48 protein-coding genes and 2 pseudogenes are annotated in these 57,671 nt (G+C 57.2%); 21 read left to right on the top strand and 29 right to left on the bottom strand.

Annotated features, from left to right (window positions below; translation table 11 throughout):
- Window positions 1-574: 574 nt before the first annotated feature.
- The 3 genes from YUU_RS0148970 to YUU_RS60825 all read right to left on the bottom strand — a co-directional run bounded on the left by YUU_RS0148970 (window position 575) and on the right by YUU_RS60825 (window position 3,346).
- Window positions 575-2,287 (bottom strand): hypothetical protein, encoded by a 1,713-nt coding sequence (locus tag YUU_RS0148970; RefSeq protein ID WP_156944996.1) that lies wholly within the window; start codon window positions 2,285-2,287, stop codon window positions 575-577.
- A 413-nt stretch (window positions 2,288-2,700) separates the two neighbouring features.
- Window positions 2,701-2,928, bottom strand: coding sequence for a hypothetical protein (locus YUU_RS58180; RefSeq protein WP_245288345.1), 228 nt, complete (start codon window positions 2,926-2,928; stop codon window positions 2,701-2,703).
- A gap of 10 nt (window positions 2,929-2,938) precedes the next feature.
- The gene (locus YUU_RS60825) at window positions 2,939-3,346 is read right to left on the bottom strand and encodes a hypothetical protein (RefSeq protein ID WP_198032001.1); all 408 of its coding nucleotides are present in this window, start codon (window positions 3,344-3,346) and stop codon (window positions 2,939-2,941) included.
- A 207-nt stretch (window positions 3,347-3,553) separates the two neighbouring features.
- Between YUU_RS60825 and YUU_RS0148985 the strand changes: the two genes are divergently transcribed.
- Window positions 3,554-3,790, top strand: a complete 237-nt coding sequence (locus YUU_RS0148985) for a hypothetical protein (protein WP_245288346.1) — start codon at window positions 3,554-3,556, stop codon at window positions 3,788-3,790.
- A gap of 401 nt (window positions 3,791-4,191) precedes the next feature.
- Entirely contained in the window at window positions 4,192-5,322 is a 1,131-nt protein-coding gene (locus tag YUU_RS58185; RefSeq protein WP_245288347.1) for an outer membrane protein, read from the top strand.
- A 951-nt stretch (window positions 5,323-6,273) separates the two neighbouring features.
- Here YUU_RS58185 and YUU_RS62245 read toward each other — a convergent pair.
- The gene (locus YUU_RS62245; protein WP_245288348.1) at window positions 6,274-7,311 is read right to left on the bottom strand and encodes a peroxidase family protein; all 1,038 of its coding nucleotides are present in this window, start codon (window positions 7,309-7,311) and stop codon (window positions 6,274-6,276) included.
- Entirely contained in the window at window positions 7,254-7,733 is a 480-nt protein-coding gene (locus YUU_RS62250) for a hypothetical protein (protein ID WP_245288349.1), read from the bottom strand. The genes YUU_RS62245 and YUU_RS62250 overlap by 58 nt, the downstream gene beginning before the upstream one ends.
- A 363-nt stretch (window positions 7,734-8,096) precedes the next feature.
- Between YUU_RS62250 and YUU_RS0149010 the strand changes: the two genes are divergently transcribed.
- The 4 genes from YUU_RS0149010 (at window position 8,097) to YUU_RS0149025 (ending at window position 11,043) form a co-directional block, all read left to right on the top strand.
- Window positions 8,097-8,561, top strand: a complete 465-nt coding sequence (locus YUU_RS0149010) for a hypothetical protein (protein WP_027528676.1) — start codon at window positions 8,097-8,099, stop codon at window positions 8,559-8,561.
- Window positions 8,562-8,634: 73 nt separating this feature from the next.
- Entirely contained in the window at window positions 8,635-10,005 is a 1,371-nt protein-coding gene (locus tag YUU_RS0149015) for a hypothetical protein (RefSeq protein WP_027528677.1), read from the top strand.
- Between the two features lie 58 nt (window positions 10,006-10,063).
- A complete protein-coding gene (locus tag YUU_RS0149020; RefSeq protein WP_156944997.1) occupies window positions 10,064-10,513 on the top strand; it encodes a hypothetical protein in 450 nt (149 codons plus the stop codon).
- An 80-nt stretch (window positions 10,514-10,593) separates the two neighbouring features.
- On the top strand, window positions 10,594-11,043 hold the full coding sequence (locus tag YUU_RS0149025; RefSeq protein WP_035665518.1) for a hypothetical protein: 450 nt from the start codon (window positions 10,594-10,596) through the stop codon (window positions 11,041-11,043).
- 224 nt (window positions 11,044-11,267) lie between these two features.
- Here the strand turns inward: YUU_RS0149025 and YUU_RS0149030 are convergent, their stop codons facing one another.
- Together YUU_RS0149030 and YUU_RS0149035 are read right to left on the bottom strand one after the other, a co-directional pair.
- On the bottom strand, window positions 11,268-12,161 hold the full coding sequence (locus YUU_RS0149030; RefSeq protein WP_027528680.1) for an ImmA/IrrE family metallo-endopeptidase: 894 nt from the start codon (window positions 12,159-12,161) through the stop codon (window positions 11,268-11,270).
- Window positions 12,158-12,478: a helix-turn-helix domain-containing protein gene (locus YUU_RS0149035; RefSeq protein WP_027528681.1), complete on the bottom strand. Its 321-nt coding sequence runs from the start codon at window positions 12,476-12,478 to the stop codon at window positions 12,158-12,160. Before YUU_RS0149035 ends, YUU_RS0149030 begins: the two co-directional genes overlap by 4 nt.
- A 195-nt stretch (window positions 12,479-12,673) precedes the next feature.
- Between YUU_RS0149035 and YUU_RS54780 the strand changes: the two genes are divergently transcribed.
- The 3 genes from YUU_RS54780 to YUU_RS54785 all read left to right on the top strand — a co-directional run bounded on the left by YUU_RS54780 (window position 12,674) and on the right by YUU_RS54785 (window position 15,706).
- Window positions 12,674-13,258, top strand: a complete 585-nt coding sequence (locus tag YUU_RS54780; RefSeq protein WP_063621906.1) for a TIR domain-containing protein — start codon at window positions 12,674-12,676, stop codon at window positions 13,256-13,258.
- A gap of 9 nt (window positions 13,259-13,267) precedes the next feature.
- On the top strand, window positions 13,268-13,975 hold the full coding sequence (locus tag YUU_RS0149045; protein WP_156944998.1) for a hypothetical protein: 708 nt from the start codon (window positions 13,268-13,270) through the stop codon (window positions 13,973-13,975).
- A 69-nt stretch (window positions 13,976-14,044) separates the two neighbouring features.
- Window positions 14,045-15,706, top strand: coding sequence for a CBASS cGAMP-activated phospholipase (locus tag YUU_RS54785; protein WP_156944999.1), 1,662 nt, complete (start codon window positions 14,045-14,047; stop codon window positions 15,704-15,706).
- Between the two features lie 248 nt (window positions 15,707-15,954).
- Here YUU_RS54785 and YUU_RS0149055 read toward each other — a convergent pair whose 3' ends face one another.
- Both YUU_RS0149055 and YUU_RS0149060 read right to left on the bottom strand, forming a co-directional pair.
- Complete coding sequence (locus tag YUU_RS0149055; RefSeq protein ID WP_027528683.1) at window positions 15,955-16,239, bottom strand: helix-turn-helix transcriptional regulator; 285 nt, start codon at window positions 16,237-16,239, stop codon at window positions 15,955-15,957.
- On the bottom strand, window positions 16,236-16,571 hold the full coding sequence (locus YUU_RS0149060; protein WP_027528684.1) for a type II toxin-antitoxin system RelE/ParE family toxin: 336 nt from the start codon (window positions 16,569-16,571) through the stop codon (window positions 16,236-16,238). Before YUU_RS0149060 ends, YUU_RS0149055 begins: the two co-directional genes overlap by 4 nt.
- A gap of 711 nt (window positions 16,572-17,282) precedes the next feature.
- Here YUU_RS0149060 and YUU_RS0149065 point away from each other — a divergent pair.
- Both YUU_RS0149065 and YUU_RS0149070 read left to right on the top strand, forming a co-directional pair.
- Complete coding sequence (locus YUU_RS0149065; protein ID WP_156945000.1) at window positions 17,283-18,845, top strand: hypothetical protein; 1,563 nt, start codon at window positions 17,283-17,285, stop codon at window positions 18,843-18,845.
- A 129-nt stretch (window positions 18,846-18,974) separates the two neighbouring features.
- A complete protein-coding gene (locus YUU_RS0149070; protein WP_156945001.1) occupies window positions 18,975-20,345 on the top strand; it encodes a triacylglycerol lipase in 1,371 nt (456 codons plus the stop codon).
- Window positions 20,346-21,015: 670 nt separating this feature from the next.
- Here YUU_RS0149070 and YUU_RS62255 read toward each other — a convergent pair.
- Window positions 21,016-21,222 carry a hypothetical protein gene (locus YUU_RS62255; RefSeq protein ID WP_027528687.1) on the bottom strand — a complete coding sequence of 69 codons (207 nt, stop codon included), beginning with the start codon at window positions 21,220-21,222 and terminating at the stop codon, window positions 21,016-21,018.
- A 146-nt stretch (window positions 21,223-21,368) separates the two neighbouring features.
- Here YUU_RS62255 and YUU_RS60000 point away from each other — a divergent pair, with 146 nt between their 5' ends.
- From YUU_RS60000 to YUU_RS60005, 3 genes are all read left to right on the top strand, one after another.
- A complete protein-coding gene (locus YUU_RS60000; RefSeq protein ID WP_156945002.1) occupies window positions 21,369-21,581 on the top strand; it encodes a hypothetical protein in 213 nt (70 codons plus the stop codon).
- Between the two features lie 165 nt (window positions 21,582-21,746).
- Window positions 21,747-22,058, top strand: a complete 312-nt coding sequence (locus YUU_RS54790; protein WP_035665521.1) for a hypothetical protein — start codon at window positions 21,747-21,749, stop codon at window positions 22,056-22,058.
- An 862-nt stretch (window positions 22,059-22,920) separates the two neighbouring features.
- On the top strand, window positions 22,921-23,058 hold the full coding sequence (locus YUU_RS60005) for a hypothetical protein (protein ID WP_156945003.1): 138 nt from the start codon (window positions 22,921-22,923) through the stop codon (window positions 23,056-23,058).
- 212 nt (window positions 23,059-23,270) lie between these two features.
- Here the strand turns inward: YUU_RS60005 and YUU_RS62565 are convergent, their stop codons facing one another.
- Window positions 23,271-23,399, bottom strand: coding sequence for a hypothetical protein (locus YUU_RS62565; protein ID WP_256375348.1), 129 nt, complete (start codon window positions 23,397-23,399; stop codon window positions 23,271-23,273).
- Between the two features lie 558 nt (window positions 23,400-23,957).
- On the opposite strand from YUU_RS62565, the gene YUU_RS0149100 reads away from it, so the two are divergent.
- From YUU_RS0149100 to YUU_RS0149120, 4 genes are read left to right on the top strand one after another with little or no spacing between them, the layout of a single operon-like run.
- Entirely contained in the window at window positions 23,958-24,332 is a 375-nt protein-coding gene (locus tag YUU_RS0149100; protein ID WP_027528688.1) for a TIR domain-containing protein, read from the top strand.
- A gap of 1 nt (window position 24,333) precedes the next feature.
- Window positions 24,334-25,290, top strand: a complete 957-nt coding sequence (locus YUU_RS58205) for a caspase family protein (RefSeq protein ID WP_084802080.1) — start codon at window positions 24,334-24,336, stop codon at window positions 25,288-25,290.
- On the top strand, window positions 25,260-25,766 hold the full coding sequence (locus tag YUU_RS0149115) for a hypothetical protein (RefSeq protein ID WP_156945004.1): 507 nt from the start codon (window positions 25,260-25,262) through the stop codon (window positions 25,764-25,766). Before YUU_RS58205 ends, YUU_RS0149115 begins: the two co-directional genes overlap by 31 nt.
- The gene (locus YUU_RS0149120) at window positions 25,757-26,221 is read left to right on the top strand and encodes a toll/interleukin-1 receptor domain-containing protein (RefSeq protein ID WP_051390330.1); all 465 of its coding nucleotides are present in this window, start codon (window positions 25,757-25,759) and stop codon (window positions 26,219-26,221) included. The genes YUU_RS0149115 and YUU_RS0149120 overlap by 10 nt, the downstream gene beginning before the upstream one ends.
- A 25-nt stretch (window positions 26,222-26,246) precedes the next feature.
- Here the strand turns inward: YUU_RS0149120 and YUU_RS0149125 are convergent, their stop codons facing one another.
- Genes YUU_RS0149125 through YUU_RS0149140 form a run of 5 tightly spaced genes read right to left on the bottom strand, consistent with a single transcriptional unit; the run spans window position 26,247 to window position 30,975 of the window.
- On the bottom strand, window positions 26,247-27,377 hold the full coding sequence (locus YUU_RS0149125) for a hypothetical protein (RefSeq protein ID WP_027528691.1): 1,131 nt from the start codon (window positions 27,375-27,377) through the stop codon (window positions 26,247-26,249).
- A gap of 54 nt (window positions 27,378-27,431) precedes the next feature.
- Window positions 27,432-28,301, bottom strand: a complete 870-nt coding sequence (locus YUU_RS55735) for a 2OG-Fe(II) oxygenase family protein (protein ID WP_027528692.1) — start codon at window positions 28,299-28,301, stop codon at window positions 27,432-27,434.
- 11 nt (window positions 28,302-28,312) lie between these two features.
- Window positions 28,313-29,599, bottom strand: coding sequence for a hypothetical protein (locus YUU_RS55740; RefSeq protein ID WP_198031996.1), 1,287 nt, complete (start codon window positions 29,597-29,599; stop codon window positions 28,313-28,315).
- Window positions 29,530-30,189, bottom strand: coding sequence for a DapH/DapD/GlmU-related protein (locus YUU_RS63210; RefSeq protein WP_084802082.1), 660 nt, complete (start codon window positions 30,187-30,189; stop codon window positions 29,530-29,532). The genes YUU_RS55740 and YUU_RS63210 overlap by 70 nt, the downstream gene beginning before the upstream one ends.
- Window positions 30,190-30,198: 9 nt before the next feature.
- Window positions 30,199-30,975 (bottom strand): alpha/beta hydrolase, encoded by a 777-nt coding sequence (locus YUU_RS0149140; protein ID WP_027528693.1) that lies wholly within the window; start codon window positions 30,973-30,975, stop codon window positions 30,199-30,201.
- A gap of 32 nt (window positions 30,976-31,007) precedes the next feature.
- Here YUU_RS0149140 and YUU_RS0149145 point away from each other — a divergent pair, with 32 nt between their 5' ends.
- Window positions 31,008-31,727, top strand: coding sequence for a glycosyltransferase family 25 protein (locus YUU_RS0149145; RefSeq protein ID WP_035665523.1), 720 nt, complete (start codon window positions 31,008-31,010; stop codon window positions 31,725-31,727).
- A 285-nt stretch (window positions 31,728-32,012) separates the two neighbouring features.
- Here the strand turns inward: YUU_RS0149145 and YUU_RS0149150 are convergent, their stop codons facing one another.
- Window positions 32,013-32,792, bottom strand: a complete 780-nt coding sequence (locus YUU_RS0149150) for a hypothetical protein (RefSeq protein ID WP_027528695.1) — start codon at window positions 32,790-32,792, stop codon at window positions 32,013-32,015.
- 132 nt (window positions 32,793-32,924) lie between these two features.
- Between YUU_RS0149150 and YUU_RS58215 the strand changes: the two genes are divergently transcribed.
- Window positions 32,925-34,019 (top strand): TIR domain-containing protein, encoded by a 1,095-nt coding sequence (locus YUU_RS58215; protein ID WP_198031998.1) that lies wholly within the window; start codon window positions 32,925-32,927, stop codon window positions 34,017-34,019.
- 145 nt (window positions 34,020-34,164) lie between these two features.
- Here YUU_RS58215 and YUU_RS54805 read toward each other — a convergent pair whose 3' ends face one another.
- From YUU_RS54805 to YUU_RS60010, 9 genes are all read right to left on the bottom strand, one after another.
- Window positions 34,165-36,003 (bottom strand): DNA phosphorothioation-associated putative methyltransferase, encoded by a 1,839-nt coding sequence (locus YUU_RS54805; RefSeq protein WP_051390333.1) that lies wholly within the window; start codon window positions 36,001-36,003, stop codon window positions 34,165-34,167.
- Window positions 36,004-36,116: 113 nt separating this feature from the next.
- Window positions 36,117-41,570 (bottom strand): FtsK/SpoIIIE domain-containing protein, encoded by a 5,454-nt coding sequence (locus tag YUU_RS0149165; RefSeq protein WP_027528697.1) that lies wholly within the window; start codon window positions 41,568-41,570, stop codon window positions 36,117-36,119.
- Window positions 41,557-43,209, bottom strand: a complete 1,653-nt coding sequence (locus YUU_RS0149170) for a hypothetical protein (RefSeq protein ID WP_027528698.1) — start codon at window positions 43,207-43,209, stop codon at window positions 41,557-41,559. The genes YUU_RS0149165 and YUU_RS0149170 overlap by 14 nt, the downstream gene beginning before the upstream one ends.
- 4 nt (window positions 43,210-43,213) lie before the next feature.
- Window positions 43,214-45,070 (bottom strand): hypothetical protein, encoded by a 1,857-nt coding sequence (locus YUU_RS0149175; RefSeq protein WP_027528699.1) that lies wholly within the window; start codon window positions 45,068-45,070, stop codon window positions 43,214-43,216.
- A 7-nt stretch (window positions 45,071-45,077) separates the two neighbouring features.
- Entirely contained in the window at window positions 45,078-45,893 is an 816-nt protein-coding gene (locus YUU_RS0149180) for a phosphoadenosine phosphosulfate reductase family protein (protein WP_027528700.1), read from the bottom strand.
- Window positions 45,890-49,063 (bottom strand): hypothetical protein, encoded by a 3,174-nt coding sequence (locus tag YUU_RS0149185; RefSeq protein WP_027528701.1) that lies wholly within the window; start codon window positions 49,061-49,063, stop codon window positions 45,890-45,892. The genes YUU_RS0149180 and YUU_RS0149185 overlap by 4 nt, the downstream gene beginning before the upstream one ends.
- On the bottom strand, window positions 49,060-49,971 hold the full coding sequence (locus tag YUU_RS0149190) for a DUF4007 family protein (RefSeq protein ID WP_027528702.1): 912 nt from the start codon (window positions 49,969-49,971) through the stop codon (window positions 49,060-49,062). The genes YUU_RS0149185 and YUU_RS0149190 overlap by 4 nt, the downstream gene beginning before the upstream one ends.
- Window positions 49,968-51,203: a cysteine desulfurase family protein gene (locus YUU_RS54810; protein WP_084802087.1), complete on the bottom strand. Its 1,236-nt coding sequence runs from the start codon at window positions 51,201-51,203 to the stop codon at window positions 49,968-49,970. Before YUU_RS54810 ends, YUU_RS0149190 begins: the two co-directional genes overlap by 4 nt.
- Before the next feature lie 576 nt (window positions 51,204-51,779).
- Window positions 51,780-52,871, bottom strand: a complete 1,092-nt coding sequence (locus YUU_RS60010; protein ID WP_245288355.1) for a hypothetical protein — start codon at window positions 52,869-52,871, stop codon at window positions 51,780-51,782.
- A 936-nt stretch (window positions 52,872-53,807) separates the two neighbouring features.
- Between YUU_RS60010 and YUU_RS54815 the strand changes: the two are divergent.
- Window positions 53,808-54,915 (top strand): annotated as a pseudogene (locus YUU_RS54815) (IS630 family transposase).
- On the opposite strand, the pseudogene YUU_RS58220 reads toward YUU_RS54815, so the two are convergent.
- The 3 genes and pseudogenes from YUU_RS58220 to YUU_RS62260 all read right to left on the bottom strand — a co-directional run bounded on the left by YUU_RS58220 (window position 54,898) and on the right by YUU_RS62260 (window position 56,944).
- Window positions 54,898-55,674: pseudogene (locus YUU_RS58220) on the bottom strand (IS5 family transposase). The pseudogenes YUU_RS54815 and YUU_RS58220 sit on opposite strands and share 18 nt — an antisense overlap.
- Before the next feature lie 197 nt (window positions 55,675-55,871).
- Window positions 55,872-56,159, bottom strand: a complete 288-nt coding sequence (locus tag YUU_RS0149220; RefSeq protein ID WP_027528706.1) for a hypothetical protein — start codon at window positions 56,157-56,159, stop codon at window positions 55,872-55,874.
- A gap of 86 nt (window positions 56,160-56,245) precedes the next feature.
- A complete protein-coding gene (locus tag YUU_RS62260; RefSeq protein WP_245288351.1) occupies window positions 56,246-56,944 on the bottom strand; it encodes an AAA family ATPase in 699 nt (232 codons plus the stop codon).
- Between the last annotated feature and the right edge of the window lie 727 nt (window positions 56,945-57,671).

The following is a 57,671-nucleotide window of genomic DNA, read 5'->3' on the forward strand; positions in this document are numbered from 1 at the left end:
GTCTGCGACCCGGCGCGCTGATCGGACTGCGACGACGGCCCCGACCAAGGATGGTCCCACCCGGCGGGTGCCTGCCCTCCAGCTTGGTCCGCCTCCCGCCAGAGCTGCTCCTGATCAAAACTTCCCGCTTGCGACTCGGCAGGTCCCCACGGCCAATCCGCCTGCTCAGGGGGGGGCAACCCCAGTGCCTGGTTCGCCTCAACGAGTTGTTCGTACTTCCGAAGCTCGTTCAAATCTCGCCTTAAGTGCCAGTCGTTAGTGGCTCCCGCGTAGTCCCGAGCATCTTTCTGCAGCTCACTTTGCTGGCGCTCGCTGCCGTTGACCCGGCCAGCTATGGGCTCCCTTTGCTCCCTTCGGAGCCAGTCACTGAGCCCGCGAAGACGGCTGGCCCGGTTATTGGTAGGCATCCTCTGCCTCGAGGTCGATTTTCCAAGGTCGTGTAAGGCTTGCCTGGTCGCGTCTTCGATGAGGCGCGCGTCGTCGGGATAAGGATCCAGCGTGCGAGGTCCCATGACGCGGGGGCCGGGCCCGAGTTGTTCGATTTCTTCACCGGGTCCGAGCCTTCGGAGATGAGTTAGCGCCGACCTGAAGCGGTCCCAGGGTCGCCCCCTTTGTGCCTATACTCCAGGATATCGTTGCTTATTGACTCACCGCGGAACCGAGAGGCCAATGGGGCCTTGTCCTTTTCAAAGAGCCAATTAGCAAGATCCTTAAGATGGCGCAGATTTCGTTTGATGGTCTCTGTGGGAACCTGAGCCCGCCTTACTGCTGCCTTGAACCTCCCCATCAGCTCCGCGTCTTCGGAGTGAAGACCCACGACGACACCGCGGCCGCGTTTGAAATCGATTGGTAGTCCGGCATAGGCTGCCCGGAGCTTTCTCAACGCGCCAGCGATATCCCGATTACCATAACTCGCCACATCCGCATCCAACGAACCATCGTTAATCCGGCCGATCATTGGCGCCCTGTCGTTCTGACGAAGATAGGCGCTCAAGTTGCGCAGATGGCCTGCAATATTCGTAACAGTGCCAGGGGTCATGCCGTCGCGAACGGCTGCGCTCCTGAAAATGGAAATGAGTTGCTCGTCTTCCTCGTGGGGCTGGAGCTCGCGGCCGCGTCTGGTGAAATCGATTGGTTGTCCGGCATAGGCTGCCCGGAGCCTTCTCAACGCGCCAACGATGTTCGGATTAGTGCAAGCATAACTCGCCGCATCTTCATCCAACGACTCTTCGTTAACCCGGTCGGCCATTGGCCTCATCTCGTTCTGGCGAAGATAGGCGCCGAAGTTGCGCAGGTGGCCTACCGTATTCCGAACAGTGGAGGGGTTTCCGCGGTCCTGCTCGGCTGCGCTCCTGAAAATGGAAATGAGTTGTTCGTCATCCTCGTAGGGCTCGATCTCGCGGCCGCGTTTGGCGAAATCAATCGTTTGTCCGGCACAGGCCGCCCGCAGCTTTCTCAACGCGCCAATGATGCTCGGATTAGTGCTAGCATATCTCGCCGCATCTGCATCCAACGAATCGTTGTTAACCCGGTCGGCCATTGGCGCCATCTCGTTCTGGCGAAGATAAGCGCTCAAGTTGCGCAGATGGCTTGCAATATTCGCGACAGTGCGAGGGTTCATGCGGTCCCGCTCGGCTGCGCTCTTGAAAATGGAAATGAGTTGTTCGTCGTCCTCGTAGGGCTCGATCTCGCGGCCGCGCTTGGCATAATACACTTGAAACTCTGTTGAAATGTCCACGTCCGACGCCGAGCCGCTGGGCGACTTTTTGCCGCGACTTCCCCCAAACGCTTTACCACCAACCACTGACTTAAAGCGCGACCACAGTCCCCGGCTTTTTCTCTCCTTCGTGCGCGCTACAGGCTGCAGTTCCGATGGCGCCGTATAGCGCGTGCTGCTGAACAGCCCGTCCTGCAAGTCAGACGGCGACGCGTCGCCACTCGAGCTACGAGCACGAGGCAGGTCGACGCTATAGCGTGTGTTGTTGAGCCAGTTATCCCGCGGGTTGAATGGTGACGGCATCCGCATCGAACCGCCGACATCAGTGCGCTGGATTCTTCCATGCGCCTCTGCGGGGCGAGCAACCGGCGAACCAGCATCAGGCGAGCTCCCTTCTGCGGAACTCTCATCAGAGGATCTGAGGTGCAGATCGCTCAGCTGCTGCTCAAAGCCCGCTTGATCCGCCGGCACGTTGTCAGCTTCTTGACTTGCCCGCTGCCGCTCTTGCAAGGCAGCGTACTGGTGCATCCAGGCGCCCGTATTGAATGGGTCGCAATAGTTGGCTTCCACGCCACTCTCCTCAAATGGGGATAGTTGTTTTCACAGCCTCCGAAGCGAAGCTCGGACGACGGGCCGGAGGTCCAGCTTGAGCAAGCCGATCGTTGAGGTCAAAACCAGAAACAAGCCACCATTACCTGCCGCGCTCGCCGGTCGGCATCTTGTCGGACAACATCGCGGTCAGCTCCTTTAGACCGCACGCGGTCGACATCAGTCATGCAACCCACGCGACTGCGCTCCGAGCAAGCCAGCAAGCCGCTTCGAAAGCTTCGGTCGGCTGTCGAAATCCAAGTCTCATGCTAGGAGCGTTAGCTGTCGAGGAGTTGACAATCCCTTGCCAAGGGATCGGAAATACGTCGCGCGCGGCAGGCCCGCCAGGCGGCATAGTCAATGCACGTCGGCGTTTGCGTCTGTTACCTGCGAAGTCATCGTTTGGATGACTTCGACGATGCGGATGCGGATTTGCCTTGCGCTGGCGGCCGCTCCAAGGCGCGCAAGGCTTGTCGAAAAAAATCGAGGTCCATCTGCTGGCGCCCCACCAGCCCTTCGAGCTCGGCGATGCGCGCTTTGGCGAGCGCGGAGCGCTTGTCGTCGTACGTCGCTAGCGGCTTCAGCTTGCGGGGGCCAGGCTTGGGTCCGCGCTTGCGGTTCAACCCGTCTGGCCTATCGGCCCTCCACGCCTTGATCCAGTCGTGGAGAATCTTGCGAGAAATACGCAGCCACAAGTTTCATTGTGCCATCGGGTGCCACCTCCCAAGTGACCGTATATTCGTCCTTCGTTTTATCAGACCGGTGTTTGGCCCATGAAAAGACAACGGGCTCGCCAGTGTCGGTCTTTCGGCCAGCCTCCCATCCCCTGGGAACGAAGTGGGCTACCGTCGAGACCTTGGCAAAGATTTCCTCCGCCGTCTCACCATCCTGCGCTCGCCAGGTTGATCTAACCTTGTCGATTGAAGGCTTGTCATCCGCACGGAAGCCACCGCCGTTACCGGCTAGCCCGCCGGTCAAAAACATAAGGCCGACACAGCCCCCGAGCCCGAGACCGAACCAAAGGCCACGTCTATCAGTCATTTTCTCTTATCCCACGCTGTCAGCCCTTATATCCGCCTCGCATCGTATCTCCGAAGACACACAAGACGCACCTATCAGGGTTGGTAGATGGCGTCTGGAGCGCCCATTGGGCGATGAACTACTAAATTTCACGCTGTAGCATTGCTTCTCTCGGTGAACTCCGTTCGGGGGAAGCGTTCATGGTTCGTCTCAGGTGGGAGGGAGACGATGCCGAATTTCCGGTTGAGAGATGGGCATTATTCAACGATTAGTTCGAGACGCCGCGATGGAGCCAGCCGCATCACGGCGGCTTACAAGCAAGCGCTCCATATCCTTTGCGTGAAGGATGGTGACGATCCGCTAACGGAGATGATCGCGAGGACGATCATCAAGATTGCACAAACCGTTGTCCGTGCCCCGGCGGAAATTGCGGCCCTTGCGATCAGAGAGCTCGAACTTCGGTAAGGCGAACACCGCCATCTGTGCAGGCTCGGCAGCCGTGAGGGATCAACAGCCGTGCCCTGGCCGGGCGCGGGCCTTGTTCAATTCGAACAGTTCGATCTTGAGCGCTTGGTCCCGGTAGTCGAGGGAGACAAGCGCATTGTGGGCGCACGTGCGCCGGCTGTCGGTCTTGAGACCAATGTCAGCAATTTGACGCTACACGCCACTACGAAGTGCCTCCATAATCTGCGAATTCACTTCGGCACGCAACTTGCTCGGTTCACGGCATCATCACCAATCGCAGTGCGATGGTCTTCGGGACGGACTTGCCGCGCGTCGCTGCTAGCGTCTGGTTCGCCCCGACGGTTTGCTGGCGACAACAAGGACGCTCGGTTATGGACCGAGAAAATGCAGGGAAGTGTTCGATGCGGTCTGGAGTTCTTCTTTCGGGAGCCACAACAATTGCGCTCGTCGCAATAGGTGCAGCCAATGCGGCAGACCTTGTGCCAGTAGTGAAACTGCCTGCTCCTGTGTGGAACTGGTCGGGAGGCTATATTGGCGGGCACGTCGGCGGCGGCTACGGCCGAACCTCATTCAGAAATCCGTACGGTCCGTCAATTTATGGGGGCGTCGTCGATACCCCAGTGTTTCTCGCAGGCGGCCAGCTCGGCTTTAACTGGCAGAACAACGGCTGGTTGTTTGGCGTCGAACTCGATGCAAGCGGGGCTGTCTCCGAGGGCACAAATACTTGCCTCGCGGCATCCGGCCTTATCGTGAGCGCAAACTGCAAGACTGGTCCCAACGTCTTTGCCACCGGGACCGGTCGCGTCGGTTACGCGTTTGGCGCGCTGGGACACACGCTGGCCTATCTCAAGGGAGGCGTTGCTTGGCAAAACATTCGGGGCGACATCGTCAACAACTTCGAAGGCCTCGGGCCACAGCAGAAGACCCACTTCGACTATGGTCGCCTCGGTGGCACCATCGGGCTGGGCGTCGAGCAAGCGCTTACGCCTGCATGGTCGGTCAAAGTAGAGTACAACTATCTGCATTTCGGTGGGCCAAGTGTCGCGACTCCTCCGACGGTACAAAATCCGCCATTCGCAATTCTGCCAGTAAACACAACGGGCCTGTCCAGCAACTATCACATCGGAAAAATCGGACTGAACTACCATTTTGGCGCCGACCCGTGGACGCAGTGGTCCGATGCACCGTTGTACGCGAAAGCACCTGCCGGCGCGCCGCCGATGGCTTACGCCGCCGGTTGGTCGTTTGAAGGCGGATCGCGGCTCTGGCTCAGCCGGGGACGATTCCAATGGAACCTTGGCGCTGTGCCCGTCGAGATCGCTACTGCCCATCTTCAGACTAGGAGCAATGCTGCGCGCGCGGAAGTCGCTCCTCAGCGGGTACATCAAGGTGCAAGAGCAGCGGCCCATCAAGTTGCTCCAGATCCAGGCCAAAATCGCCGCATTATCGGGGACGATTCAACAGCTAGAGCAAGCCGGTTTCGATACAGCCGAAGCACGACACCTCATGGCAGAACGTGTTGTCCTACTTGATCACCAAAAACTTCAGCATCGGCGTCGGCGGGCGCTACTGGGCAATGTGGACCAAAAAGTTCGGTGAAGCGACATGCACAGGCTGCGATGGCCCGGGAATCATCGCTGGGACTCAGTTTTCGAAATTCAGCATGGAGCGCTGGGGTACGTTTTTTCAGGCTTCCTATAGGTTCGATTGAGTCAGCCTAGCTCCAGACCCGTTCGATGCCATCATGAAGCTTCGGTAGTGACACCGGCTGAAGGATCGAAGGGCTCGACGAATGCGACCTGCTCGACTGGGACCAGTCTTTTTCCAATGGTGATGACTTTCATAACTATCTCCTCTTTGCGGTTGATCGGAGATCGAGGTTAGCGAGAGCCGTTTCTCACCGAGAGCGGAAGGATTGGGAATCGGCACGGAAGGAATCGGAATGATCGGTAACGAGAATGCCGAGCGGCATCATTCATATCCGACGACATACGCGAGACTTCGTTCGCGATTGACGCCCCCTTCGACCAGGCGCCGGAAGATCTGACGCAGGCGCTTCGACGAATCGGCAGAACACGACTGCATGACCGCGCATGCGCCAGCGGCGGCGCTCGCAATACGAACGTGTGCATGTAAGCGCATTTGACCGGAATGTTTTGTAACCTTTTGAAATCGCGGCTTTTTGAAATTGACTTTGGGGCTACCAAAAAAAGACAATAGCGACATTCCCCAAGCCAGCTTTTCGAGACAAGAGGCGGGCAAACATCGCGGAGTTACCTGTTTTCGGCAGTCCACCCAAGAGACCGGCCAGCTAGGTTCAAGCGAATATTCCTACCTATCTGCCCCGGGAATGTCTTTCGCAGCCGCGAAGGACCTATCAACAGCAATTGGGAGGACAAATGGACCCGAAGAGCGACAGCCCCGACGAATACGGCGATGACATGTTGGTAGGGGCAGCCGCGATCGCTGAATACCTGTTTGGATCACCGGAGCTTCGGCGCAAAGTATATTATCTGGCAGAGACTTCGAAAGATGCGCAGGCCCGCCGTGCCGTTCGGAAGGTTCCGGTCAGCGAGATCGCGCAACGAAGATGTCTTGGCAATCGAAGCCCAACCTGCGGGCGAGAATGTCTCTTCCTTGAAAACGTGCGGCGAAAGCAAGGGATTGGTGAGTGCGTGCGAAAAGGCATCCAACGCGACCATGCGCCCGATCAACGGCGGGACTGCCGAACGCTCCGGCGGATCCTCGGCGAAGAGGCCGACGAAAAATTCGACCCGCTCGACATCGTTGGCGTAAAGTCGCTTCAGGGCGGCGACGACCTCGGGATCTCCGCTAATCTGTTCGAACCGGGTCACGCGCGGGTACTTCATTCTTTCGCGGTAGTCGTTGTAGGACGCCAGGCGATTATCGCGCCCCTGTTTCAAGCTGGCGAGTTCGACCGGCCGAAGGAATTCGGCGGTATTGAACAATCCGAGACGCCAGACCTGCGATTTGCTGGCGCTGTCGAGCGCAATTCCCAGCCCATCTCGCAACAAGGGCTGATTGCCGAAGCGAGCTCCGCTGATCGGCATTGGAGCGCCGTTCCAGACGGCCGTCTCCGGCACCAGGCTGTGCCAGCGATAGAGCAGGTTGAACTCGACCGGAATCCAGTTCTCGCGATTCCAGCCAGCAGTGTAGCACGGCGAGGGATCGCTCAGCAGCCTGAACCAGTAGGGAGAGATGTGATTGATGTATTCTTCGACGACAACCTTGATCAGCTGAACCACGCTGACATTTCTGGCCGTCTGAAAGACGCGCTCATCGTCCCAGCCGGGGTTCGCGGCCTCGATGACGCCGCACAAGCGATTGTGTTCGCGCAGGAACAGCGTATTGATCGCGGCCGTGAAGAGCGTGGAGTTTGCCCGTTCCCCGCCAAATGCGAAAAGCGTCGCCTTGCGGTCGGCGGGCAGGCTGTCCGGCATCTTCATCGGCGCGGGCAGAGCGTCGAATCTCGGGATGCGGACGCCGTGGTCGTCGAACAAGCGAGGCGCCCACTCCTCACCGCCGACGATCTCGGACAGCAACCTGCCGCGCTTGCCCCGTTATCGAGAGTCCGCAGCGCGTGCTGCACGTCGTCAGTAAGTCCGTAGAGCTGACCCAGATCGATCTGATGGCTGGTCGTGGTCCGGCGGGTGTCCGAAGCGGACGTCATCATGAAGCCGTCGGTGAACCACTGCGCAAACGTCGGAAACAGCAGCGTGGACTTATCCGACAGTCGTGGACCTGATGCCCGGGTCACATAAAGATACGCGAAATCCTCGATGGGGGGCAGGTTCGGGATATCTTTCGGCGGCAGATAGCGGGAGAACCACGTGCGTTCAGTCAGCGAAGACCACGAGGGATAATCCGCCATCGTGCTCAAAAGCAGCGGCCGAAACGGCGCCTTGCCGACGGCATCGTTCACGATGACGCGATTGACGATCCTGCTGAGCCAGGGCTGTCGATTGATAAATCCCCAAACAGGCCGGCCGTGTGTGAGAACAAAACTCTCAATCTTGTTGCGCAGACCATCTCTGCTCGTATCGCGCTGCGCAATCGTTTCTGGCGTGGGTCCCATCCAGCACCCGTCATAATGAAGCCTGAAGGCATCTCGGCAAGTGAATAAAAATGCATGGCATAGTGACAGCTCAATACAACCTTGAAAAGTCCTCTATGATAAAAAAAATCTAAGGATGCTCTGGCGACAAACCGCTTCCTGTCATAGAATTTCGCTATTGGTTTTTGAATTCGTATCCACTGACAGTAATTTTTAAGGTGAGATGCCAAGATGGCCCACGCATTGAATCTCTTCGTCCCAATCCGGCAAGACGCCGAAAGCCAAAAGCTGCTCGCTGATATCGAAGCGAATTTCGCGACGCGCGATCAGCCACTGATCGAAAAGGCCGCCAGGGATTCGCAGATCCTTCACTTCCTGCGGGTGCTTATCACGCCTGACCGAAAATACTTCGTCGTGCTCACCGAGTACGATGGCAGTCATGAGGAATATGCCGAGTTTTTCCGGCTGAACCTTCCGGATCTCTTCAAGCAGATCTTTACGCTCGCCAACGGCCCGGGGTCCTGGGACCAGGTGAATAACGAGAAGACCTTCTTCGAAGCATCCAAGAAATTGCAAATCAGGTCGCTGGGCAACTCGGTGTATGACGAGAAGGATCCTTGGGAGCAAACGGAGGGATATCTCTTCCACGCCTACGGTCCTCGCACCGTGAAGCAGATCCTCCCCCTGCTGAAATAAAAACGGCCGCGCTGCGGCTGCGACGACGCAGCCGCGTGCGGCCAAGCGCGGGCAGCCGGGATCTGGTGACACCATGGCCCCTTTAAGTCGCGACAATGTCCAATCCCTGCTGCTCGGGTCGAGCCTGCATCCGATCACCCGACACCTGCTTTTCCAGGTGAAAAAGAAGGACGGGGGACGTCAATTCCTGTCGGACCTGTTGCCGTCCGTGTCCAAGGGAGATCCCGCTGCCCTGGGCGCCGCTCCTATCCTCAACATCTCGCTGAGCTGGAACGGACTTCTCGCGCTGGGCGCCTTTGATACGATGGGCGGCGAGGCCGCCGCCGCGTCAGCTTTCTATCTGTTCAACGAACCACCGCTCTCGGAATCGCTGCGCGCGTCAGGCGCCAGCACGCCCGCGAATTGGTGGAAGAAGCGTTTCCTGAGCACCGACATACACGTCATCGTGCATCTCAGCGTCAGCTCCGAGGACGAACTACGGGATGTGACCACCCATGTGAAGGCAGCGGCTGAGCGCGCCGACATGCTGGAGCTTCTCACCTCGGCCGAGGGCGAACCGATCACGGGTCGCGCGGTCAACGGGTTTCGGCTGCATTTCGGTTACCGGGACGGCATCTCGCATCCCTCGGTGGATTGGGACAACGATATCCCCACTGGCGGTGCTCTTCCCCGAGGCGACTTTGTGCTTGGCTATCCGTCGCCGAATTACTCGAGCTACCCGGACCAACCGCCGTTCAGCGATTTCGTGCGCGATGGGTCGTTCATGGCATTCATGATGCTGTATCAGGATGTCGCGGCCTTCAACCGCTTCCTGCGCGAGAACGCGCCAAAGCTCGCACCGACATTGCCGCAAGCGGACGCGGAGGAGTACCTGGCTGCGAAGATGATGGGCCGATGGCGGGACGGGACGCCGCTGATGCTGTCTCCGGACCGGCCCGACGAGGCCGCCGCACTCCGCGACGATTTCGACTACGTCGATGATCCCCACGGCATCAAGTGTCCGCTGGCCGCGCATATTCGCGTCGCCAACGCGCGTCACCAGCCGTTGAACGACGTGAACAAGACGCTGTTTCCGGGCGGCTATCCGCGGGTCCTCCGGCGCGGCATGCCATATGGCCCTCTCCTCGAAGGCGAGCAGGACGATGGCGTGGATCGCGGCCTTGTCGGCATGTTCCTGTGCGCAAATCTCAACAAGCAATTCTACACCATCATGCGCTGGCTGGGCCGGACGGACTTCAGTCCGGTGTTTCCCGATCAAGTCGGCCAGGATCCGCTGACCGGAAACAGCGCCTTCCCCGGCGCATCGTCCGATTTCAGCATTCCATCACAGAATGGAACGTCCACGACGGTGAAGAGAGTCACCGATTTCGTGCGCATCGAGGGCGTGGCCCTTCAGCTGCTGCCGAGCTTGACCACTTTGCGAAACGTGGCCGCATTCGCCTAGGTGCATGCAATAACATAGTGCATCCTCGCCGAACATGCGGCCGACAAGGATCACCTCGATGCCGTTCGATCTTGAGTCGTCTCTGAAACTCGCGGGCGCGGGTCTCGCCGCAGCCGGCCTCTTCTTTACCGGCTACCAAATCCGTGAGACGAATCGCACGCTGGTGTTTACGACTGAGCAGGGCATCTACAAGGAATCCCGCGACATCCTGCGGTTCCTTGCCGACAACCCCGGTGCTCTGATTGCGGCCCAGTCCGAGGATGTTTCGATGCTCGATGCCAAAGAACGCGCAAAGTTGTCGTCACAGATCGGCGTGCTGCTCAATTTTTACAACGCTACACTCGTCGAGAGAAACTCCGAATACATCTCCCCGGAGTTCCGCAAGAGCTTAGTCGCCGACTTTTGCATTCTCGCCAAGTTACCTCAGATCAGCAAGCGTTTGCCGGATAAGCCGAACCAGCCGTTTCAAACGCTCGCGCAAATCAAGCGGAGCGACTGTAATGGATAGGCGGACGGTAGTAATCGCTGGCCTCACCTTCGTCTTCCGTAGCACCACGTCCGCGCAAGCCGAGTTCATCGGCAATGCCTATGGAGGTCAAGCCGAAGATGCCACACGCTCCGCGTGCAGCGCACGCGTTCACGGGACACCAGAATTTTTACGCGGCCATGGCACAACTCGAAAAGCGTACTTCTGGTGAAGCCAAAGAACTTTTCTCGAAATCGGCGGCGGAGTTTCGTGCTAGCCGAGAGGAATATGTGCGTGCGGCTTCCCTTCTAAAGGGAAAGCCGTTTGACATGTCCCGCCTTCAGCCGCCCGAGCAGCAATTGCTTCTTCAGTTCCTCGGTCCCTTCAAGGCGACAGCCACTTCCGATCAGGCTGATATGCTTCTAGCATTTGCCGACTCCTTCGTGCAAACGGCCAGCAATGTTGAGAGCGCGAGTTCTGAAATGACGTTGGCGAGATTCCGTCAAATACAAGTCGACATCAACCGTCAGATCGTCGTGGGAACTCTGATCTCGCGGGGCCTGGGGCGTTAAGCTTCCGGTCGGAATACGGTTGCCAAGTGTCAATCGTTCGATCGAGGAAATCTACGGACGGATAACGATTGTCAGAACGGCGTGAATGATGTTTTTTGGCCATGAAGCGACGCGTGGAAAAAGCTCGCGAACCTGCATGTAGCTCCATTAAAGCGCAAGTGATTTCTCAGAGACTGTCAAAAATTGCAGTAGTTCAACAAACTCCGCATTGTTCAAATCGAAATCTAAACCGAAAACTTGTCGAACGTGTCAGGCACGGTCTCGTCATCCATCTCTATAATGCTTCGACCAATTGCATCGCCTGAATAGATCAGGAGAGAAAGCGACATATCGTGGTACTCGGAGAACAGTACAGATTCAAAAACCGACTCCACGGGATGCCAGACGCCCGGAGGATGTTGAACGCTATTGTTGGGCACGGTTTGTGCGCTTGCGGCAAGCGAGCGTTCAGGTATAGCAATGGTTTCTTGACGCGCGCGAAAGAAAACACCTGACTTGAACAGGGGTGTGCTTCCCCACGACCAGTCAATGAAGCCGTCCTTGCTTACGACCAGCATCGCGCGCCGAGTCGTCATTTCCAGCCATTTGAGAATGGCCGCAGTAACCGAGACCTCGTAACGATCACGCAGGAACTCGAAGTCGCTCAAGGTTGGGCGCCGAAAAGTCTCCGTATGCACGCGGAAATCATCGAAAGGCATCAGAAGAACCGATGCAAAACGGTTCGCCTCGGCTTCCCTAGCGCCATATTCAGAGTCCCAGGCCCACATATCACGTTTCGAGCAGAAGATCGGTTCACCCTGCCGGTGCAGGAGGTAGTGTCCAAGCTCGTGGGCCAGGGTGAAGTTGATCCGGCCTTTCGACTTAATGCTTGAATTATAGATGATACCCCACTCGCCCTTGGCTTTCGGATTCGGGGCGAGCGCACCTTCGAACCTTTCGCCCAGCGCTTCGCCGTGTACGAGCGTGATTGGCTCGCCAGGAAAGACATTGCGAGAGTAATCACGCGCGATCGCCGCGACGTCGATTGGGAAGCGGGGTAGGCCTTGGATCTCGCGTGCGGCTTTGACAAGGCTTGATACGCGGACAGCCCAACCGTCGGGCGTCGTTGGTAGTTTCACTTCTTGCTGCCCCACAGGTCTATAATGTCATTAATCTTGGCCTTATCCTCGTCATCAAGACGGTTGAACTTTCGGAAGAAAGCCTCCTTCAACTGCGCATCGTCAAATCCAGCCTTGTCATCAAGCAAATACTCCGTCGTAACTGAAAGCACGCGCGCGATGTCGGTCAACTTCTCGGCCGATGGTTTGCGTTCATCACGGTTTTCGAGTTCCCACAGATAGCTCTTGCTCGCCCCCGACAAACGGGCGAGCTCGTCGAGTGAGTATCCTTTTTCGGCGCGCAGTTTTTTTAGTTTATCCCGAAGTGTCGTTGGCATGCGTCGATGAATTCCTGAATAGTTGCAGGTATTTAATCGTCAACTTTCGGTTTCAATTCCGATGTTCAGTATATCGAACGCGTCCGCACTTGACAACCGAACATGCGTTCGGCATATCGAACAACATCATGATTCAACAGTGAACGGCCAATCTTGATTCATGACCGTTTGTAAAACAACACATAGGAGGCGCCCATGGCGCGCAAAACGTTTTTTAGCTTTCACTACGAACGTGACGCTTGGCGGGCCGCGAACGTCCGCAATAGCGGTGTCCTCTCCAACGATGACGAGTTCGGCTTTATCGACGCGGCTGCCTGGGAAAAGATCGAGCGTGAGGGTGATGCCGCCATCAAGCGATGGATTCAAGAGCAGCTCAAGAGCACAACCGTTACCGCCGTACTGATAGGCGCTGAGACGGCGAGCCGCGAATGGGTAAAATATGAGATTCGTGAAAGCTGGAAACGCGGCAATGCGATTATTGGTGTCCGTATTCACGGCATCAAAGACCAGGACAGCAAAGCTGACAGCTTCGGTGCTAACCCTCTGGACGTCGTAAAGTTCGACGACGGCACAACGCTATCCACGGCATGCAAGACCTATGACTGGGTCGCCGACAAAGGACGCGAGCATCTTGGCGAATGGCTCGAAGAAGCTGTTCAAGCGCGGGAGGATATGGCTGAAGCGAAGGTCATCGAGGAGCTGGCAAAAAAGGCCTCTACCTACACGACCGTCGCCGGGCCGTCGATCATCCAAAATCCGCCGAAGCCGTGGGCCTACTGAGGTAGGTGTGTGACGGACTTTTCTGCCGAAGAGATTGCGCAGGTCATATACCGCTATCCGCGCCTTCATTCGGCGGGATGCGGCGTATTGGAGGGATTTCTCGACCTACATGCCATCTTCGATGGTGAAGAGAGGCGCGACGAATTTCAGGTGCGCATTGTCGCGCCGCCTGACTATCCGAATTCGATGCCAACGTTGTTCGAGACGGGAACGAGAACCGCGGAAATCGCTACAAAATATGGAATTGCGGATCTGAGCGATCTGCACCGCAACCCGGGCATCGGAACAGCGTGCCTCTGTGTCAAGCAGGAGGAGCAGCGCAGGTTTCCAGAAGGATCAAACCTATTTCACTTCATTGAAGCGCTTGTTGTTCCATACCTGTTTGGCCTGAGTCACTTCGACGAGCACGGAAAATGGCCGTGGCCGGACCACAGCCATGGCGTCTTGGGGATTGTGGAGCATTACGCTGACACCACTGGCGATCCGTCTGTTGAGTCGATTAACTCCACGCTCAAACTTCTCAGGCGAGACCCGAGTTGGCATGAGTTAAGAAGGCAACTACGCAAGCCAAGCGCCATGAGAATGTGCGTGTGCGGTTCAAAGCGCTCTGCCTCATGCTGCCATAAGGACGTATGGGCCGGAATCGCCAAGCTGAACAGCGATATGCAGAAGCTTGGTCTCGACGTGCATCAAACACTCTTAAATGTAAAGCTCTAGGAGTGTAGATTGTGCGGGGGCGCCAATTGCTGATGTCAAAATATGAAGTAACGGGATCTGGAGGCTGCGTTGAATAGCGCTGGCCCGCTTCATGGTGTGCGGATCTGGCTCGCGGGAGCAGTGCCGTCTGACGCGACTGCAGCGCAGAAGGATTCGGTTGAGACCTTTGTTCGTGAATTTGCAGCAGAAGTTTTCAGAAATGGAGGACACATCCTTCATGGAAGTCATCCAAGCTTTGTTGGTCAGCTGATCGCGCAAGCGAAGGAGCACGTCTCTAACGGTGGCCGCAAAGATTGCCTGACATTGGCCGTGTCGAAATACTGGTCGAAAGACCGGGCTAACGTACCCATTCAGGAATGGCGGCAAACCTGCACTGTCTATGAGACCGCGGAGGCTACGGGAAGCGCTTCACCAAGAGATGATAGCCTGACGATTCTGCGACAATGGATGTCGGAACGTTGTGATGCATTTGTCGCTGTTGGTGGTCAATGGTGGCAGCACATCGCCGGCAGAGCTGGCGTTCCGATTGAAGCAGGACTCGCGATACAACGTGGCTTGCCCTGTTTTCTCCTCGGCGGACTCGGCGGCGCAGCGGGCGACTATGTTCGCGATCACCGAGAGGTCATCAGATTACTCAAGAACGGCTTTGACGAGGCAACTAACCAACGTCTCGCGCTTGAGGAGAATGTTGGCGGGATTGTTGGTACGATCTGCGACCAACTCTCGCGCCTTCCACTCGTCAAAGGACGCGTATCGGATGGAATCTCGTTCCGTATCCTTGCTCTTGACGGTGGCGGCATTAAAGGTGCGTTTACAGCCTCAGTCCTGACCACGTTGGAACAAGCACTTGGTGTTACCGCCGCGAGCCAGTTTGATCTTATCGCCGGCACATCGACGGGCGGTATCCTCGCAATCGGATTGGGTATGGGGCTGTCTCCCAAGGACATGCTCCGCTTCTATCGCGATCGCGGGCCGGTCGTATTCCCGGCGATGCGGTTTCACAGGAAATGGAAGTCCCAACTGCGCTCCGTACTCAACCCAAAATATTCTCAGCGAGCGCTAGGTCATGAGTTGGAGCAGGCTTATTATCGCGACGCCAACCGGAAGGTGTTGGGCGATTCCGTTTGTCGCTTAGTGGTCCCGGCCTATGATGCAATAGGTGGCGTCTGCCATGTATTCCGGACTCCTCACCACCCGCTTCTGGCGGCGGACAAAAATACAGATGCGGTCGAAGTAGCTTTAGCCACCGCAGCCGCTCCAACGTATTTTTCATCAGCCGTTGTCAAGAATCTCATTTCCAACGCTTCGTTTTTCGATGGCGGTGTTTGGGCAAACTGCCCAGCGATGGCTGCTATCGTGGAGGCTATTTGTTACCTGGGCGTTCCGCTAGACCGCATCGATGTCTTGAGCATCGGAACTACGGAAGAACCCTTCACCGTGAAGAGCATGGCCCAAGCCGGTTGGGCGCGATGGGGAAAAACCCTCATTGATTTGTTGATAAATGCGCAAGTCGACTGTTCCGTAAAGCACGCGCAACTTCTCGTCGGCGAACCCAGATTCTTGCGTGTGAACACGGTTACGGCGCCGGGCATGTATGCCTTGGACGGAAGCAAAGAGATCGAGGATTTAATAGCCCTCGGAAACCGCAGAGCGTCCGAGCCGGAAATTCTGACTCAGGTAAGATCACGTTTTATGAATGGCATTGATGCTATGGATTGGAAGACAACTTAAGCGGATGCTAGAAGCGATTATTGAGATTGATTTGCAGGGCTCGGAAAGCAGGGAAGCGCATGCGAGGGCAGCTGTGGCCTTATCGTTGGCTTTGCAACATAAGCGGGCGGCCGACTTTAGGATGGCAGCCCGCTGTGCGGAGGGCACATTATCTGTAGTAAATATGCTGGCTATTTTGGCGGGCCGACGTGGGCGCTCTCCGCGTTAGTCGTGGCGTGACACCGACCGATCCATTTATCAATCCACTCTTAAACCAACTCCATCCGCAGATGACGGCCTACGGCCTGTGCGGCACGCGTAAGCGTTGCGAGCGTTACGGATTCATTATCGGGATCCAGCAACCGGTCGAGCTGTGCCCGGCTGGTCTGCATGCGCTTGGCGAGAGCGGACTTAGTAAGCCCCTCATCGTGCATGAGGGCATCAAGTTGACGCGCAATAACACGCTTGATGGCTCGTGCGGTTACCTCGGTATAGATCCCTTCGTCCTTCAGAAAATTGTCCAGGGACGATCCAATACGACCCTTCTTCCTCATGTGATCTCCTTTCGGCGCTTCTGCGCCAGTTCAAGCTCGGCCTGAGGTGCCTTCTGCGTCTTCTTGATGAAGGCATGCAGCAAAACCATCTGGCCATCGTGAATACAAAACAACACCCGTGCGATACGACCGCCGCCGAGCTCACTCCTGACTTCCCACAGACCTTTTCCCATCGCCCGGCATAGCGGCATGCCGATCGGCCAGGAGAACTCCACATCCTTGATGTCTTCGCCGACAATCTTACGATCTGCCTCTGGCAGAAGTTTCAACCATTCGCGAACCGGCTCACGTCCGGAAGCTAGCTGATAGAAGGCGGCTGGTAGTCGCTTCACATGCTCTCCTGCTTGAATTGTACCAAAAATGATACATATAAGGCAAGGGAAAATACGTCTCTTAAATCAAGACCCTAGATCCGGTCCACAGGCCAGCTCACTGAAGCCACCATTCTTCGGGCACGCCGCCAGGGATGGGCCGCCGGCTTACGCTTGGGTGAGTGGAAATGTTCGTAACCTTTCGAAAAGTTCGCGAATTTCCGGGGGCGGGGCGATGCATAGAGTTCGATACGTATCGAGATGCTCGCCAGCCATTTGCTTCGCATTGTTGATGCAAGGCGACGGCAGTAGGGCCCGGAAGGCTTTCGTGAAGTAGTGAGTGCGGGATCTTCCGCACATTCTTGGGCGACTTCTTGAGCTTGTTGAGCGGGATGTGGACAAGGCTGCGGGCTTCGGTCGGGTTCTCCGTGGTTGCGATCATGTTGGTCTCCTAGGTTTGGGTTTCTGCGCCCTTCCGCGCATGAACCCCTTCCCGTCGGCGAGACCGGGTACGGGGGTGCAAGAAGAAAATCGGCAGGGGGACCGAGGTCTGCAAGGAGCCTGGCGACTGAAGATCGGAGGATGCCGATTTTGTTCTTGCCGGGGGCGTAGGGCGGAGCCCTCGGCCCCTTCTTCACAAAAAACGACCATCTGTTTGTCGGCCCGAACACTTGCGCCCCGGCGCGAAACGGTTATCGTTCAGGTTGTATTGCTCATCTGAATGGATTTTCCATGCGTTCGCTTCTTTTGGCTAGCGTTTTGCTGGCGATGTCGGTAGGGGCCGCTTATTCTTCCTGCGGAGAGGATGAAACGGAGCAATGTGTCGGTCCGATCTGCCATTGCTTCCCGCGCGTGAATCTGCCGTCAGTGCCGAATCCCATACCGCCGCCAAACAACCCGTTGCCTTCACTTGATCCAAGCATACTCAACCCGTCGGATCTCGCGCGTGCTGCATTTCCAGGTGCAGCTGCTGCCCTAGATGCCGCAAAGAATTCTGGCGATCCGAACCTTGTGGCGGCCGCACAGAACGTCGAGGCCGTAGGGGCCAAACTCGACAAGGAAACGCAGACGGCGATTTCAGACGCGCTGACGAACCCCGTGCAAGGGGTCAAGGACGCCGTGCAGACCCACATCAAAGCCGCCAATGACGTCATAGACGCGGTCCGTGCGTCTGCCCGGTATGCAGAACGCGCCGTTAGCGGTTACGGAGATGTGCTGTCGAAGGCCGAGAGCCGCGTGCGTGAAGGCAAGGTCGTGGACGCGATGTGGCATCTTGGTACGGACCAGTTGCAATCAAACAATGAGAACGCCGCAAAGCTCATGCAGGAGAGCGAAGCCGCGCGCCAGGCTGCCCAGGCGGCAGCAAGTCTCTACGGAGGACCGGCCGGGACGGCCGCTTTTGCAGCGTGGATGGCTTACAACTCGTCGGGACATAACGTGGAAGCAGCGCTCCGTGCCGGAGCCTATGCCTACGTGGTCAGTAAGGGATACGCAGAAGTCAACACGATGCCGACAGGGACCGTCGATGAGGTCGCTAAAAAGGCGGCGGTCACTGCGGGGGTGCGTGGGATGGCCGTAGCCGCTGCTGGAGGCAGTCAGCAGGACATTCTCAACGCAGCGGCCCAGGGCGGCGGGTCGGTGATCGTGCAGTCGGGTCAGGCCTATGTGACAAAGGAGTATGTCGATCCCGCCAAAGCCAGGGCGGACGCCTTCTGCATGGACGCGGTGAACGCTTCGTGCGCCGACGCAAAGCAATGGCTCCAGGATTCCAAGGACAGGCTGGAGCAGTACAAAGCCATCGCCGATTCGCTCGCAAACACGGTCACGACTGACGATGGCCGCTGGACGATCAGCTGGGATAACAAAGTCCTGCTCGATCCCAATAGCAAGGCGCCGGGCGTCGTGCTCACCTATATTGGGGACGGCTCCCCCTATGAACAGCAGATGTTGCAACTGGCGTCCCTCGGCGATCCCGGAAAATTCACTCCTCCAGCAATAGAGTCGACGAGTTGGACCGCCTTTCGCGCTCCCGGCGGGACCAGCCCCTATTTTGATCACGTAGCCCCGGAGGGACATTTGGCAGCGACGATCGTCGGTGCGGAGTCAACTGTGGCACCCGATGATCTTTTGGGGGCCAATACGAGCGTCAATGTGCGCCCCGGCCCTGCGGGTGGCGGGTGGGGTGAGCCGATCGATGTGCTGACACCGGGCGAAACCATCAAGGTGCTGGAGGTCAAAACCGCTAGCACAAAGATCGGACCACAGGAGTGGATACGCTTCGGCCGCATCCCGTAGTGACGGTTCCTCCGCGTTGATTTGTAACTCAACTACACCCGGAAGGCCGAGAGACTCTATTGAAACACTGTTCGTACGCGAGATCGACTTCCGTCTCTTATTTGCATGTGACATTTTGCGAGATGCGACATGGCAAGCAGGTTGTATAGTTCTTCCATCCACATTCTCCTCTCAGTGTTGTTGGTCGTTTCGTTGGCCCAGGGCGCACGAGCCGAGGGCACGGAGAATTCGCGCGCTATTCGCGCCGATTCGAAGAACAAAGCGATCATTGTATTTGTCCATGGTTGGACCGGAAAGGCGGTCCAGACCTGGACCAACGAGCGCACGGGTGCCTATTGGCCCGAATTGCTACGGACGGATCCCGCGTTCGCCGACGCCAACATTTATGTGCTGGAATACCCAGCTGCGACGCCAGACGGGGGCCTGACCATCAATGAAATTTCTGAACTTCTCTACGGCCGGCTTTTCGCTGACAAGGTCTTGTCTCACGAAAGGGTAATTTTTCTCGCACACAGCCTTGGTGGCCTGACGGTCCGGCAAATGCTGCTCAACCACAAAGACCTCGCGGATAAGGTGTCGCTGCTGTTCTTTTTCGGCACACCCACAGAGGGTAGCGACCTTGCGACAATCGGCAAGTATCTTTCATACGATCCAATCGTGCCGGCCGTTGAGCCGATCAAGGGAAGCGCTGATTCCTATCTCAAAAATTTGATGATCTCCTGGGGAGCCGCCAAATTTCCCTTCCAGACTATGTGCGCTTACGAGAAGAAGGTAACGGTCAAGGGTCCCTTCAGCGCCATTGTCGTTTCGCAGACAAGTGCAACGGCTCTATGCAACGGGAGCGTAGGTATAAACGAAGCGCACGAAAATCTGGTCAAGCCAGCCGATACCCGTGCCGATTCCTACATTCAGTTCAAAAATGTTGCCGAACGCCTTATCGCGGATAAGTCCAATGTCGAGACTGTCGATCTCAGTCGAACAGTCGATGCTTCCAACATCAAATGCAATCCGAAGGATGGCAAGATCGACGAGGTCAACATCGATGATGACCTGCACTTCGTTCATGCTCCACCGGAAACATATCTTGCCAGAGCCGAAGCCATGCCGGGAGAGAGCGTACGGATTTTCGACCGCCTCAATGATACCGAGCCACCTGCCGAAACGAACAAGTCCGGCAGCGTCACCTATTACAAGGTCGGGGTCAGCGTGAAGGACGATCTCGCCAAGGTGCGGTACGCGTGGAAGAATGCGCACTCGGATGATGATATCGAAGTCTGGGCACGGCCATCAGCTTTGCTTCGCAATTTTGATGTTACTCTGAAGCCCCCTGCCGGAGCTCACATTCGTCCAAGATCGATCCTGCCCAAGAACCTGAACTGCCAGTGGGGCGATGCAAATCAGCATGTCTCCTGCACGAAGATTCTCAATCGCGATGAGCCAGTCGTCATCACTTGGGACTGGGATGTCTGGAAGCGCTGTCCGGCGACCAAGAAAAAATAAAAAAAAGAGGCGCAAGAACTGCGCCCTTTCTTGAGCCGGGAGCGGACCACGAGTCTATGTCGCGTTGTCCGGCGGAATTATCCGCAGTGGGCGCTCGAGACATTCGTCATGGTACCGATCCTCCAATAAGGTGACCCGCGACCGCATGATCGCACACCCGATGTAGTGATCAACTTAAACGTTTGTAAGCTTGGTCACCGGCTCGTGACGAGCCGAGCCGTTATCGGCGGTATGGAATTACTCCATCGACTTGACTGCGATGGTTTTGCGGTCTGGGCACCGAGATTTATGCATGCCAGTTGACGACTTGTATCGTTGGTCAGTCGCATGCAATGGCATTTCCATTCCTAAACTGTTCAAAAATTTCGCGGACTTCCGGGGGCGGCGCAACGCACAGAGTTCGATACGTATCCAAGAAGGCCCACCAGCCGCCTCCCTCCTCTTCTGTTGTTGTTGGGGACTGTGCGGACTCTTTGAGAACGACTCGATTTTTTTGGATCGGACAAAGCCATCGATCCTGTCAGCCCAATGCTGCATCAGCTTAGCGCGCGAGCCGACTAATGCCAGCGGTCCGTGCCGCCTGTAAATCGCTCTTACCGAGCCACTTTCGAGATGCGCCAACTGTAGTTCGATGACATCACCATCCCATGCCTTGGCTTCCTTGAACTCCTCATGATGGCAGAGGGTTGAGAACGTCGTGCGGAAGCCATGCGCAATGTTCGGTCTTAGTGTCGATGCCGAACGCACGCAGCCGATGACAGAGCGTCGCGTTAGACAGCGGCGCGTCTTTGGCACAAGCGAACACGTAGCGCCGATCACCGTTGATCTGTTGCACGCGCTGCAGGATTGCGAGGACTTGGCGCGACAGCGGCACCACATGGTCCCATCCGGAGGCTTCGGCGAGTTGGATGCGGATGGAACGCCAAAGCCCTACAGCTCAATCGCTTAGCGGCCTTTTAGCCGAGCCTTAACTGCGTATGGGCATACCGGAGACCGGAGCTGTTCGTCCGGCATTCTTCTTTCATGACGCGCGATATTTTTGAGGCCGATAACCATTCCCTCCTGCCGCCAGCCGGAGAATCCGCCGCCGGTGGCGACCAAGCGGATGCCCTGCGTGCTGAAGGAGCCGCATTCCTTCCTTTCGCCCAGCCTGCGCGGACAGCAAGAAGAATTTCCGACGCAATCATTCAGGCGGATCTGACCATATTGGCCCGTAGCCACGTGAAGAATCCGTAGCTTTAAGCACGTCACGGCGAACGACCATCGAGGAGCCTTCCCAGAGCCGCCGGCGCCAGCGAAACTGACCAAGCAGAAAAGCGGCAATTGACGGCTATAAACGCCGCTGATCGCGATGGTTGCAAGGCTATCGTCCCTCGGCCAGTTAGGCCTGAGGGGAACATCGTGGTTGAGAATTTTCGCAATGCCGCCGCGGCACTCACTTTCGCCACGGTCGCCGGCAGCAACTTTCTGTGCGGTTTTATGGATAACTATCTAGCCTGCGTTCTCGCGCTAGGCGCTTCATTCATTGCCGCACGCTGCGTCGAGCGCGCCTTTGTCAAAAGCGCTCATCGCGAGATGGCACGCACCTATGGCGCAGACTGGGGTTATACGGACAATGACCAGCCCGGAATACTGATAAAATTCCTCGTCGGCACGCTCGTCATCATCTTCATTGTCGGCGCTCTCTCATTCGATCAGAGGGACCTGCCCTGATGACCAAGCCCGCCTACCCTTCCAGATCCCTCGCATTGAGCGCCTGCGGGAGCTGCTCGCGGTCAATCAGCCGAGCCCTGCGATCACGGCAGAAGTCGCGCCCGGCCGTGACGCCGACTGAAAATCAACGAGGGGACACGATGCCATCCTTAGCCCAGCAAGCGATCGAGCAAGGTATCGTTGAGGTGGCCGAAGCGCGGGGCAGTCCCGTTCAACCTACAAGCGGAAGCCACAGAAGCAGAATTCGAGGGTAGACTTTGAAACCTTGCACCAGTTTCGCATCAGAAACGACCTCGCTGAAACCCAACGAGCACGAATGATCTCAAACGGAAAATGCAGGAAATTCGACGAACGTAACCGTTGCCGTGTCACGGTCTGCTTGCAGATTTGCGTCCTGCCGGACCCACAAGTGTTCCTTTCTTCAAGAAGAGGGTTTGGGCCAGCTTTTCCCACTTGGCCCGTCCGCAAATCATGTTGAGGCACGCTCAAGCCCAAGTCGGATCAATATGACGGTCACGGTGGGGCATAAGCACGACCAATGGTTCGACGGAAACAGTTAAGCCGTAAGTACCGACCGGGATCCGAGCGTCCGGCTGGCGGATTTCAAGGATCCTGCGCACAATGATCTCGCGCGCGATTTGGACGCCGCCCGGAAGAGGCTGAACACAGGCTTAACGAGGTGTTATCGGCGTAGGCAGAATTCGTGCGGACTTGATCCTTCCAACGCTCGCGCACGAAAACGCTTCGCATTTCTCCAATCAGGCGCCGAATTTCGGCGACATGAGACCCTAGATCAGGGAGCTTGTGCTTTGGTTGTTTAGTAATATCCATTGTGGTCTTAAGCAACGAAGCGAGCGAACAAATGGCTCGTTTTTACTTCAATCTGGAAGGCAAGCAGAATGTCGACGACCCCGGCGGTTTGGCATTCGAAAACGATCTCCAAGCCTTCCGTGCTGCACAACGCCTACAAAAGATCTGGCGAGTGCCCAACCTCCATTGATGGCGTACAACCTGCGTGGTCGTTACACGCAGAGACCGTGGTGAGTCCTATTACGTAAGCGTTTGACCGGCGCTTCCCAATCAACAAAGCTCTCGGCCATTACTGATGTATCATCTGCGGTGGCTCCCGCCTTGGACCGCCGATGACCTCATGTTGAGCCGCGGCCCCTCGCTCGCACTACACGCACTTGCAGCTCGAGAATACATTGTCGATCAGCCGAATCGAGCCGACGTGGGCAGCGGCGCAAGGAGCCGCAGGCGACCGAACGGGCTCGCGGCCGACTTGAGGGTGTCGGCCTCGACGAATTCAATGTAATGCAACAAATCGACTGCCAGAAGCACTTCGCCTTCGATGGCGAAGCGGTCGTGCCCGGCGTCGGTGGCATCTCCTGTTTCAACGCCCTTCGCTCGCGTAAACGTAAGTGCAGTTTTGCGCTTTTGATGTTGTCGTCGAAGGCGGTGACGATCTCCGCATGTTTCTCGTGTCGATGCGGAAGACGAACTTAGAGCGGCCTTCTCGCGCGTTGTTCTGAAGGCGCCGTCCTCAAGCCCTTCGAACGTGGCGAGCTTGGGCCTGATTTATTTCGAGCTGCCTGCATGGGACTCGAAGGATTGGCGTCGAAAGCCGCGAGCGGCCCTACGAAGCTGGACGTCTTCGCTACTGGATCAAACTGAAGCACGCCTTCATTATCGTGAACCACACACCTCTCGGGAACGACACAACCCATACCAACTGTGTCCGAACATCAGACAGAGGCAATATCCGATTCAGAGACCAGCATCTTGCGCCTGTGTTACAGCGCCCAATGTTAGAGGGTCAAATTGCTTTAGTTGCAGTTGCAACGCGAAGACATTCCACGCTACGTTTCTTACCGATTCTCCCCTTGCAGAGAGCAGTTTATGGGAAAACGTGTATTTGTCGCATTCGCCATCGAGGACAAAACGTATCGTGATCTCTTGAGTGGTCAGGCAAAGCTCGACAAATCGCCATTCGAATTCATTGACATGTCGGCCAAGCAGCCGTGGGACGAGAAATGGAAAACGAATTGTAGGGCACGAATTAAGGGGTGCGATGGAGTCGTTGCCTTAATTTCGAAGAATACTCCTAAAGCGACTGGGCAGCTTTGGGAGATCGAGTGTGCTTATGGCGAAAGCAAACCGACGATGCTGATGTGGGTAAATGATCAGCGACCTGGTCTTCCTGCTCTTATTAAGGACAAACGTATCAACGTTTGGAGTTGGGCGAATCTGAAGAGTTTTATTGAGAAGCTTTAAGATGGGTCGTATCGCGCTCTTTACAGCCGTTGATCAGTATCCAACCGGACCATTGCAAGGAAGTGTAGCGGATGCCGATCGGATTCGATCCCTGCTTGCGCACCACGAAGGTGACGCAGCTAACTTCGACTGCAGACTTATTTCCAATGCTCAGGTTACGCGGTCAAATCTACGACATCAGATCCAACAACTGTTTGCGAACAGAGACGCTGAACTCACACTGTTCTTTTTTGCCGGACATGGGCTACTCACCGGACCTCAACCACATCAACAGGCCGTCCTTAAGACGATAGATAGCGTTCCAGGAGACGAGGGCGTGCCAATGGATTGGCTCCTGGGCCAAGCTAATGCCTCTCAGGCTAAGGAGCGCATAATCATCCTGGATTGCTGTCACGCGGGCGCAATTGACCAACTCTTGGCGCCGAACTCTAGTATCGCATTAGCCGAGGGGGTTTCGGTCCTGGCTGCAACCCGATCGGGCGATGCGGCAGAAGAGGCAAGTGGAAAAGGTATTTTTAGCGATCATATACACGCAGCGCTCGATGGTGGCGCTGCGGATGTTCGAGGCTTCATCACTACCGCTGGACTTTTCGCCTATGTTGATGAAGTCATGACGCCTTGGAACAAGCGTCCTCTATATAAAGCCAACGTAGCTGGACTTAGCCGTTTGCGCAGGGCCAGGCACGCTGTTGCCGACGACGATCTTCGGAGAATGGCAATCCTCTTCCCCAGTCCAGATCATGAATATCCGCTAACGCCCGAATACGAACGGACCCATGCTTCGAGCAAGCCAGAGCTAATGGAAATACTCGATCTCCTGCAGAAGCTGAGAGCCGCGCGTTTGGTCGAACCGATCGGAACACCGCACATGTACTTCGCGGCAATGCAAAGCAAATCATGTCGCCTTCTGCCACTGGGGAAGGCATATTGGCAACAAGTAAGGAACAACCGTATTTGAAGATAGGAATAACTGGTCATCAGGAAAGAAGAGGCGCGAATTGGACCTGGGTCTCCAATGAAATGCGCAAATTTCTTTCCCAATATTCCGAGATCGAGGGCTGGTCCTCGCTAGCAAGCGGGGCCGATCAGATATTCGCAGATGCAGTCCTCCAGCTTCGTGGAACATTGATTGCTGTAATCCCGTTGGAGAACTACGAATCCTATTTTCCCACCAATCAGTCACGATCAAAATACGCGAGTCTCTTGAACAAAAGCAAAACTATCCTCCGGATCGGGGAAGCAATACAACCTAAAGAAGCCTTCTACAGCGCGGGGCGGCGGATCGTCGAGTCAACTGAAGTGATGGCAGCTGTCTGGGATGAGCTACCCGCGCGTGGTCTAGGTGGCACAGCTGACGTGGTGAAATACGCTCAGCAATTGAAAAGACCCGTTTTTATTCTAAATCCAATTGGGAAGGTGAGCCGATGGCGATGAAGGTGTTTCTATCCCACCAGCAGCAGGACTCAACTCAGGCAGTGCAGATCGCATCCCGACTTAAGCAAAATGGCCTAAATGTCTACGTAGACGTAGCCGATCGCTTTTTCGATCTCGGTTCGGAGGATCTCTCACAGCATATTTGCGCTGAGATGGCGCAATGCACTCAGTTAATGGCCGTAGTCTCGGCGAATGCAGCCCTCTCCTGGTGGGTACCATGGGAAATTGGAGTCGCGACGGAAAAGGCACATCCAATTGCATCATTCGCGTTAGATGGAACAAGTCTTCCAGATTATCTAAAGAAGTGGCCCTATCTGCGGACGCTGGCCGATTTTGATGTGTATTGTGCAGAGGCCAATCGCACGTACGATCCTGTGGTTATGCAGAAATCATTCATCACCGAAGCATCAGCGCGACGTGGCGTCGAGTCATTCCATCGATCTCTGAAAGCTTGACTAGGCCAATGAGTTGAGCCTCGGCTCAACCGCCGAGAGCGTCGCGCAAACGCAATGACTCCGAAATTTGAACTTCGATCGGCTCTGACTTGGTCGTCTTGCCTGGTAGAGAGGGACTGCCAATAGGCCCATCGCCTCGAATCCGTCTCCCTTCTCCCATTGTTGAGTACGCAGGATTGTCTACGTGATCGCGAAACAGGTACGTGAAATCCAGTTCCTGCGCATGGATTCGCGGCGACCGCCTGACGTCCGGCAAGAAGTAGTCGCTCGGAAGCGTAACGTCCGTATGATAGTAACCAAGATAAGTGCAATAGTTCTTCTCCTTCAGAAATCCTGGCAGATCAGCGGGACACTCTCGAACTGGCAGTAGAGCCTGATCGCCCAGCGGCAACAACTGAGTTGCCTTTCCAGAGGCTGCATCTGCGGCGTTCCAGATGGTCCGCATCGCAAATTCCAACGCCTTCGCTAGACTGTCGACTTTTGTCGACACGAGAGGGGCTGCATCGGAAGCCACCTCATTCAGTTCCTGCATTAATGCGCCGGATTTGACCAAGTGCCCCACTGAGTTCACCGAAAAGCCGACTCCTCCCGGAATTCGATGATCCTGCCACCAGCGACGATCAGCGGCAGCTGCGAAGAAATTCACGCCCGCGAGCCATCTCCAAGTCGTTCTTTGGCTGTCCGGCTTCTCAAGAAAGACCTCATCGGTGTAGACGAGGTCGTTTGAGATATTTTCCTCCAGGAGATATAGCGAACAAAGTCGCTGGGCAAACTGGTTCAGCTGTATATCGGGCGCCGCGAGGGCCAACTTCTCGGAAACCGCCAAGATAACAAAAGCGCTCTTTCGCCCCTCGAAGGCAGCTCGTGTCCACTCCTGGCGAGCCTGCTGAACCTTCCGCTTAATGAACTCATCTTGGCTCAACAAATCCGCCTCATTAAGAATGCAGTAGTGAATGCGATCAAGCTTCGCACTCACTCGGCCGAACAAGCACGGCTGAAATCGGTGCAGCCACTTTCCTAGGCTTGTGGCGGCCTCCTGCTGATTTCGTGACGTGATCAACTCCAGGTTGGCGGCTTCCATCTCGGAACTAAAGCCAAGCTTTTCTCGAGCGGGATCAGAGTTCAGGCTTTGGTATAGATCGGCAATTTGCTTCATTATCGAGGCTTTGCAGGGGTAAACAATGTCGTGGCTACCGATTAGCGCGCGTGATCACTCTGGAGCTGCTATCGGCAACGGCGGCAGCCCGAAGCGGGTCGGATTTTCGACCGCGCGCTGCAATATATCTACACCGCACGCTTCTTGCTTTGCTGGAATCCAAGGTTTGAGCGTGTTGTCAGTGCCGACATTGGGATTGACAAAGTACATCAGCGACAACCGTTCGTTAACGGTTCGGTCGGCCATCACACGATGAATAAGTGGATCGATCCGACCACCAGACAGCAAACTCAGTATCTCTCCGGGCATTACCAAAATATGGTCTTCATCGATGTTGGCAGGAACAAACTCTTTCGGTCCATTCCGCACTTCAAGGCCGGGCTTCGTCGATTTTGTGAATGTCAGATAGTGCCCATCTTCGTGGGCGTCTTGCAGGATCTGTCGACGATGCTCCTTGGGGCGGTAATAATTAAGTTGCATGTATGATGCCGAGTTACACTGAAAGGCGGGTCTTGGCGGCCTTATGCTTTTGAAATATTCCTCAAGCGCAATGGTGACGCCATCAGTAATGCGGTCCAATTGCTGCATGCATTTGACCATCGCATCATACAGAGCTAGGGCCAACTGGTCGAAGTCGCGCTCTATCCTTCCACGATATCTTCTATGTACACAAAACGACTCCGCTAAGTCTGGTCTCTTTGCAGTTCTGGAATATTCCAGCCCAATGTCCCTGTATCCATCTAGCGGCGAGAGCGTCGCATTACGACGCTTCTCGATGATTGGGCGCCGAAAGAACTGCTGTCCCAAATCAAACACGAGATTCATCGAGTTGAGCAAGTCGGCCGAACAACAGTGTACCAGATATCCGATCGTTTCTAAGTCCGCGACATTGGCCTCTCGGCGCGGCTCTTCCGCAATTGACATGTATAACTCCCTCAATCCAAGATAAGATTGTAATGCGCCAGGTTTTCCTCAACCAGGGAGAATACTCCTCCCGAATTTGCACGCCTTTGAAAGCTGCAGATGGGCCGATGCACATCAAACAAGCGAGGCATGGACTCGTGCTCGATATGATCCGAATAGAATGTGATCACAAAATCATTCTCGCCGAACTTGCTGTGAACGTACTTGGAATTCTTCAGACCAATGTTGCGTCCCAACAAGGCTCGCGCAGCACCGAGGACTCCAAGAGTGAGACAGCCAGCAAAGATAAATATCGTTCTTCCGTGCACATCGGTGAGGCGGCAAATAACAGAGACATCGCGGACCACGGCCCCTTTTGAATCGAAAATAGGCATCATCTCGCGATGTGGAATTCCAAATTCCTCGCGGATTACCAGGGAGTCATCCTGATCTTCAGGACGCTCGATGAAACTGATTGGAAGTAGGTTCTGAAATGCCCTGAAGCGATGATTCCACGCTGGTCCTCCAATGATAATCATCCCACCGTAGTCCGCGGTCCTGTGCTCCTCAGAGGTAAAGTCTTTTAGACGCAGATTCGGAAACATCTTCGAGAGAGACACTTTCAGATGCACTAGGCTATCCAGGTCCGCGAACTTGGCATACCGGAGAAAGTTTCTGTCTCTCGGATCCGCAAAGTGCGGAAGCTGGTGTGCCGGTATCTGCGAGCATACCAGGTCGATCTCCTCTTGCCCGCAATATCGCCAAACGGAAGCGAGCCCATAGTGCTCCTTCTCAACAAGATCGAGCTGCGCCAGATGAGTTTCGATGGCCTTTTTCAACGAGTGTGCAAATACACGCTGAAAGTTGCTCGCGCTGTACCTTTCAACGAACATACCATGAAAATCCGAAGGAAGGTCTGTGATGCTGATGGAGTCGTGGCAAAGAGCGACAAACGACTTTGCGAGAAATTTGGAAAGGCCATAGGATACACCGAGCTCAAACATCACGTTCGCATTGAAATCAGACAGGTCAGCCGCAAAAATGGCTGATCTTTGAATCGCCGCGTCGATCTGACTGAACACCGGCTTCAAAGTCTCAAGATCGAGAAAATTCCAGGTTATTCGCAGGTCCGACCGAGAGGCTTTGAATTCCGCAGTCACAGCCTCCACCGCGCGCTCAACGGCGTGCTCGCGCTCTATCTTCGAGATGTGCGGCGAACAAAATTGATAGGCATAGAACAATTCAATTATCATGGGCAACGCCACGACTGAACCAGCGCCTGCAGTCTTCCCCCTGTCCACTCGCTGGCCGGCACGCATTCGTTTATCCCCTTTACTACCGTGAGGGGCGGCACGTCCTTTGTCACGAGTGCACCAGCGCAAATGTAGGAGGAAGGCCCTACACTAATTCCACCGACGACGCTTGCACCGAACCCAACGAACGAATGATCCCTTATTTTGGGGGCCCGCTCATTTACCTCCCACCACCCTAAGTGCGGCCGCGACTGCTCGTGAACGACATTACCGAAGATACGTGAGCCCTTCCCGACAAACGCCTCGTCGCACACAAAACCGCCAACTACACAGTCATCTTCGATCTCGACTGAGTCGCAGATCCAGGCCCGATAACAAATCCTTGTTCGTGTTCCAATGCGCGTATCCGCGCCAATTGACGAATATTGTTCAATGATCACGTCATCACCAATATTCACACCTTCAAAGATCGTTACGTATGGACCGATTATCGTTCTTTCTCCTATTCGGACTACGCGGTTACAGAATCGACCTTCCTCCTCCGTTGGCTCTCTGCTCGTGAGTCTCGTCTCGTGCGGCACGCCTAGTATTGCTCCCTTTCCGATCCGCGCGGAGTGAGCAATTGTGACTTCAGTGGGTTCTGGAAAGCAACGCACCTATTAGCCTCAGTCAATAAATCGCTTTAAGAAATCTACGGTACTGACGCGCGCCCTCTCCTCATCGTCAGCAAGAGAAAAGCCGTGATCCGCGTTATCGATGGTGATGAGCGAGGTCTTAGGCCTAAGTTCTGCAGCCGACTTAGACGCCTCGTACGGCACGTATGAGTCTTTATCGCCATGAACAATGAGGAGGGGAAAACCACTTTTCAGAAGAGCGTCCATCGGACGCTGCATCCGAAGTTCGGCCCAAAACACATGCCCCGCCTTGAATGAACCATCAATAGTGAAGTAACCGTCCGAATACACGCGAGCGACCTTGTCAGCACCAAAATTCTTGACGCCCCAAGGCAATGTTGGCTTCAGAAAGGTCCACTCTAAATCAAGGACAGGATTCCAATAGACAACGGCTCGCACGCGCCGATCAAGAAATGCACTAAGCAAGGAGGCTGAAACTGCGCCAAAACTCGCCGCCACTAAGAGCAGTGCGGCTGGTTTCTTGGCCTCCACGAATCTAATCACCGCCTCTAGGTCTAACATCTCACCGGCGATAGTCATTCCTTCGGTTGAACCGCTACTTTGTCCGTGTCCACGGAAATCAAACCGAATCGAATTTACTCCCGATTGGGACAGATCCATCGCGAGTCGTTCAAATGCGCCCTCCTCTTCCTTGTCCGCTGTTATTCCATGAGCGAGAACGCACCAATGTCGACCTTCTGTTTTTGACTCCACGATGGTTGCGCTAAGGTCGATGCCGTCGCAAGTACGAATGATGGTTTTATGCATTGCCGCCCCGAATACAACCATTAGGATACATCGTGTCTCGCCCAGGAACAATCCCTGTCTATGTTGTCTCGCTTGCGCGGCGGGACGATCGTCGCGCCAGCATTGCTGCTCAACTACCGAAGAACTCGGATCTGCTGTTTTCCTGGGAGATCGGAGGGGACTTCGATCACCGGGACTTTCCGCAGGCCCTGCCCAAAGGCATCAAATTCTTTCCTTGGAAGATCGAGAGCGAGAATCCGTGGTGGAATCGACCACTGAAGTACGGCGAAGTCGCGTGCACGTTGAATCACCTGGCATGTTGGAAGCATGCATCGGAGCGACAGCTTAGCAACGTGATCATCTTGGAAGACGATGCAATCCTTACGCGATCTTTAGTTGATATCGTGGTTCAGCTGGACGTATTGTCCGAGTTGGATGCGCGTTGGGATCTTTTGTACCTAGGACGCGAGAAGCTCGCAGTGGACGAGGATTTTTCACGACAGTTCGTGAAGCCCGGATTTAGCTACTGCACTTTTGGATATTGTCTCTCCAAATGGGGCTTGGAGAAATTGTTAGACTATCAGCCGCATCAGATGATCATGCCGATCGATGAATTTTTGCCGGCAACGTTCCTGGAACATCCGCGAAACGATGTAAGATCGGCCATATGCCCAACCCTTCGGGCGTATGCTCTTCGAGAGGACTGCGTTAGGGAAGCGGATAAGAACCAGTTTGGCAGCGACACCGAAGAGAGCAGCGCAATCGAAGTTTGACGATGCAGAGCGTTGAGGGGCTCTGCATGCATTTCTAAATCCGAATATGACTGAAGCATTTCATCAAGCCTGCAAAGTAGAGGGAGATGATTGATCAAATCGGACGCACAATTCCTGCCGTTATGCGCGAGATACGCATTTTTCCTGCGGGAGCATGATATTTTGGTTTCGTGTTGCGATCGCCCCCACGGCTATAGCGTTGCGAACCACGTTCCGGGTGAAACTACAATTTCAAAATCGATGCCCAAGCGGGCCGCCAGGCGCGGCTCGAATAACGCTGAACCGTCATTGCTCAGTAGTCGAAACATTCAGCTCCGGGCGAAAGTCTCGCGGCGGCTTCGGCCACTCCTTCAACTTCAGTTGGTTCGGAATGACGAGCTCTTCAACAGGTGGCACTGGTTTTCCGGGGTTGGATCGAAGCAATTCCTTTCGGCGTTCCAATCGCTTCACTTCCAAAGAGAGGACTTCGTCAATCTGTACCGGAAACACATACAGATCCACGAACGGCTTTGCATGGTCGCCCAGCTTACCTTCGTAGGCAAGCTCCAAAATTCGATAGTGCGTCGCGACTCGCGAAAGGTAAGGCTGGACTTTAGCGTTTACCATCTTCGCATTCTTCTCGATAAACCCACGTAAACTCTGCGCGTTTGCAGCGATCTCTGCAACTAGGGCTTGTTCTCCTTTCGGAAGCTTGTTCAGCCATTCGCGATCAAACAAACTCTCGAGCAAAAGAAAGCGCCGCGAATCGGGTTGCCGAGCCCTGAGATCGCGCGAGAGGAGCCGATTCACTTCAGACATCTGCATGACTGGGCCAAAGAATCGATCCAGTTGCTCTTGGATGGCGCTCATCTCAACTTCGTTGGCCTTCTGCCAAACGCTTGCTTCCGTATTTGCCATAGAAGCCTTGAGCGTGCGTGAGCTAACAAAGTAACTGACGAAGAGGGCCACGAACGCTGTCGCCGCAGTGATCAGTTGCAAGTAATCCTTGGGCTCCCAGCCGCCGCCCTGCGGCACTTCGGGCCCAGTCGTTGCAAGAACTAGCGTCAACAGCTCCGGACCAGTCATAGGTCGCTCCACAAACTAGGGCATCGCGAAAACTCGAAAACCGAAATGTTCTCTTTCTGTTCAACACACCTTCCAATGTCAAGGGGGACATGTGACAACCGTATACCCCTTTAATTCATGGTGACTTGCGATATGCGCGTTTTCATCGGCAGCTCTTACGAGCAAAGACGGTTAGTCGAGTGGGTTACATACTTCATAAATCGGGAATACAAGGGAGTCATCGAAGTCCTACCTTGGACTAAGCCATGGGCTGGAGGATCATACACCCTTGAATATCTAGAATGGGTGGCGAATCAGACAGACGGCGCAATCCTATTTTGGACGCCTGACGATAAAACCTGGTACCGCAAGATCGAGCGGGTTGAACCAAGGGATAACTTGCACTTTGAGGCCGGTCTATTTTTTTCGGCTCACGGTCGGGAGCGAGTGCACCTTCTTGTACAGGAAGGCACAGCGTCGCCCACCGATCTTCTCGGGCTAACTGTAAAGCCCTTTAACTTGCCTAATGGCACATCTGACTATGAATCGACGGTGCTGCCACGAATCTTTCGAGATGTTTGCGAGTCAATCATTCGCCTGGGGCCACGGCGCCGGCCTCCGTCCGAGCTTGCTTTTTTGAATGACACTCCTGACTTCGAGCCACTTTCTGGATTTGCAGCTCAATTTCGGGAGCTTATGCCCCAATGCGTCCAAAAGCTCGCGAAAAATCCCGACCTTCAAACAATCGATATTCTTGTTGCGTATAGAATAGGTGACATTCGACTCGATCTGGAGAAGTTTAGAGTCAAGCCTAACGTCAGAGTGCGCGCATGTCTCGTCAATATGTGGGATTCAACGTCACTCGATATGCACCTGCGAAAATATGGAGATAACCAGAGGGATGCCAAGTATCTGCAGGACCGCGTAAAAGAATCCGTTGAGGGATTGTTGGGGCGGTGCGAGTTTTCGGATGCTCCAATTTCCGTGGTGAGAGCACACGAAAGCATTTCTGGAAACTATGAAATCCGGCTAACCAACCAGCGAATCACATTCGCACTCTATAGACTTGACGACACGCTTTGCATCGTTCCACTCGATATGAAGAAGGGCCAAACACCTTCTCCTAATGGCTTTGTTATATCGAAGGAGACTTGTCCGCGGACATTCCAGCAATTCATCGACGAATATGATGCGCTATTCTCGGAAGCAGATCACGTTTTTTCAACCGACCGAAAACTGCCGATTTGATATTCTCAGAAGTTGCAGCTGGAGTCGTCGTGGAGAGCATCGTTGGCGAGCTGCGCAAGAGACCCGGGCCAAATTCCTAGCGATGGATTTTGCAAGCCTTACGCACACGTGGCCCTCCCCCGTAGGGCAGCTCGATGAGCGCCAGTCAATGTTGTCGCAACCCTGCGGCCACATCTCCGTAACGAGCGGTGAGCAGCGTTTCACCGGCCTTGCCGAGAATCGACTTTATCCTAACCTCGACCGAGGATCGCTTGCGACGCTTAGCGGAATCCGGTTCATACAAGGAGCACTGCAGGAACAGAAGTCGCTTATCGTCAGATAACACCTGATCGTGAACGTGCTGGTCGCGCAAGTAGACGGTGGTAACGCGTGTAAAGAGCGTCAGAGGCGCCCCGAAATCTGGACTGAAGTAAAATGCCACAGACCGCTTGGGGACGTTGAGTGTCACCAAGTTTGCATCTTCGGCGTCACCCATGAGCACACTCGCGCAGCCGACAAACGTTCTCAATGCCGCGGGGAGCTCTTCGGTCTGTCGGGCGTCCAGATGGTAGCGCCCGTCGCCCCAGCTATGGATCAGACCTGCCTGCACAGCCGAGTCGCATGCCTCTTGTACGGTACCGTCCGCCCCCAACGAGAACAGAAACCGGCGGGCTTCAGATTGCGCAGCACCAAAATTTCCGAAGAAGTGTCGAACGTCCCTCCGTAGAGTAAGGGGCAATGTGTTGAAGGCGCGAGAGCCCGAAAACGCACCCAGCGCAAAATGGACGAGCAGATCATCTCTTCGTCGGCGCGCACCGCTCTCAAGTTGGGCTTCGTCGAATAACGAGCGGCACCACCCCATTGCCCGTGCAATTGAGACGTTTGAGCGAGCGAGCTTGTCGGCGATCTCCGCAAGTTCATCAGTTTCCGGGCCTCGCCCTAGTTCGACTGCCCTCGCCCAAAGCTGGTCGAGAACCGGCCTGAGACGTTCGGGAAGCGGTTGGTGCGGCCGACGCAGGGCTCTAGAGATCAACAACTCGCTTGGGACCGGACGGCTGCGTCGCCGGAATAGAAACTCCTGCTCGGCCTCCGGATCCCGAAAAACGAAGACGATTCCAGGCGCGACCGCAACGGGCCCGGTATCTAGCGTGTGCCTCACGAAATTCCGCAGCTCGTGAGGGCTGAAGTATTTCTGGAACGTACCACGCGACGTCAGGTACCCATCGGCAAACGGCTTAAGCCCCTCAACAGAGTAGTGTCCCTCGACCATGACGGCGACGGCCATAACCCTTTGGCAGAGCGACCACGCATCCTGGAGAACCCGCACGCGCTCATCGACATTTTCGATGACATTGAGGACGAATCCCAAATTGACCAGGTCAGCGGGGCGCTTTGCTTCCTCGGGACGAAAATGCGGATCCCACCCGACAGCCGATATGCCGACTTCGCTCAACACCCGTATGTCGTCTCCCTGACCGCATCCGTAGTCGAACACGTTGGGGTATTGATCGATGAAACCGTGCCGCGCCAGCAACTGCATTGGTGAAGAAAGGCGGTGTCGCGGTATGGCCGTCTTGTGGCGGTTCACCCGAACGGCGGGCCCGGGTTCCGGATCAACCGTCTGCTTCGGGACGATTTGATGATTACGGATGACAATTCCGGCACCCTCAAGACGCTGCTGCCAGGCCTTTCGGAGCCCGATTTTGTGGCTGTCGGCGAACATGCCAAGCGCGTCCAGCGCAGCAGTTAGAGCAGCAAATTTCGCTCTTCGCGGATCTTCCGTCGGAAGCAGGAGCTCCTTCCGATGCAAGATCGGAGGATTTGGTGACGTTGAGAAGTCCCGCACCTTACTCTCGCGGCTCTCAAGATCGACCAACAGGGAGCGCCTCAACGCCGGAAAATGCTCGTTGTCGAAATCGTCATATTCGAGCAGCGCTATCTTGTCAGGCTCGATCCGGACGACGTTCCAGGGGAAGTCACGAGCAATCGCAGTGGCCTTTGTCACAGCTCTTCGATCGGCCGCGGAGAGCTCAGGGAGGGCTTCTCGGTGGACATAAAGCGCGTCTCGTACACGTTTTCCAACTCGCGATCCGCGCTCGACCATTGCCTTCTTCCGAGCTACTCCGCCGCGAAGGCCCTCATGGGCGCGACGTATCCGCGGTTGCGCCACCCGTCCCTGATCGCGGCTGCGAACTCCTCCGTATCGGATTGCGACAAGAACGGCACCTGAACGTACATGTTCTCGTTCAGGCCTTGCAGTTTCGCAATCATGTGGCCTTGGCCGAGCAGCCGTTCAGCGCCTTTCTCGTTCATGGCGATCTCGGAAGTTTTTTGGTCGTCCAGGCGGAGGATCAGTCGGTTCCCGAGAGCGTTTCTGAGTTGCATGCTCATAACGGTGACGTCCGGCCGCTGGGCCATGAGGACCAGATGAATCCCTGCAGCGCGCCCCATGTTGCCGAGACGGGCGGCGGTTGTGGTTACATTGTCCCGGTAGTCGTCGTCCATCATCCAATCGGAAATCTCGTCGTGGAAGACGAAAAGGCGTGGCATCCGTTCGGACGGCTCTGCCACTCTGTTGTATTCGACGATGTTACGGCACTTCTTGGCCGTGATCCGCCGGTAACGCTCTTCCATTTCGGAAACGAGCGAGCCGAAAACGCGCGAGGCTGCGTCCATGTCGACGATGATCTGTTCCTGAAGGTGAGGGAGGGTCTCCGCCCACATGTAGTCCGCCCCCTGCTTGGGATCTATCAAGTAGAACTTGCATGATGTGGGTGAATCGAAGGCGCAGAGATCAAGAATCAGGTTTGCGGCTAGAATCCCCTTGCCGCTCCCGGTCGAACCGGCAATCAAGGTGTGCGGAGCCACCTGAGGTTGACCGTTGAACGGGCCGGTTACCGGCATGTACAGCATCTCGCCGTCGTCCTCCTTCTCGCCGAGCAGAAAGGCGAGATTGGACTCCGGCGCTGTGGACGACAGCGTCCGGCGGAGCCACGCATCAGCCAGATGCAGGATGGTGCGGCTCGGGCGGCGGAAGGCGATCAGGATCGAACCGAGCTCGGCCGTGATCCGGATGATGTCGAGTCCGTGTATCGTCTTCAGGTTGGTTCGTTGCTTCTCTAGCTTGTCAATCGTGAGCGATTTGCTCCCCTTGATCCGCAGCAGACCGGCGTTCGGGGTCAGCCACTGCTTCTGGACTTCAACTGTGGCACCTTCTACCTGAAGCGACTGGCGAAAGCTGCTCACCTGCTGGTCGAGCCACTCCTTGGCCTGGGCGTCCTGACCGGATGAGTGCGTGGCGAGTCGCAGGGCGAGAGTTTCCACTTCCGGCAACCAACCTGTCCGACCGGATGAAACGGTCTCCGGCGTCGGACTGTAGGCGGGCTCGGCTGGGACATCGGCCGGACCGGCCTCGAGCGAAGTAGGTGTGCGATCTACCGCTGCCTCCGCCCGCTCGGCCGTCTGCCTTGGACTTTGGAGGATGGCTCCGTCCCGCTCGTCGCGGGGGCGCTGCAGGGCTGGAACCTCCGGAGCAACATCGGCTTTGGGAGTGCGCATCTCCTCGGTCATGGGTGACGCCAATGTCGCCTGCGACGATGTTGGGTGGCCGATCGCCGGCGATGCGGCGGTATTGTCGAGGTTGAGTAGCATGCCCGTGATCTGAGGCTTTCCGAAAAGCCATTGGACCAAGGGACGTCGCTCTGCGGCAGGTTTGTCTTCGTCGATGTCGATGCGGACCTCGGAGGTGATCAGCCCTTCATCGTGCTGGAAGACCATCGAATGGCCGGACAGCTCGATCCTAAGCCCAGAAGGATTGCGCACCTCCTCGATCCAGCGTTCGTACGGAAAGCCGGCGACGTGTTCGAAAGGCGTGAAGTGCTCCACGAGCATGTCGGCCAGGCGATGGCGCCAGATTTCGGGGCTCATGACCTCGTCGATGTCGACGAACTTGGTTCGCAAGCTGTCGTAAGTGCTCGCGAGCTGCCGTTTCGATTTCAACATCGCGCCGCCGAATGCGGGCGATCCGACGTATTTAGACTCGATAACCACCATTCTCACGAAACGCTGGCCTGCCTTCGACGTGAAGCTGACCGCGAGAATGTCGGACCGCTCGTTATTCAAGTCGAGCCAACGGGCGACCTCGTCGATGAAGAACCAGCAGATCTTGCACTCGTCCTGGTTAAGCAGAAGCTCGACCTGTCGTCGCGCCAGGACCAAGCCGATCAATTCGAGGGCCGAGTTCGGAATCTGGACTGCGCGCATGACGATTTCGCCGGACAGATCGGTGGATTCCCGCTGGATCAACCGGCCAATCGCCATCCGATCGGCTTCGTCCTTTCCGGGGAGAACGGGTTGGAGGTGATCCTGAAGGAGCTTCGCGATCTCGTCGACGCCCACGGTTGTCGAAACGATCACGTTGTGGTCCGATCCTGGTGAGGTGAAGTAACGGATGATACGCCGTTCCTGGGTTTCGCTTTGCTGCAGGAGTCGTCGGTCGGCGATCCGGTCAAAGGTAACCACCCAGTCCGCCACCTGGTGGGCCTTGTTGAGCAAGCCCTTCACGTCCGGAGAGGCAATGTTGATCTCCTGAAGGGGTAGCCAATGACCGCGGGCGTCGTCGCTCTTGAGTAGATCGTGCACACGATCGACATAGGCCTGTGCGGCAGGAGGAACACTGGGCGACGTCAAATAGACGCACGAAGAGACGTCTCCCAGGAGGAATGGCTTCCGTCGGCCCACATCCGTTGGGATATGCTCGTTCCAGGTGGGCGGATCGGCGTGCTCCTGTTCTGAACTGTGCCTCCAAGCGACACGTGCGAGCCGGGAAATTGTGTCCTGCAGGAGCACCAAGTCGTGTGGCTTGACGTCGATAACCCGTCCACAGCCCGCAAGCGGGCTGGAGGAAAGAAATCCGACACGGAGTCGGGACAGATAGGTCCGTGTCGCCTCGGTCGTAAGAGCCCCTGCGAGCTCCCTGCCGATACGTTCATTTTGCTCCCGGTAGATCCGATGGAGTCTATCGGGATCGTCATGCATGATCGTCAATTCGCAGCGGAAATCATGCTCGGTCGCGACTTTCTGTCCCAGAGCATCGGCGAGCAGGGACGGAAGCTCCGCGGAATCCGCGTTGTAGATCGCCGTGCTGAAGTGGTCCTTCTCGTGGGGGCGGAGCTCGAGGTAGCGCTCGCTCACCTCCTCGAAAGCCTTCACGGCGTCTTCAGCAGTATCGTCGAGCAGTGCTGGGGCGGCGCCGACGACTGGAGATTGAAGCAGCCCGTAGTCCCCGACCTTCTCGACTTCGATGCCAAGCGATGGCTCGCTTCCGCTCTCGTCATCAATGAAGCAGATGTCGGGATAGTAGGTTTGGCCGAATCCGGACACCCGGCGCTCAACGAAATCGGACATGCCGTTTCGGACTCGATCTGAGATAATGGTGCTGATCGCATTGCCACATTGGCTGGCTTTCGCCGCCATCTCCGCCAACCGGAGAGGATGCCATGGAGTGATGATTACGGACGGCATGTCGGCAGTGATCCGGGCCGTCCCAATCCGGAGGATCGACTTCCAGAGTTCAGTGCGGCACTTGGGCGCGCGTGCCTTCGCTGCCAGGATCTCGAGCAATTCGCCGTAAACATCGGCCTGGTGCAGGAGTAAGGGAGATGACAGCCCGCTGCCGTAGACGAAGTTCTTCAGGGCCGATCTGTAGGTATCGGCGAATCGGGCCCACGCACCCGCGATTTCGTCGGCATCGGCCGGCGAAAGGATGGTGAGATCCTTGAGCTTCGAGATTGCGGCCTCCACGCTCTTGTCGATCCTCGTGTCTTCTCGATCCGGGTCAAACAGAGTACCGTCTCCGCTACGAAAGGAGCCGACGATGGTGCTACGGTTTCGCAGCTCGGCCACCTTCCGCCCGGTCTTGCCGCGCACAGCCGATGCACGCGCCTCCATGATGAACACTTCGCCGTCGCGGGACGGGACGTGCGCAGCCAAATCGGCAGCGAAGGCGGTCACGATCGACTGGACCGGTGGCATCCAAATTAGCTTTCCGGCCGGAGCCCTGCTCAAGACCGATTTGGCGACGGCCCCATCTCCTGCAATCTGATTGCGTTCGACCAGAAAGCCCTCGAATTGGAATTCGATATGAACCTTGGAAGTGGACGTCACCTCCTCGAGGTCCTTGTCGTCCCACCGAAGACGAGGATCCCAACATCGCCCGAAGTCGAGCGCCACGCGATGCCCGAGCGCATCTTGCAGCCCCCGATATCGGTCTCTGAGGTTGCGGCACAAGCTGGTGTTCTGCGTCTCGGTCCAAAAGCTCTTCTTCTCTCCGTGCGTCAGCCTCACGTGCAGGACCGGATCAGCGAGCTCATGGTCCGCACCTTCGATCGCGACCCGTTCGGCCAGCCTAAGGAGCCCCGAGAGTAGATCTTCGTCTTCGATCTCCTTCCGGAAGATAAGGCGCTGCCATCGCTTGAGCAGCGAGGCCTTATCCTTAATACGGTCCCGGTGCCGGGCAAAAAAGTCGCGCACCTCGTCGGTGATCGCGGCCTTGGATGTTTCGGATTTAAGCGGGGCGATCAGCTCCTTCTCGGCGTCTGTGAGTTCGCCTGGGTACTCGTCGTCGAAAAAGGCGAGCGTCTCTTCGCCGAGCTTCGAGGGTGTTGGCTTTGACCTCCGCTCCGCGAAGAACGGTTCCAGCTGCTCCCAAGGGAAGCTCGCTACGGCCTCCTTGGCTTCGGACCATGCGTCCGCCCGGATGGTGCGGTCCTCAACCAGGCGGCGCACCGCTTCTCGAACGCGCCGCGCGTCAGCATCGTCAGGCCTTGCGGCAGCATCCTCTTCGATGCGCTTGAGGACATTATCGCGGCCGACGTTCTTTCCGTCGGGCGTCTGCAGGTCCAGGTACGGCCGGAATTCCGTCCGCGCGCGAGTGAAATACCTGCGTGCATCCAGGGGGCTGGCCGCGGTGCTCTTGGACTTTCCGTCCAAAGGCGGAGCCACGAGCTGCAGAACGTGCATACTCTGGCGGACCGCGTCGGCGATCGGGAGTCCGGCCTTGCCAGCGTGGAGGTTGACCACATCGCTAACGAAGGTGCCTACCATGGTGGCCGAATTCGCGACTTCGGATTCCAACAGGCCTTTGATGACGTGACAGAGTTGAGAGAGGATCTCGGCACTCGGGTTCGCGGTGTAGGAGTGCAGGGCGACCGAGGCCCAGTTGCTCGCTTCCGACGGAGCGAGCAAGGCGGGTTCGCCGACCACGGTTACGTGCCCAAGGCTCTGCTCAACGCTGGTCAATTCGTCCAGCGGGATGGAAATAATCGTTGCGTCGAAGCCAGCTGGGCGTCTGTTGCGGTGGGCGACGGCGTTCGCACGCGCGTCGCCGTTCACTGCGATTTCGTAAGTCGGATGTCTCTCCTTCAGGAGATATCCTATCGCTGCCGTTTGCTCGACCGGGAAGCCGACTAAAGCGAGGAGGGATCGCACCCCCTGGCCGTTACCGGAGACGATGTCTACCACTCTCTGGGCCGCGACTTGGGCGACCAGCGAGCATGCGTCAAGCTGCGACATTGGCGCGCTCCGTCGTGTAAGGGTTTACAACGAAGGCGATAGCGTCGGACTTTCGCTCGAGTAGACCGAGCATGCGGAGTCGCTCTTCAAGTCGCGTTTGGTTTCGCTCGATATCCTGGACGGGGGCCGGAACGCTGCCGTACGCGAGTGGGTCCAGCGCCTCGTGGCGGCCGATTACGATGCGATAGCGATCGAATAGGAGCCGCAAAAACCTGTGAAATTCCATTGGCGACGTCACGTTCGCGAGCACGAGAGCTTCCAGGAATTGGTCGTTCGGGCCGTACCAAGTACCGACGCCGCGGCGGGCCGTTAGAAGGCCGATGCGGCTCCCGTAGGCTGGAAGGATCGCCCCAATTGACGAGAGGGCGGAGTCGACCGCGCTCTGGCGGGCTGCAGACAATTGGACGTGGATGTCGTCGAGTCCACCCCTGTATCCGAGCTTTTCTAGTATCAGTTCCTGCGCTGCGCCCATTGGCAGTTTTTTCGTGCTAAGGGTCTGCCAATCTTCTGACGCCTCGAAATCCGCAAAGAATTGCTCAACGGCTCGGTCCGGCATCTGCCGGTGGGCAAGAAAGTGCTCCTTCGAGCGGCGCACGATGTGCGGACTGCTGGTTCCAACGATATCGAGAAGAAACGGTGAATGCGCCGCCTCCCCCGCTACATCCACGGCCCGTTGGAGCATGTATCTGATCAGATGAAAGCCAAGGAGGCGCATCGCGGCCTCGAGGCAGATTGAGAGATGAAGACTGTTCATCCCGAGAACCTGCGTCAGGTCGCGGGCGAGATCTTCGTAGACCTGCATCCTCGCCATAGGCAGGTAGCCGATGCAGCGACAGGTCGCGCGGCCGCCGTCCTGCACGGTGCCGTCTTCGGTAGCAAGGCGGGAGGCGGTCCGATTCACGACATCGTTGCTGCGGAAGAATCTACGCTCGATGATTGCTCCAAGGGTGTCCCGCATTGCCGACCGGTTTACCATCAGCCAAACGAGTTCGCCGGTCCGGCGCATGAAGCGACGGTCGTATTGGAGCTGCCCGTCCTTGCCCAATTCTCCATCGGCGAACAGCATCGCCGGACCCAACGGAAGGAGATGACGTGACGTCATGCGACCGCGGCGGACGGAATCCACTTCAGCGCCGCGCAAAAGCTCGACCGCCGTAGCGAATTTCTCAAATTCGGGACCAATGGCGTGCCGTACCCGATCAACGTAGCCGTCCGGGATGTAATGGGCGATGTCCTCCTTCGTCTTCTGCAGCCAAGAGGCCCACATGGCGCTATCGTCGGCCATGGGGCCGCGGTCCTTTCGAATTCGATCGATCTCCTCGTCGCGAAAGACCAGATGCCGCAGCAGCATGTTCGCGCGGATTTCGTAGGGGAATTCCTCGTGGATCGGATCGACCGCGCGCGTGGCCGGGCATGCGTCGAAGATTGGATTTGGGAGTGCGGACGAGAACCTCCGGTGCTTGTCCGCGCAAATCTGGATAAATTCGACCAACGTGAACCAGGGGAGCTGCTCCTGGTGAAGCGCGAGTCCCCAAATAGCGTATTCGGGCCAATTCTTAACGCTTTTGAGGTCGAGCCCCTGTGGGAGCTTGAGCGCTCCGCGGCTGAGCAGGACTTTGTCCTTGTCGCGAACTGGCATCGATCTATTTCCCGATCTCTAGAATGTGCTCGTGGAGGCGACCGGAGTTGTCTAGGTCGACCATTCGGATCACGGTCGTCTCCTGGTCTTCCTCATCGTATAAGGCGGACGCCAGCCTCACGGCGAAGTGGCGGATTTCTTGGTGGCATTGTCTGGAGAAGCTGGAGGGCAATGAACCGCTCGAGACGCGCTTCAGGTACTCGAACAGCAAGGGGGTGATGATCAACCGCGGTAGCTCCCTTGAGGTCCCCTTCTCGAGCACGGCGAGCGCTGGACAGGATCGGTTTGCATCGTACTGGAGTTGGACGCGCGCCCAGCTACTTGGCACAACGCCCAGCGGCTCGCCCATCGCGAGTCGTCCGCCGTTTCCGTCTGCGCGTCCGACCACGCCTGTGACCCAGAGTTTCTCGCCATCGCTGGCCATCAGTCCGGTGAGCGTCCTGTTTATGCCCAAGACGATCTGCCTCAACGCGTCGCCGGACGCTTGCCCAGCCTTCAATGCAGCACACAGTTGCTCGTATTCGCCGGCATGGCGGAAGACGGTAAGTCTCCAGGGCGATAGGCCGCTGCTGGGCGAACCTTGGTCGCCAAGCTTGAAGAACAACCTGCGCCGCTGGGCCTGAAGCGCGGCCCGAAGTTCGTCTGCCTCGTGCCCGTTGTTTCGGTCCGACCCACGCTTCGCATAGTGATCGAGGGGGCCATTGAAGATCCGATCGCCGTAGATTCTGTCATTCTCGAATAGCGAAATCCTCACCGGATTACTTTCGTCCCGAGCCAGGAGAAGCGCGTCGATTTCGTTGTCGGTTTCCGCCCCGATCCCGAGCGAGGAGACCAACGCGAAGAATGGATTCTTTCGTCGTTTCTCAGGGTCGCGAATGTTGGCACCGCACGCGTTGTCGTAGGGATTGGTGTACTTGTAGAGCGGCGTCTTGGCCTTCAGGATCACAGCGCAGTTAAGCAGCGGTCGCGATGGCTTCTGAGAGAAGCCGAGCAGCACGTTAACGATAAGCATCAGCAAGTAGCGGATCGGTATGTGCTGATCGTTAGCGGCGGCAAGTCGAACGAGCGTCTTGATGCGCGCACGAAACGCCGTGCTTCCGTTGGCTCCAACCAGGAGAGATCGGTTGCACCTGATTGGGCACGGGTTGGTCGTATCAACGGCGCGCGGGCAACTGGCGCAGCCATTCTCCCAATCGGGATGGTCGAGCACTGCATCGAGCAACGCGTCCAGGGATTCTTCTCCCAGGGTACGGCTCAGGTTGAACATCGAAAACGCGAAGGTCGGCCGGGGGTGTTCCCTCCCGGATCGCATCATCTCGATCATCTCGCGATAGATCTCGAGGCAGAGTGCTGCGGTTTCGGTCCCGTCGGATGCGGCCGCCGCGAAGGAATCGAGAAGTTGCCCGTCGTTGGCGGCCATGAGAAACACGGTCTCGGGCTGTGCAGATCGGATTGCTGCTGCGGCAGCGCGCACCTGCGTCAACTTCATCTCGGCCGGCAATGCGCTAACGTCGCGGATTATCCTGAGCCTGCGGCCCGATGGCAGATCCCATTCAATGATGCCGTCACGGTCCGCAGCCTCGCCCCACGCGGCTGTAGCAGCCGCGCTGTTCTCCACCAGGTCGACGAAGAACTTGCGCAGGTGAAACGTCTTCCCGTCTCCGGCGGTGCCAGTGAGTATGACGGTGCGCGGGTCGGCGCCCAGGAGGGCATCCCTGATGTCTTGCAAACGCGGAGGTGCGATTTCGATCGGTCGACTGACGCCGAACTCTTCGACCAGCACGGGAGCGTGCTCGTCGACAAGTGCATCCGTTGCCGCGCTCGGGCCGTATTGCGAGAGGAAGTCGACGAAACGGGACATGGCGGCCTCAGAGGTGACAAATCGCGCAGCCGGCGTCGTCGGCTTTGGGCTTCATCGCACGCCGGGGCAGCGCTTCGAGCTCTACCAGAGAGCGGCCGTCGACCCAGGTGTAACCGCGGCTGCTGCTCGTTTGCTCGTACCCCTTCGCCCTTTCGAAGAGCTCGGGATGTCGTTCCTTGAGGCCCTGCCACTCGCCAATCTGTTGATAGAAACAGAAATAGCAACCCGATCGGCTGCGCCATTCGTAGTAGCCCGGGGCGCCGAGCCCGCTATCGTCTAGCAGACGTTGGACATCCGCGAGGCGCAGCCCATGATCCTTGAATGGGTACACGGGCACGATGTTGGGCTGTTCCGAAAGAAGCACCGGCTTTCCATTGCCCGTGTACCCCGCACGGTCCTCGTCCGACCGTATCGCGATGTATGAGTACGCTGGATCCGAGCCGATGAATTGCTCATAGGGATGGATTTTCAGCATGCGGGTGCACCAGCGCGATCGGGCGCTGGGCAGGAAGCCGGCGAAATGTTCGTACAGCATCACGTCGAACGCGGTCCGTCCTAGCTTCGACTTTAGCTGAAGCAGTTCAAGAGCCGTGATCCGCCGAATCTCTCTACCAAGGACGTGCTCAAGACGATCTAGGTATTCGTAGGTTTCCGGCAATTCGGCGCCCGTGTCGCAAAAGGCAAATTCGAAGTTCGCCTGCGGGTATTTCTGCGACAGATAGACTGCCAACGCGGTAGAGTCCTTGCCGCCCGATAGCGGCACGATGTGTCGGCGGGAGCTGTCCGACATCGCATCGTCAAAACGTGCTGGCGTAATGTTCACGAGCGTGCTCCGAAATTTGCGACCTGGCGCGCTTCTCGATGGATCATCCGTGCCAGCATTCTTTCCAGTTCGACGATCCGATTCTTCACAATCGGTGCCAGGCGCCCGTCGGGGAGCTCGGATGCCAAGGCGGCATCTTCGATCCTGGCACGGCATTCTCTAACCAACATGGCGAACTGCCCGGACGTCGAGTCTTGCCATTGTTCGACTCCTCTTTGCAGGAGGACAGAGCTAACCGCCCGCGCAAGGCTTTGGGGGGTGTAGCGCCCATTCGTGGTATCGCGGGCGGTCCGCAGGATGGCTCGGTCGGTCATCCGGAGATCATCACGCCGGACCAAGGCATCCACGTCAAAACACGAGACCCAGTTCTGGAGAGACGATACTGCGTCATCTACGGCGCCGACCCGGAACGTTGAACCGATGATCCGCACTGCCTCATCCAGATATCCTTCCAGAACGGCATCAAGCTCATTCCGGATGCGCTCTACTGCCTGCGCCACTCCGTCTAACAGGCCGTTCTGGCTGTACATAGCCGGCAAAGTGCTCAGAAAGAGACGGCCAGGGTCCTGTTCTTGGAGGATTTCGCGCAGAAATCGCTGCGTATCTGGTGAAAGTCGCGTGGACTGACGAGCGCCGTCCGGAAGTGTGGCCTTCCACTGAATGAAGGAATCGTAGGCGAACCGCAGCACCTCGTCGTCATCCGAAGGGCGTTGGTGCGCGAGAACGTACGCAAGCTCGGACAGGTAGAGCACAGTCTTTGGAGAGGAATCGTGAACCTCGATTGTATGTCGGTCGGGCTCGACGAACATCTTGCTCGACTCGAACCCCAATATGTCGCGGACGTAGACACCCTCCGTCCTTAGAGATACGACCTTGGCAAAAGCGCGATAGCCGGCCATGACGAGGATGGGAATCACGCCCAACGGCAGACCGATCGGCGGTGACGCCAGCTGGGACACGATGTCGGAGAGCGGTCGCGGGCCAGCGCTCGGCGTCGTGAAGAAGCGTTCGACGAGAGACCATGCACCGCGGAGAGCACGATCCTTGATTTCATTCGGCTCCGCGAACCCCCAGCGGCCATCGGCAAGCCGGTGCAGTCCAGTGCGCTCCAGCACCGTGCGATATACTGATGCTTCGACTGACCCGTCCTGCTCCGGGTAGCCGAAGCGAGGCTGAGAAAAGCGCTCCATGGATCGCATGAGAATTCGTACGCGCGCCGTGCTCATCTGCCGAGATATCCGCTGCCTCATCAGCTGATCGTTGTTGATGCGGGGGCTGTCTGGGTACCAGGCGTCCAGTAGGTCCGAAGCGGCCACAGAAGCAGGACGGTCGGCCGTGACGTCGAGGCGGCGGCCGCCGTTGTGCCAGTTGGCATCTCCTCCCCGTTCGCTTGTAAGCCGATAAAGAATCGAGGCGAGCTGCCGACGCGCAAGGGCCAGCAATTCGTTCAACTCCTGGCGAACGAGCGGATCTTGGGAGACGAACGCCTCGTCCTGCTGGAGGGCCTCAAGCGAGCCCAGCTCAAGTGCCGCCTCGAAAACTGCAAGCGGCTTGCGCGGATAAACTATGACTTGGCGATGCGCGGAGGGCGATGTTTTTGCCAACCGCTCGGATTCTGCGATCCCTTCGGGGTTGTCGGCAATCACGAACAGGACCGATCCCCAGCTCTGCCAGTCCGGCTCCTTGATAGCTTCGGCAAGCCCCGCAGGTAGGATGTAGGACCCGGAGAGGTAGCGGGCCGTGCCGAATTTAGTGTTATGCCGCGGGGCCCGTAGTACCGGAGCCGGATGGCGGGCGTTCAGGAAATCCAACAGATTGAATTGGTCCGCGCGCCGGGCACATTCGTCGGCCACGCGTGCCGGGATATCGATATCGATGCCGTGCCAAATCGATACGTCGTCGTTGGTCTGTCTGTAGACCAGCAGCTTACGGCCGAGGAGCGCCTTCATGGCCGAACTCACTGCGTCCACTGGGACGCCGCGCGATGCTACTGCGGTGATCAAGGCGTCCTTGGTCAGCTTGCGCCGCTCGCCGCTCGCCCCGAGTTGAAAAAGGCACGTCGCCGCGAGCAGTTCGCGTTCGAGTTCGTTTTCGGCTTTTGCACGGGCGCTTTCGGTTTCTAGCCAACGCCGCTGCGCCCCGCCGGGTCCGACGTCCGCCCGCATCGACTCCGAGAAGTAGCAGTAGACTTCTTCGACCCCTACAGGGGCCGACATGTCCGCCGCATGCAGGAAAGAGAAGATGCTGCGCTCGTTTTGGCCGATTCTGGCCACGACTTGAGGCAGCACCTGTAACGCGCCAGCGCTCAATGGATGTGCCAGCTTGATGAGGTCCGCGAGCTCGGGGCCGGGGCGCTGCCCGTCGAACCAGCCCGCCTGCGAGGCGACCATGGACACGACCTTCGCGATCGATCCGGAAGCAGCGGTATTCCGCGGGCGCCGCTGCGCTGCCGCAGAAGCAACAAGGGAGTACAGTTCCTTGCTGTCTTCGACGAACCTGAGCTGACGAAAACGCCCTTCGACCTTCCGCCATTCGTTGCGCGACGTTTGGTTGAGCCTGCCGGCGTAGGCGAGTAGATTCTGATGCAACAAGACCGTGAGGCTGGCCTCAGGTTTCTGCGCGCGGGAGATCCATTCGGCAAGGCGCTGAACCTGATCAAGGTCGCGCGCGCGCCCCTCGGCCGCAAGCCCTTCCAGATGACGTCCGAATTCGTCCCAGATAATCGCAACGCGATCTACCCGCAGTTCATCGGCGATCCAGCTGAGCAGTTTGTCGAGGTCCGTGATGCGCCTCGGAGCGCCGCTGGAGCTTGCGATTGCGTCGACCAGGTCCGGCACATAGCCGGCCAGATTCACGACCAATCCCTTGGCGCGGGAGTTCAGACGCGCCCGCGCTTTAGTATGTAACGAGGGTGCGACGGCTTTGAGCTTGGATAGAACAGGCTGCACCGCTTCCCGGGCGCGCGCATCGTTACGCACGATCAACGCGCCAATTCCGGCCGCAAGCGACTTGCCGCTTCCGTAGGCGGCAATGACGATCGAGGCGTCGTTCCCCAACACGGCATCGACAACGGCAACGGATCGCTTGGTGGGATGATAGTGGCTGAGCCGCTGCGGATGGTCGAGGTCCGCCCTCAGATTAACGGCGCGGTACAGATTTGGCGAGCTCATGGGGAGACTCCAATCCGGTCGTAGTGACGAGCAAGCCAATACTCAGGCGGTTTATGGGCTGCGCGTAGCCGTCTTTCGGCTCCGAGTCGTTCGAAGGCTACTCCATTTCGGGTGTAGGCTCGCGCGGCTTCTGTCGACGCTGCATCAAGGGTCTCGGCGTGCATGTTCAGGATGCGCCCCGGACCATGTCGCCAGGTCGCGAGCTCGTTGACGCTGACGGCCTCCAGTCCTGCGGCTTGCCCCAGCTTGGAAGCGAACGCCAACAGGAGTTCGATGGGAATTCCGTCTTGCGGCGACAGCTTTTCGAAGCGGCGCGTGTCATGATGATGCACGACCAACCCGAGGTTCAATAAAGGGCACAGGGTGCCGTCTTCCGGATCCTGCAGCTTTCCGTACTCGTCGGCGTAGCTTGCGAGAACGCATGAGACGTCGCGGTGAGCCATTTCAGTGCTGGGTGGCTTGGTGGCTCTTTCACGTAGGTGCCGCTGGTAGGCATCTACGCACTCCGTCCGATCGAAATTCCGCTGCTGAAAGTCATTGAAGAACCACCCGAAGACGGAGCCAGCTCTCGTGGCGAGCGCCATGTGGACAAACCACCATGAGGCGGGGAATTCGAAGTAAGGGTCTCGCTCGGCGATCACGGCGCCTGTCGGCGAGACCGACAACTGACGCGATCGGCCCTGAGGAGTGACCGATGCGACTCCAGACGCCTCCAGCCAGTACGACAGTGACTTCACCATCTTGCTTCCGAGTCCAAGCGCATCGGCCGTTTCGAGGTCGGCTTGAAACCCGCGGCCGTCTTGCTGAATGCGCGCCAGCCCTTTGCTCAGCCAGCCATGACGGATCGCGAACGTCTCGTGACGTCCGTACTCAAAACGCTGCAGCGAAGAAGCATTCGCCGACTTCATTGATCTATCCTTCTGACGACGGAATTCACGATGTCGGCCGCGTCTCGCGCGTCCTCGTCGGTGTTCAAGACAGAGAACGAGAAGCGCAGGCTGGAAAAGGCGTCGCGTTCGCTCAGGCCCATTGCCCTAAGAACGCGAGATGGCGCAGGGCGGCCGCTCGAGCACGCGGATCCTTGTGATGCCATCACACCGGCGGCATCCAGATGCGCCAGAAGTTGCATGCCGTCCATTGAGTTGAACTGTAGATTGGATGTGTTGGAAACGCGGGCAGCCTCACCACCGTTTACGTGGACCCTTACACTGCTGCCGTCGCTGACGATGGCCTCGAAGCTGTCCCGGAGCCGGCGCATGTGATCCTGGGCTTCGTCGAACATTTCTGTTCGGATGCGGGCCGCCACGCCCAGGCCGACCAGACCGGGCACGTTAACCGTCCCCGAACGCAAACCACGCTCCTGACCCCCGCCCAGTATCAGGGGTCGCAGATCTATCCGGTCGTCAATCACCAGTGCTCCCGTGCCGAGGGGGCCATGGATTTTGTGTCCGGAGAAGCTGAGTGAATTGACCAAAGCCGCCCATCGATCCAGTCGGATTCGGCCGACCCCTTGAGCAGCATCCAAGTGTACGAAGGCCTCAGGGCGAACCGCACGTACAGACTGGACAACTTCATCGACAGGCTGAATCACGCCGGTCTCGCTGTTGACGGCCTGCAGCAGGAGGATGATCGGCCCCCTAGCCTCGAGAGCCTTTTCTCGGGCACTGTCCGGATCAACGCGTCCGCAGGAGTCAACCTTCAGCCATGAAACCCTGTCCGAGCCCCAATTGAGGAGCGGCTCAATCACCGAGGCATGTTCGACTGGCGCAACCAGAAAGGTGGAAGTTTGCTGCGGAAGAAATGAGCCGATTACGGTATTATTTGCTTCAGTGCCGCCGGAGAGAAATATGATGCTCTCCGGATCCATGCCGCCGATCAGTTGTGAAACGTTGTCGCGGGCGGCTTCAACCAATCTTCGGGCCGCGGCTCCGCTTCCATGTGCGCTTGCAGGGTTTCCGACATTGGACCGCATCACGTCAGATACGGCTTCGATCACTGATCTCAGCGGCGCCGCCGTAGCGTTCGCGTCCAAATAGATGGCATGCCTCTCCGAGCCTAGTCCGTACAGGCTTCCTCGTAGTCCTGCCCGGGCGGATTGGACCGGCGTTTTGCCCCGAAAGGATTCTATAGCGCTAAGCACCTAGTGGACCTCCAAGGGGTGGAACTCATCAACCTGGGTGCGGCAAGCCGCCAGACCGCGCCAAAGGTGTCCTTCGCGGGCGTCTCTGAGACGCGCGACGGTCCTATCTTTAGGCATGAGCCTACCCCCAACCCTTCGGACCCAGCGTCGTGGCGCTCGGCTCCGGCGCGTTTTCAGCCAGTGCTAGTTTTTGGAGGCGGTGATGCTGTCCTCCAAGACCGGCTGCTTTATCGATTTCGGTACACCAATTGAATTTGTCGCAAAGGAACTGCCGCCAATCTTGGTAGTTCGCCTCCGACTTCCGCAAGGGTTGAGTCCTTCGTCAAGCGCAATCAATATAGTATTCAATTTAGTCGTTCCCCCCTTCGGGATTGTTCCCGATCGCAGGGACTAGGGACCCTTGGAAGCTCCTATCGCCACTTCCTTTTTGCCTTTCGCCGCTCCAGGTATTTCCTTGCCGGTCTTCCATGACGGTCCAGGCGGCCCGCCTCTCGAGCACGCCGGGCCGCTCAGGCGGCCCGGCTTTCTGTCCAAAATTTTGCCGAGCGCCTTAGGCGCGAGTCGTCCTAGTGTGTGTCAGAAATAGGGATCGAGATTCTTGACGGCGATGACAAACATCTCCCCCTTAGCCCCATCGGGTCCGTTTGTGCCGCCACCGAGATTTGCCGGGTTGGGATAGTCTCCCGGCGAGCCGGGACCCGAGGGACCGCACCAGCCATTTCTTCCTGCGCCGGAGCCGCCGCCGCCAGGAGTGCCTGGCGCTCCACCTCGACCGCCAGCCCCGCCCAAGCCACCTTGGTTGTTGACGCGGGAGTAGCTGAACGCATCAGCTCCCCGCTTCAGCGATACGAATACGAGTGTCGCACCGGCGCCACCGGCACCGCCGTTGCCGCCCCGTCCTCCCTGGCCTGCAGTGCCGCCGGTTCCTCCAGGACCGGGCCCCTCGTGGCAATCGAACGCACCACTTGCGCCTTCTTTTCCATTTCCTGCATGGCCGCCATCACCACCTCGGCCACCTTGCCCGCCTGCGCCTCCATCAATTCCACGCACAAGCACGGCCAGATTCAGAATGCCAGGCGGGATCTCCTTTCCCTTGTCATCGAGGAGCTTCTCCGCAATCACATAAATCGTGGGGAGTGTGATCGCCGATCCGTCTGAGCCCCGTCCTCCTGGTTGTCCCGGATGACCATCATTGCCTCTTCTGTTGGTCTCACCAAAATTGTCTGCTCCCTTCTGTCCCACCGTGCCGGCGTTTCCGTCGCTTGCGGCACGAATACTCATTTCGCGTTCGATGAACGAATAAGCTGAAGCGTCCCTGAATTTGAGAGTCTTAGTGACGATCGCGACCCAGGGGTAAGAGAAATTCGCCAAGACCAGATGCGCGTCCTTGTCGAACACAATTTCATCGGCCTTGATGACCTGCTGGGTAAACGTCTCCGACTTTGTGATGGGAATGACAGACCTGATCTTCGGTGCTGACTTGATCGCATCGGCGATTTCTTTCGGCACCTCCGGGGGAGCGACAACCTCCAGATCAGAAGCATCGCGCGTCATAACCGCCGCGCGGTCGACGAAGATACTTTCGGCAAACGTGGGTGGCGAACAGGCCACCAACATTGAGGTGGCCAAAAACCAAGTCCGCATCGCGAATCTCCATTTGAAAAACAATGATGCCCAGTTCCCAGGTTGGCGGTGGGCGCAATAGCCTTACAGCGCTAATGCTGCATCATGGTGAAGGCCGTTTACTGGCTCTCTTCCGCATGGGAATGCAGCTTCCCTTCGTTTATCTTTGTAAAACGCATTTTTTGCGCGGTTGGCGGCGCACACGCGCTGCAGTCTATTCCCAGAGTGCCATTAGTGAGAAAGAGAGCACCGAGGCGCAAGGCATTTATTAATCGAACGGTCGATGATGGAGTCCGTTTTCGGTGCTCGGCCGTCGCGCCTTTGCCGATTGGAGCACACGCCAGGATTCGGCGTCATAACGCCACGGCGCAACAATAGCTGGCCATCATCGGCCGTGGCGCGAGCAGTTGAGGCCCCTTGACGGCCTTTTCCAGAAAATTGCGCGGGGCAGAGACAACTTCCCGAAAACGAACGGGCCACCGTGACACGCGTATTTCTTTGTCAGAGGAGTCTGCTGCTGGTTGCCTGCTCCTAATGGCAAGTTGTGATAGCGATTGTCGACGTAGAGGCTCGAGAGCAGGACGGTTTTGAGTTTACTCTGACAGCATTCACCCGCTAACGCGGCGTCCCCGCCTGCCGTGACACCACCGAACGTCCGGCTGTTGTGCGGAAACGAGGTCTTACAAACCGAGCACCTGTCACCGTCGTCGCTCGTGAGGGCCGTGATTTGGCGTTGCACTCTCCACCGCGCGGATGGCTTTATTCCTGTACCCGCTATTGAGCACTCCCGGCCGGGTCAAAAGCAACCGGCCCGCCACCACCCACATTCCAGCGGCGGCAATTAGCAGCAAACCGAATGCCCCGCCAACGCGGTGCCAAGTCTTGTTGCGGCGTTCTGGACAACTCTAGGTCGATAGCTAGTCATCTGGAATACAAGTTCGTCACATAAAAGATCGTTGGGGGCTCTGAGGGAGAGCGCTTGTGGCGAATGCAGGTGTGAGAGGCCGACCGACCGCGCCGTTGGTGCTGAGTCAGCAGGAGCGGACATACTTGGAGAGGCAAGTTCGTCGTCATCGTGTTGCCCGGTCGCTATCTGAGCGGTGCCGCGCGATCCTGCGGTGTGCTGATGGCCTGCCAAGCAAGTCCGTGGCTACCGAACTCGGCCTCCATGAACACACCGTTGGCAAATGGCGCCGCCGATTTTTGAAGGATCGCTGCGATGGCCTGCTTGACGAGGCCCGCCCTGGCCGCCCTCGCACCATCAACGACGATCAGGTTGCCGCCGTGATCGAGCGAACGTTGCGGACGACACCGGCCGACGCGACGCACTGGTCGATCCGCTCGATGGCTGCGGAAACTGGCTTTTCCACACCACGATCCGCCGAATGTGGGCGGCGTTCGGCTTGCAGCCGCACCGTAGCCAGACATTCAAGCTGTCGAGCGATCCGCTGTTCGTCGACAAGGTGCGCGATATAGTCGGCCTTTACCTATCCCCGCCGAACCGAGCCCTTGTCCTCAGCATCGATGAGAAAAGCCAGATCCAGGCGCTCGATCGCGCGCAGCCGGTCTTGCCGATGATGCCCGGCGTGCCGGAGCGTCGTACGCATAGCTACGTGCGGCATGGTACGACCTCGCTGTTTGCCGCGCTCGATGTCGCCTCGGGGTTCGTCATCGGCGAATGCTACATCGCCACCGGGCGGTCGAGTTCTTGAAGTTTTTGAAAGAGATCGATGCTCAAGTTCCTGGAGGCCTCGATATCCATATCGTCATGGACAACTACGCCACCCACAAGACACCCAAGATCAAGGCCTGGCTCGCCCGTCGGCCGCACTATCATGTCCACTTCACGCCGACTTCCGCGTCATGGATCAATCAGGTCGAGCGCTGGTTCGCTGAACTCACCAGAAAGCAGATCCAGCGCGGTGTTCCCACCTCCGTCAGGCAGCTCGAGGCCGACATCCGCACCTTCATCGACCTGCACAACAAGAACCCGAAGCCGTTCAAATGGACCAAGTCCGCAGACCAGATTCTGGCCTCGGTCAAACGCTTCTGCCACAAAGCCCAGCAGACTTTATGTGGCGAACTTTAGATTCACGTGACTATTAGTGCCGAGCCATGGCCTGATAGACGCGAGTTGGACGAAGGCAAGGTAATTGGCGGCAAGTTTGTCGTAGCGCGTCGCTACCCGACGACATTGCTTGATCCTGTTGAAGAACCGCGCAACTCGATTGCGAGCCCGATAAAGGTAAGGACTGAAGCAGATCGGTTCGCTGCGATTGCTTTTCGGCGGAATGTTGGCCCATGCGCCTTTCTTGATCGCAAGCTCTCTAATCCAATCGGCGTCATAGCCACGGTCCGCCAGCAGCATCGATCCGGGCTTCATGCGAGCCAGGAGTTTTCCAGCAAGCCGATTGTCGTGGGCTTCACCAGGCGTCAGCGCGTGTCGGACCGGTAGGCCGTTTGTATCCACGACCGCATGAATCTTACTGGTCAATCCGCCCCGTGACCGTCCCATGCATTGTCATTTATTCCGTTTGATGCAGGCTCCATGTTGATGCACGCGGACAATCGACGTGTCGATCATTTGCACAGCGGCATCATGGGCGGCTGCCAAGACCTTCATAATCGCCGCCCACACACCTGCTCGTCGCCAACGAACGAAGCGATTGTAGCATGTGGTATATGGGCCGAAGTTGTCTGGTAGATCGCGCCATGGCGCCCCGGATCGTAAAACCCAGAAGATGCCGTTGAGTACACGGCGGTCATTCACCCGCGGTACGCCGCGGGGCTTATTTGGCAACATTGGCCTGATGGCAGCCCACTCCCTGTCGGTGAGTTCGTAGCGCATGATTCGAGCCCCCAGTTTGGGAGTTTGAATCACAGCTCGGAGCGCGCTCTCAAGTGAGGTCCCGCCTAGGCGTTCGGACGCTATGCGCCTGGCAGCAGACCTATTATGCTCACATTGAGTTTTGTCGAATTTGACCCATTGCAGAAGTCGCTGCGAAATAGATCTCTGCCCAGATGCCGGCGTCGCTCAAAGCACCACTAGATTAGAGACGCGAAAGCGAATGTCGCCAGAAAGCCCGCGGCCGCCACCAGAATAAAAAAGATTAGGCCAAGTAGTCCGGCAAGGCTCCGGTCCAATTCGATGCGGCCGTTTCTAATCCGGTAGTAACTCAGAAATTCTTCCTGAGAACTCCGCAGCGGATTAACCGTCAAGGGTTGAACAACGACCTTTCCACCGGTAATGAGTTGGAGAACAACGTGCGCGACGCCGCATCCGATGAGGTCGAGCAACATCCAAAAGACGAGTTCAAAGACGAATGCAGTCATACGAGCAGGGTATCGCGCCACCAACGATTTGGCCCGCGAGCTCGCGCTATTATTGTGTGACTTAGGTAAAGTAACGTTGAAGGCGCTCAAGGCGATAGGTCCGCCTTTGGCTCCTTCCTGACCTCCTGATCAACTCGTCGCACGCACGAATGGGAGACGCACTCGACGCAAGCCTCATCGAGCAGAAGGAGGAAAGCCATATCGTGGGTGAAGACGATCACTTGGCGCACCTGTCCGGCTTCGGCCAATCGGGCAGCGACCCGATCACGATGCAAATGGTCGAGCGACGACACCGGATCATCAAACACGATCGCCGACTGGGCATCGATCGTCGACAGTTCGGCGAGGAAGGCTGCGAGCGCGACGCAGCGATGCTCGCTTTCGCTGAGAACCTTGCCGATTGGTTCGTTCGGCTTGCTGATAAGACGGACCTGGAAAAAGGGTACGCCAGCAGCGATTTTAGCCTGCTGAAGCTCGATAGCAAGACCCGAGACGCCGAGTTTGTCTACCTCGATCGCGAACCGTGCACGGAGGCGGTTGGTGACGAGCGCTTGGGCGATACGCGCACTCTGCGTCGTGATCTTGTTTGTGGCTGTATCCTTGCTGGCTTTCTCGATCGCTTCGATGACCTTCAGGCGGTCGATCTGGGCGAGCACATCGGCCTTCACCACGCCTAGCCATTTGCGATCTGCAAGAGCGTCACGCTCTGCGACGAGGGCGGCACGCTGCGGAGAATTGGCCTCAGATTGCAAGCCGCCAATGCGGGTGGCGATGTAGTTGAGCACCGCGCGCAACGCCTCGAAGGAATGGTCCACTACGGGCGGAAGATTCGGCAGGGCTTGGAGGGCGTGAGTTCGCAAAATGGAGCGCACTCGCCAAACGGCGTGCACCCCCTCCCGACGAAGGGCGATCGCGAGCTACTCTTGGCCGATATGTCCCGTATCAACGAGGTAATGACCGTAAGATCCTTCATCGATATATTTGGCGACGATACCTCTTTGAGCTTCTCGCCGTAGGCATCTGCGGCTTCCTGCTCACGGCGCTTGCTCTCGTCCCGTACGAATGCTTCGAAGCTGCTAAGCCGCTTTGAGGCTTGCTCGTTGAGTGGCTGCTGGCAGAGCACGCAATGGGCTCCAGTTTCGGTCACCGGAAACGATCGTTCGGGATAGGCGGCAACGCGAGAGTAGTTCCGGGCGGCTTCCCACAGTAACTTCCAGACCTCCGAGCCGACCTCGGGTAGAGGCTCGTCCGCAAATAGGTCGGCGGAAGCGGCCGCCACGGCCGAGCGCGCGGTTGCAAGGCGCGTGTAGGCATCGCGGAGTGCCGTCCGGCTTTCCTCTGTAGCAGCCGATCTAAGGCGGCCGAGCTGTTCGATCAGTGCCTTGATACGTGCTTCTTGACCCTGGAGCTGACGAACCGTGCGCGCAGGATCGCCGGCAAGATCGATATTGAGCGTCTGAAGGCGCGCGTCTTCTTACGTGCTTAGGACGGCGAGCTTCTCAACAGCTTCTG

Origin of the sequence: Bradyrhizobium sp. Ec3.3, from assembly GCF_000472925.1 — a bacterium.
Taxonomy (GTDB): Bacteria; Pseudomonadota; Alphaproteobacteria; order Rhizobiales; family Xanthobacteraceae; genus Bradyrhizobium.

What these genes read in the sequence shown, in the direction of transcription:
- YUU_RS60825 (WP_198032001.1), bottom strand. Translation starts at nt 3,346, where the DNA reads ATGACTGATAGACGTGGCCTTTGGTTCGGTCTCGGGCTCGGGGGCTGT.
- YUU_RS0148985 (WP_245288346.1), top strand. Translation starts at nt 3,554, where the DNA reads ATGCCGAATTTCCGGTTGAGAGATGGGCATTATTCAACGATTAGTTCG.
- YUU_RS58185 (WP_245288347.1), top strand. Translation starts at nt 4,192, where the DNA reads ATGCGGTCTGGAGTTCTTCTTTCGGGAGCCACAACAATTGCGCTCGTC.
- YUU_RS0149010 (WP_027528676.1), top strand. Translation starts at nt 8,097, where the DNA reads ATGGCCCACGCATTGAATCTCTTCGTCCCAATCCGGCAAGACGCCGAA.
- YUU_RS0149015 (WP_027528677.1), top strand. Translation starts at nt 8,635, where the DNA reads ATGGCCCCTTTAAGTCGCGACAATGTCCAATCCCTGCTGCTCGGGTCG.
- YUU_RS0149020 (WP_156944997.1), top strand. Translation starts at nt 10,064, where the DNA reads ATGCCGTTCGATCTTGAGTCGTCTCTGAAACTCGCGGGCGCGGGTCTC.
- YUU_RS0149025 (WP_035665518.1), top strand. Translation starts at nt 10,594, where the DNA reads ATGGAGGTCAAGCCGAAGATGCCACACGCTCCGCGTGCAGCGCACGCG.
- YUU_RS0149035 (WP_027528681.1), bottom strand. Translation starts at nt 12,478, where the DNA reads ATGCCAACGACACTTCGGGATAAACTAAAAAAACTGCGCGCCGAAAAA.
- YUU_RS54780 (WP_063621906.1), top strand. Translation starts at nt 12,674, where the DNA reads ATGGCGCGCAAAACGTTTTTTAGCTTTCACTACGAACGTGACGCTTGG.
- YUU_RS0149055 (WP_027528683.1), bottom strand. Translation starts at nt 16,239, where the DNA reads ATGAGGAAGAAGGGTCGTATTGGATCGTCCCTGGACAATTTTCTGAAG.
- YUU_RS0149065 (WP_156945000.1), top strand. Translation starts at nt 17,283, where the DNA reads ATGCGTTCGCTTCTTTTGGCTAGCGTTTTGCTGGCGATGTCGGTAGGG.
- YUU_RS0149070 (WP_156945001.1), top strand. Translation starts at nt 18,975, where the DNA reads ATGGCAAGCAGGTTGTATAGTTCTTCCATCCACATTCTCCTCTCAGTG.
- YUU_RS60000 (WP_156945002.1), top strand. Translation starts at nt 21,369, where the DNA reads ATGACGCGCGATATTTTTGAGGCCGATAACCATTCCCTCCTGCCGCCA.
- YUU_RS60005 (WP_156945003.1), top strand. Translation starts at nt 22,921, where the DNA reads ATGGCTCGTTTTTACTTCAATCTGGAAGGCAAGCAGAATGTCGACGAC.
- YUU_RS0149100 (WP_027528688.1), top strand. Translation starts at nt 23,958, where the DNA reads ATGGGAAAACGTGTATTTGTCGCATTCGCCATCGAGGACAAAACGTAT.
- YUU_RS58205 (WP_084802080.1), top strand. Translation starts at nt 24,334, where the DNA reads ATGGGTCGTATCGCGCTCTTTACAGCCGTTGATCAGTATCCAACCGGA.
- YUU_RS0149120 (WP_051390330.1), top strand. Translation starts at nt 25,757, where the DNA reads ATGGCGATGAAGGTGTTTCTATCCCACCAGCAGCAGGACTCAACTCAG.
- YUU_RS0149125 (WP_027528691.1), bottom strand. Translation starts at nt 27,377, where the DNA reads ATGAAGCAAATTGCCGATCTATACCAAAGCCTGAACTCTGATCCCGCT.
- YUU_RS55735 (WP_027528692.1), bottom strand. Translation starts at nt 28,301, where the DNA reads ATGTCAATTGCGGAAGAGCCGCGCCGAGAGGCCAATGTCGCGGACTTA.
- YUU_RS55740 (WP_198031996.1), bottom strand. Translation starts at nt 29,599, where the DNA reads ATGCGTGCCGGCCAGCGAGTGGACAGGGGGAAGACTGCAGGCGCTGGT.
- YUU_RS0149140 (WP_027528693.1), bottom strand. Translation starts at nt 30,975, where the DNA reads ATGCATAAAACCATCATTCGTACTTGCGACGGCATCGACCTTAGCGCA.
- YUU_RS0149150 (WP_027528695.1), bottom strand. Translation starts at nt 32,792, where the DNA reads ATGACTGGTCCGGAGCTGTTGACGCTAGTTCTTGCAACGACTGGGCCC.
- YUU_RS58215 (WP_198031998.1), top strand. Translation starts at nt 32,925, where the DNA reads ATGCGCGTTTTCATCGGCAGCTCTTACGAGCAAAGACGGTTAGTCGAG.
- YUU_RS0149165 (WP_027528697.1), bottom strand. Translation starts at nt 41,570, where the DNA reads ATGTCGCAGCTTGACGCATGCTCGCTGGTCGCCCAAGTCGCGGCCCAG.
- YUU_RS0149170 (WP_027528698.1), bottom strand. Translation starts at nt 43,209, where the DNA reads ATGCCAGTTCGCGACAAGGACAAAGTCCTGCTCAGCCGCGGAGCGCTC.
- YUU_RS0149175 (WP_027528699.1), bottom strand. Translation starts at nt 45,070, where the DNA reads ATGTCCCGTTTCGTCGACTTCCTCTCGCAATACGGCCCGAGCGCGGCA.
- YUU_RS0149185 (WP_027528701.1), bottom strand. Translation starts at nt 49,063, where the DNA reads ATGAGCTCGCCAAATCTGTACCGCGCCGTTAATCTGAGGGCGGACCTC.
- YUU_RS0149190 (WP_027528702.1), bottom strand. Translation starts at nt 49,971, where the DNA reads ATGAAGTCGGCGAATGCTTCTTCGCTGCAGCGTTTTGAGTACGGACGT.
- YUU_RS0149220 (WP_027528706.1), bottom strand. Translation starts at nt 56,159, where the DNA reads ATGACTGCATTCGTCTTTGAACTCGTCTTTTGGATGTTGCTCGACCTC.